The sequence below is a fragment of the Rouxiella sp. T17 genome (assembly GCF_036663475.1).
Taxonomy (GTDB): Bacteria; Pseudomonadota; Gammaproteobacteria; order Enterobacterales; family Enterobacteriaceae; genus Rouxiella.
In genome coordinates, this window is the sequence record NZ_JAWUEA010000025.1 from 1 (window position 1) to 56,931 (window position 56,931).

At 54.2% G+C, this 56,931-nt stretch carries 56 protein-coding genes (1 of these 56 only partly in view); 16 read left to right on the forward strand and 40 right to left on the reverse strand.

What is annotated here, in order from left to right:
- Positions 1-136 precede the first annotated feature (136 nt).
- Genes hemG through pepQ form a run of 4 tightly spaced genes read right to left on the reverse strand, consistent with a single transcriptional unit; the run spans position 137 to position 4,133 of the window.
- On the reverse strand, positions 137-670 hold the full coding sequence (gene hemG, locus SC206_RS06080) for a menaquinone-dependent protoporphyrinogen IX dehydrogenase (RefSeq protein WP_332735186.1): 534 nt from the start codon (positions 668-670) through the stop codon (positions 137-139).
- Positions 671-706: 36 nt separating this feature from the next.
- Positions 707-2,158: a Trk system potassium transporter TrkH gene (gene trkH / locus SC206_RS06085; RefSeq protein ID WP_332735188.1), complete on the reverse strand. Its 1,452-nt coding sequence runs from the start codon at positions 2,156-2,158 to the stop codon at positions 707-709.
- A gap of 35 nt (positions 2,159-2,193) precedes the next feature.
- Positions 2,194-2,802: an IMPACT family protein gene (locus SC206_RS06090; RefSeq protein ID WP_332735190.1), complete on the reverse strand. Its 609-nt coding sequence runs from the start codon at positions 2,800-2,802 to the stop codon at positions 2,194-2,196.
- On the reverse strand, positions 2,802-4,133 hold the full coding sequence (gene pepQ / locus SC206_RS06095; protein ID WP_332735192.1) for a Xaa-Pro dipeptidase: 1,332 nt from the start codon (positions 4,131-4,133) through the stop codon (positions 2,802-2,804). The genes SC206_RS06090 and pepQ overlap by 1 nt, the downstream gene beginning before the upstream one ends.
- 200 nt (positions 4,134-4,333) lie before the next feature.
- Here pepQ and fadB point away from each other — a divergent pair, with 200 nt between their 5' ends.
- On the forward strand, positions 4,334-6,520 hold the full coding sequence (gene fadB, locus SC206_RS06100) for a fatty acid oxidation complex subunit alpha FadB (RefSeq protein ID WP_332735193.1): 2,187 nt from the start codon (positions 4,334-4,336) through the stop codon (positions 6,518-6,520).
- A gap of 11 nt (positions 6,521-6,531) precedes the next feature.
- Positions 6,532-7,695, forward strand: coding sequence for an acetyl-CoA C-acyltransferase FadA (fadA, locus tag SC206_RS06105; protein ID WP_332735196.1), 1,164 nt, complete (start codon positions 6,532-6,534; stop codon positions 7,693-7,695).
- A gap of 132 nt (positions 7,696-7,827) precedes the next feature.
- Here the strand turns inward: fadA and fre are convergent, their stop codons facing one another.
- From fre to pepE, 3 genes are all read right to left on the reverse strand, one after another.
- Positions 7,828-8,529 carry an NAD(P)H-flavin reductase gene (fre, locus tag SC206_RS06110; protein ID WP_332735198.1) on the reverse strand — a complete coding sequence of 234 codons (702 nt, stop codon included), beginning with the start codon at positions 8,527-8,529 and terminating at the stop codon, positions 7,828-7,830.
- A 19-nt stretch (positions 8,530-8,548) separates the two neighbouring features.
- Positions 8,549-10,027, reverse strand: a complete 1,479-nt coding sequence (gene ubiD, locus SC206_RS06115; protein WP_332735200.1) for a 4-hydroxy-3-polyprenylbenzoate decarboxylase — start codon at positions 10,025-10,027, stop codon at positions 8,549-8,551.
- Between the two features lie 144 nt (positions 10,028-10,171).
- Positions 10,172-10,897, reverse strand: coding sequence for a dipeptidase PepE (pepE, locus tag SC206_RS06120; protein WP_332735202.1), 726 nt, complete (start codon positions 10,895-10,897; stop codon positions 10,172-10,174).
- 146 nt (positions 10,898-11,043) lie between these two features.
- On the opposite strand from pepE, the gene rfaH reads away from it, so the two are divergent.
- Positions 11,044-11,532 (forward strand): transcription/translation regulatory transformer protein RfaH, encoded by a 489-nt coding sequence (gene rfaH, locus SC206_RS06125; protein ID WP_332735204.1) that lies wholly within the window; start codon positions 11,044-11,046, stop codon positions 11,530-11,532.
- Positions 11,533-11,563: 31 nt separating this feature from the next.
- Here rfaH and tatD read toward each other — a convergent pair whose 3' ends face one another.
- The 11 genes from tatD to udp form a co-directional block, all read right to left on the reverse strand.
- Positions 11,564-12,349: a 3'-5' ssDNA/RNA exonuclease TatD gene (gene tatD / locus SC206_RS06130; protein ID WP_332735206.1), complete on the reverse strand. Its 786-nt coding sequence runs from the start codon at positions 12,347-12,349 to the stop codon at positions 11,564-11,566.
- Positions 12,350-12,411: 62 nt separating this feature from the next.
- The gene (gene tatC, locus SC206_RS06135; RefSeq protein WP_332735208.1) at positions 12,412-13,179 is read right to left on the reverse strand and encodes a Sec-independent protein translocase subunit TatC; all 768 of its coding nucleotides are present in this window, start codon (positions 13,177-13,179) and stop codon (positions 12,412-12,414) included.
- A gap of 2 nt (positions 13,180-13,181) precedes the next feature.
- Complete coding sequence (gene tatB / locus SC206_RS06140; RefSeq protein WP_332735210.1) at positions 13,182-13,889, reverse strand: Sec-independent protein translocase protein TatB; 708 nt, start codon at positions 13,887-13,889, stop codon at positions 13,182-13,184.
- 3 nt (positions 13,890-13,892) lie between these two features.
- Positions 13,893-14,162 (reverse strand): Sec-independent protein translocase subunit TatA, encoded by a 270-nt coding sequence (gene tatA, locus SC206_RS06145; protein ID WP_332735212.1) that lies wholly within the window; start codon positions 14,160-14,162, stop codon positions 13,893-13,895.
- A 94-nt stretch (positions 14,163-14,256) separates the two neighbouring features.
- Complete coding sequence (ubiB, locus tag SC206_RS06150; protein WP_332735214.1) at positions 14,257-15,897, reverse strand: ubiquinone biosynthesis regulatory protein kinase UbiB; 1,641 nt, start codon at positions 15,895-15,897, stop codon at positions 14,257-14,259.
- Positions 15,894-16,505 (reverse strand): ubiquinone biosynthesis protein UbiJ, encoded by a 612-nt coding sequence (gene ubiJ, locus SC206_RS06155; protein ID WP_332735216.1) that lies wholly within the window; start codon positions 16,503-16,505, stop codon positions 15,894-15,896. Before ubiJ ends, ubiB begins: the two co-directional genes overlap by 4 nt.
- A 13-nt stretch (positions 16,506-16,518) precedes the next feature.
- A complete protein-coding gene (gene ubiE / locus SC206_RS06160) occupies positions 16,519-17,292 on the reverse strand; it encodes a bifunctional demethylmenaquinone methyltransferase/2-methoxy-6-polyprenyl-1,4-benzoquinol methylase UbiE (RefSeq protein WP_045049731.1) in 774 nt (257 codons plus the stop codon).
- 123 nt (positions 17,293-17,415) lie between these two features.
- Positions 17,416-18,900 carry a DNA recombination protein RmuC gene (rmuC, locus tag SC206_RS06165; RefSeq protein ID WP_332735219.1) on the reverse strand — a complete coding sequence of 495 codons (1,485 nt, stop codon included), beginning with the start codon at positions 18,898-18,900 and terminating at the stop codon, positions 17,416-17,418.
- Positions 18,901-19,044: 144 nt separating this feature from the next.
- Positions 19,045-19,572, reverse strand: coding sequence for a DedA family protein (locus SC206_RS06170; protein WP_332735221.1), 528 nt, complete (start codon positions 19,570-19,572; stop codon positions 19,045-19,047).
- Positions 19,573-19,665: 93 nt separating this feature from the next.
- Positions 19,666-20,448 carry a tyrosine-protein phosphatase gene (locus SC206_RS06175; RefSeq protein ID WP_332735223.1) on the reverse strand — a complete coding sequence of 261 codons (783 nt, stop codon included), beginning with the start codon at positions 20,446-20,448 and terminating at the stop codon, positions 19,666-19,668.
- 228 nt (positions 20,449-20,676) lie between these two features.
- Positions 20,677-21,438, reverse strand: a complete 762-nt coding sequence (gene udp, locus SC206_RS06180) for a uridine phosphorylase (RefSeq protein ID WP_332735225.1) — start codon at positions 21,436-21,438, stop codon at positions 20,677-20,679.
- A 523-nt stretch (positions 21,439-21,961) separates the two neighbouring features.
- Between udp and SC206_RS06185 the strand changes: the two genes are divergently transcribed.
- Positions 21,962-22,789: a dienelactone hydrolase family protein gene (locus SC206_RS06185; protein WP_332735227.1), complete on the forward strand. Its 828-nt coding sequence runs from the start codon at positions 21,962-21,964 to the stop codon at positions 22,787-22,789.
- Positions 22,790-22,912: 123 nt separating this feature from the next.
- Here SC206_RS06185 and SC206_RS06190 read toward each other — a convergent pair whose 3' ends face one another.
- On the reverse strand, positions 22,913-23,677 hold the full coding sequence (locus SC206_RS06190) for an SDR family NAD(P)-dependent oxidoreductase (RefSeq protein ID WP_332735229.1): 765 nt from the start codon (positions 23,675-23,677) through the stop codon (positions 22,913-22,915).
- A gap of 334 nt (positions 23,678-24,011) precedes the next feature.
- Here SC206_RS06190 and metR point away from each other — a divergent pair, with 334 nt between their 5' ends.
- Entirely contained in the window at positions 24,012-24,950 is a 939-nt protein-coding gene (metR, locus tag SC206_RS06195; protein ID WP_332735231.1) for an HTH-type transcriptional regulator MetR, read from the forward strand.
- An 83-nt stretch (positions 24,951-25,033) separates the two neighbouring features.
- Here metR and SC206_RS06200 read toward each other — a convergent pair whose 3' ends face one another.
- Complete coding sequence (locus SC206_RS06200) at positions 25,034-26,260, reverse strand: MFS transporter (protein WP_332735233.1); 1,227 nt, start codon at positions 26,258-26,260, stop codon at positions 25,034-25,036.
- Between the two features lie 194 nt (positions 26,261-26,454).
- On the opposite strand from SC206_RS06200, the gene SC206_RS06205 reads away from it, so the two are divergent.
- The gene (locus SC206_RS06205) at positions 26,455-26,772 is read left to right on the forward strand and encodes a hypothetical protein (RefSeq protein ID WP_332735235.1); all 318 of its coding nucleotides are present in this window, start codon (positions 26,455-26,457) and stop codon (positions 26,770-26,772) included.
- A 43-nt stretch (positions 26,773-26,815) separates the two neighbouring features.
- Here the strand turns inward: SC206_RS06205 and ugpQ are convergent, their stop codons facing one another.
- From ugpQ to SC206_RS06260, 11 genes are all read right to left on the reverse strand, one after another.
- Positions 26,816-27,559: a glycerophosphodiester phosphodiesterase gene (gene ugpQ, locus SC206_RS06210; RefSeq protein ID WP_332735237.1), complete on the reverse strand. Its 744-nt coding sequence runs from the start codon at positions 27,557-27,559 to the stop codon at positions 26,816-26,818.
- 2 nt (positions 27,560-27,561) lie between these two features.
- Complete coding sequence (locus SC206_RS06215; RefSeq protein WP_332735239.1) at positions 27,562-28,635, reverse strand: sn-glycerol-3-phosphate import ATP-binding protein UgpC; 1,074 nt, start codon at positions 28,633-28,635, stop codon at positions 27,562-27,564.
- A 21-nt stretch (positions 28,636-28,656) separates the two neighbouring features.
- Positions 28,657-29,502, reverse strand: coding sequence for a sn-glycerol-3-phosphate ABC transporter permease UgpE (gene ugpE / locus SC206_RS06220; RefSeq protein ID WP_332735241.1), 846 nt, complete (start codon positions 29,500-29,502; stop codon positions 28,657-28,659).
- On the reverse strand, positions 29,499-30,386 hold the full coding sequence (gene ugpA / locus SC206_RS06225; RefSeq protein ID WP_332735243.1) for a sn-glycerol-3-phosphate ABC transporter permease UgpA: 888 nt from the start codon (positions 30,384-30,386) through the stop codon (positions 29,499-29,501). Before ugpA ends, ugpE begins: the two co-directional genes overlap by 4 nt.
- Positions 30,387-30,457: 71 nt before the next feature.
- Positions 30,458-31,771 (reverse strand): sn-glycerol-3-phosphate ABC transporter substrate-binding protein UgpB, encoded by a 1,314-nt coding sequence (ugpB, locus tag SC206_RS06230; protein ID WP_332735245.1) that lies wholly within the window; start codon positions 31,769-31,771, stop codon positions 30,458-30,460.
- A 227-nt stretch (positions 31,772-31,998) separates the two neighbouring features.
- Positions 31,999-33,186: an aminotransferase-like domain-containing protein gene (locus tag SC206_RS06235; protein ID WP_332735247.1), complete on the reverse strand. Its 1,188-nt coding sequence runs from the start codon at positions 33,184-33,186 to the stop codon at positions 31,999-32,001.
- 222 nt (positions 33,187-33,408) lie between these two features.
- Complete coding sequence (gene livF, locus SC206_RS06240) at positions 33,409-34,110, reverse strand: high-affinity branched-chain amino acid ABC transporter ATP-binding protein LivF (RefSeq protein ID WP_332735249.1); 702 nt, start codon at positions 34,108-34,110, stop codon at positions 33,409-33,411.
- A gap of 3 nt (positions 34,111-34,113) precedes the next feature.
- Positions 34,114-34,884 (reverse strand): high-affinity branched-chain amino acid ABC transporter ATP-binding protein LivG, encoded by a 771-nt coding sequence (livG, locus tag SC206_RS06245; RefSeq protein WP_332735251.1) that lies wholly within the window; start codon positions 34,882-34,884, stop codon positions 34,114-34,116.
- Entirely contained in the window at positions 34,881-36,170 is a 1,290-nt protein-coding gene (locus SC206_RS06250; RefSeq protein WP_332735252.1) for a high-affinity branched-chain amino acid ABC transporter permease LivM, read from the reverse strand. The genes livG and SC206_RS06250 overlap by 4 nt, the downstream gene beginning before the upstream one ends.
- On the reverse strand, positions 36,167-37,093 hold the full coding sequence (gene livH, locus SC206_RS06255; RefSeq protein ID WP_332735254.1) for a high-affinity branched-chain amino acid ABC transporter permease LivH: 927 nt from the start codon (positions 37,091-37,093) through the stop codon (positions 36,167-36,169). The genes SC206_RS06250 and livH overlap by 4 nt, the downstream gene beginning before the upstream one ends.
- Before the next feature lie 130 nt (positions 37,094-37,223).
- Positions 37,224-38,336 (reverse strand): branched-chain amino acid ABC transporter substrate-binding protein, encoded by a 1,113-nt coding sequence (locus tag SC206_RS06260; protein WP_332735256.1) that lies wholly within the window; start codon positions 38,334-38,336, stop codon positions 37,224-37,226.
- Between the two features lie 411 nt (positions 38,337-38,747).
- On the opposite strand from SC206_RS06260, the gene panM reads away from it, so the two are divergent.
- Positions 38,748-39,134, forward strand: coding sequence for an aspartate 1-decarboxylase autocleavage activator PanM (gene panM / locus SC206_RS06265; protein WP_332735259.1), 387 nt, complete (start codon positions 38,748-38,750; stop codon positions 39,132-39,134).
- A 101-nt stretch (positions 39,135-39,235) separates the two neighbouring features.
- On the opposite strand, the gene rpoH is transcribed toward panM, so the two are convergent.
- The 4 genes from rpoH to ftsY all read right to left on the reverse strand — a co-directional run bounded on the left by rpoH (position 39,236) and on the right by ftsY (position 43,600).
- Entirely contained in the window at positions 39,236-40,093 is an 858-nt protein-coding gene (rpoH, locus tag SC206_RS06270) for an RNA polymerase sigma factor RpoH (protein WP_332735261.1), read from the reverse strand.
- 354 nt (positions 40,094-40,447) lie between these two features.
- A complete protein-coding gene (gene ftsX / locus SC206_RS06275) occupies positions 40,448-41,446 on the reverse strand; it encodes a permease-like cell division protein FtsX (protein ID WP_332735263.1) in 999 nt (332 codons plus the stop codon).
- Positions 41,436-42,107, reverse strand: coding sequence for a cell division ATP-binding protein FtsE (gene ftsE / locus SC206_RS06280; RefSeq protein WP_332735265.1), 672 nt, complete (start codon positions 42,105-42,107; stop codon positions 41,436-41,438). The genes ftsX and ftsE overlap by 11 nt, the downstream gene beginning before the upstream one ends.
- 5 nt (positions 42,108-42,112) lie before the next feature.
- On the reverse strand, positions 42,113-43,600 hold the full coding sequence (gene ftsY, locus SC206_RS06285; RefSeq protein ID WP_332735267.1) for a signal recognition particle-docking protein FtsY: 1,488 nt from the start codon (positions 43,598-43,600) through the stop codon (positions 42,113-42,115).
- Positions 43,601-43,861: 261 nt separating this feature from the next.
- On the opposite strand from ftsY, the gene rsmD reads away from it, so the two are divergent.
- The 4 genes from rsmD (at position 43,862) to SC206_RS06305 (ending at position 47,977) form a co-directional block, all read left to right on the forward strand.
- Positions 43,862-44,485, forward strand: a complete 624-nt coding sequence (gene rsmD, locus SC206_RS06290; protein ID WP_332735269.1) for a 16S rRNA (guanine(966)-N(2))-methyltransferase — start codon at positions 43,862-43,864, stop codon at positions 44,483-44,485.
- Positions 44,475-44,750: a DUF1145 family protein gene (locus SC206_RS06295; protein WP_332735271.1), complete on the forward strand. Its 276-nt coding sequence runs from the start codon at positions 44,475-44,477 to the stop codon at positions 44,748-44,750. Before rsmD ends, SC206_RS06295 begins: the two co-directional genes overlap by 11 nt.
- Before the next feature lie 238 nt (positions 44,751-44,988).
- Positions 44,989-45,615 carry a lysoplasmalogenase gene (locus SC206_RS06300; RefSeq protein ID WP_332735273.1) on the forward strand — a complete coding sequence of 209 codons (627 nt, stop codon included), beginning with the start codon at positions 44,989-44,991 and terminating at the stop codon, positions 45,613-45,615.
- A 97-nt stretch (positions 45,616-45,712) separates the two neighbouring features.
- The gene (locus SC206_RS06305) at positions 45,713-47,977 is read left to right on the forward strand and encodes a zinc/cadmium/mercury/lead-transporting ATPase (protein ID WP_332735275.1); all 2,265 of its coding nucleotides are present in this window, start codon (positions 45,713-45,715) and stop codon (positions 47,975-47,977) included.
- A gap of 80 nt (positions 47,978-48,057) precedes the next feature.
- Here SC206_RS06305 and tusA read toward each other — a convergent pair whose 3' ends face one another.
- Positions 48,058-48,303, reverse strand: coding sequence for a sulfurtransferase TusA (tusA, locus tag SC206_RS06310; protein ID WP_332735277.1), 246 nt, complete (start codon positions 48,301-48,303; stop codon positions 48,058-48,060).
- A gap of 297 nt (positions 48,304-48,600) precedes the next feature.
- Here tusA and SC206_RS06315 point away from each other — a divergent pair, with 297 nt between their 5' ends.
- From SC206_RS06315 to glpT, 3 genes are all read left to right on the forward strand, one after another.
- Positions 48,601-49,308, forward strand: a complete 708-nt coding sequence (locus SC206_RS06315) for a 7-cyano-7-deazaguanine/7-aminomethyl-7-deazaguanine transporter (RefSeq protein ID WP_332735279.1) — start codon at positions 48,601-48,603, stop codon at positions 49,306-49,308.
- Between the two features lie 106 nt (positions 49,309-49,414).
- On the forward strand, positions 49,415-49,981 hold the full coding sequence (locus SC206_RS06320; protein ID WP_332735281.1) for a DcrB family lipoprotein: 567 nt from the start codon (positions 49,415-49,417) through the stop codon (positions 49,979-49,981).
- A gap of 316 nt (positions 49,982-50,297) precedes the next feature.
- Entirely contained in the window at positions 50,298-51,650 is a 1,353-nt protein-coding gene (gene glpT, locus SC206_RS06325) for a glycerol-3-phosphate transporter (protein ID WP_332735283.1), read from the forward strand.
- Positions 51,651-51,779: 129 nt separating this feature from the next.
- Here the strand turns inward: glpT and yigL are convergent, their stop codons facing one another.
- Both yigL and pldB read right to left on the reverse strand, forming a co-directional pair.
- A complete protein-coding gene (gene yigL, locus SC206_RS06330; protein ID WP_332735285.1) occupies positions 51,780-52,589 on the reverse strand; it encodes a sugar/pyridoxal phosphate phosphatase YigL in 810 nt (269 codons plus the stop codon).
- Positions 52,590-52,637: 48 nt separating this feature from the next.
- Positions 52,638-53,630 (reverse strand): lysophospholipase L2, encoded by a 993-nt coding sequence (gene pldB / locus SC206_RS06335; RefSeq protein WP_332735287.1) that lies wholly within the window; start codon positions 53,628-53,630, stop codon positions 52,638-52,640.
- Positions 53,631-53,775: 145 nt separating this feature from the next.
- On the opposite strand from pldB, the gene rhtB reads away from it, so the two are divergent.
- Positions 53,776-54,396: a homoserine/homoserine lactone efflux protein gene (gene rhtB, locus SC206_RS06340; RefSeq protein ID WP_332735289.1), complete on the forward strand. Its 621-nt coding sequence runs from the start codon at positions 53,776-53,778 to the stop codon at positions 54,394-54,396.
- Between the two features lie 141 nt (positions 54,397-54,537).
- The gene (locus tag SC206_RS06345; protein ID WP_332735291.1) at positions 54,538-55,149 is read left to right on the forward strand and encodes a hypothetical protein; all 612 of its coding nucleotides are present in this window, start codon (positions 54,538-54,540) and stop codon (positions 55,147-55,149) included.
- Positions 55,150-55,215: 66 nt separating this feature from the next.
- Here SC206_RS06345 and rhtC read toward each other — a convergent pair whose 3' ends face one another.
- Entirely contained in the window at positions 55,216-55,845 is a 630-nt protein-coding gene (gene rhtC, locus SC206_RS06350) for a threonine export protein RhtC (RefSeq protein ID WP_332735293.1), read from the reverse strand.
- Positions 55,846-55,889: 44 nt separating this feature from the next.
- On the reverse strand, positions 55,890-56,931 hold the 3' portion of the coding sequence (gene recQ / locus SC206_RS06355; protein ID WP_332735295.1) for an ATP-dependent DNA helicase RecQ. Its footprint extends 791 nt past the window's final position; the window shows 1,042 of its 1,833 coding nt (coding positions 792-1,833); its start codon lies beyond the right edge, outside the window; the stop codon is at positions 55,890-55,892.

Sequence of the window (56,931 nt, forward strand, 5' to 3'; positions counted from 1 at the left end):
CTCGTTAGAGGAGTCGTTGTTCCCGGTCAGTGGAGGCGCATTATAGGGAGTTCTCGGAAGGCCGCAACCCCTTTTTTAAAATACTTTTCTGACCGCTTCTTTTTTCGCCAAAAAGACCAATTAACCCACTTAATTGCTACTTTTTGACCGCTATTTTGTCAAAATCGAGAGCAAACTGCTTTACCTGTTCCCAATCCGTGTACTCAACTTCTTTACTGGTATCCGTTTCGCCGCCCGTCATTCGCATAATTAATTGAATCATGACTCTATCTAACCAGCCGTAACGCGGATATCGCAGCGCTCCCGCGAACACATTGCATAAAGCGGGCTGCCACGGAGAGGTTAAAAGGAACTTACGCGTATAGGCATTCGTCTGTGGCGTACGCTTTTCAGCTTTACGCGCCGTCAGGTTTACCGAAAAGAAGGCTGAAGGCATCGCATTCAATAAACCCGCGTGACGTTTAACGAACTTGTCGAGCAAAGGGGAGAAATGACCATAGCGAATTGACGCGCCAATCATGACTTTGCCATAGCGCGCCAAATCAAGCTGGTCTGCATCCTGCAAATCAATCACGTCGCACTCCCCTTCTTCTTTCAAAACGTTTGCTATATAAGAAGCAATTGCGTGAGTCTGTCCATCACGGCTGGAATAAAGCACCAGAGCTTTCATCTCGTTCTCCTTTCTATATATGAATCCATCATCTGCCTACTCTTTCCAGAAGGTTGGCGTAAACAGGACTAAAAGCGTAAATACTTCAAGACGGCCAAACAGCATGGTCATGATAAGGATCCATTTGGCTATGTGATTCATTGACTGGAAGTTATCCGCCACCACGCCAAGCCCCGGACCCAGGTTGTTAAGCGTGGCCGTGACCGCCGCAAACGCCGAGAAGTTATCAACCCCTGTCGCCACGATTGCGAGCATGCTGACAATAAACACCAGCGCGTAGGCCGAGAAGAATCCCCACACCGCCTCAAGGATACGTTCCGGCAGCGCGCGATTGCCCAGCTTGATGGTATAAACCGCATTGGGATGGACCAGGCGTTTCAGCTCACGCGACCCTTGCAGATATAAAAGAAGGATGCGGATAACTTTCAGGCCACCGCCCGTTGAACCGGCACAGCCACCGATAAACGCCGAACAGAGTAATAGAAGAGGAAGAAACAGCGGCCAGCGCGAAATGCTGTCGGTGGTGTAACCCGCCGTCGTCGCCATCGACACCACCTGAAAGAAGGCCTGATTCAGCGTTTCGAGGCCGGAACTGTAGGTGTCATGCATCCACAATACGGAAGTACACACCAGCACCAGCGTAAACTGAACGCCGATATACATGCGGAATTCAGGATCACGCCAGTAAACCTTAATGTTGCGACCACTCAGCAGCGCAAAGTGCAGGCCATAATTACAGCCTGAAATCAGCAGGAAAATAGCGATGATAGTGTTAATCGTCGAGCTGTGGAAAAAGCCGATACTCGCGTCATGGGTCGAGAAGCCGCCGATCGCGATAGTTGAAAAGCTGTGGCCGATAGCATCGAAAGCCGACATCCCCGCGCTCCACAAAGCCAGCGCGCAGGCTACGGTAAGCAGAACATAGATGATCCACAAAGTTTTGGCCGTCTCGGCAATTCGCGGACGCATCTTGTTATCTTTCAGCGGCCCCGGCATTTCGGCGCGATAAAGCTGCATTCCCCCGACGCCTAAAATCGGCAGTATGGCTACCGCCAGCACAATGATCCCCATGCCGCCAAACCATTGCAGCATCTGTCGGTAGAACAAAATCGCGTGCGGCAGACTGTCGAGCCCCACCAGCGTAGTCGCGCCAGTGGTCGTTAATCCGGAAAACGATTCAAAAAACGCGTCGGTCAATCCGAGATGCGGGTGCTCGGCGAACAGGAAAGGTAAAGCCCCCACGCTGCCCAGCACGGTCCAGAACAGCACGACAATAAGGAAACCTTCTCGCGGTTTTAGCTCACTGCGCTGTTTTCGATTGGGCACCCAAAGCAGCAGGCCGATAGCCAGCGCAACGAAAAACGTCTCACTGAACGCGCGCCCCGCCCCGTCTCTGTAAATTAAAGCCACTATTCCTGGAATAAACATCGTTCCGGAGAATAGGATAACGAGTACCCCGACAATGCGGGTGATGGCACGGAAATGCATGCTGGCGCGTTCCTCAGCGGATAAATAAAAGAAAGTTAAACGGGTTGCAGGGTAAGCGAACCGCGACTGAGATTAAACAGCCGATCCGCAATCTCTGTCGCCGCCAATGCCGGCAGCGCCAGACGAAGGTCCACCGCTGCGCCGTAATCACTCTGTAGAATGCTGCCGCCGACCTGCTGCAATAAAGATTCAACCATCGATATTTGCGCGTAGTCGCAGCGCAATAAAAATTCGCTTTGCGGCACCTTTTCAATGACCGACAGCTGAGCCAACGCCAGTCGAACGCCGTTACCGTAAGCGCTCACCAACCCGCCGGTGCCCAGCTTTATACCGCCATAATAGCGAACGACCACGGCGGTAATCTCGCCCACGCCGCTGCCCATTAGCTGTCCGAGAATCGGCTTGCCCGCCGTGCCCGCAGGCTCGCCGTCGTCGGAAAAACCCAGCTGCTGCGAATCATTCGGCGGACCCGCAACAAAGGCCCAACAGTGATGACGCGCCGCCGGATGCTGGCTTTTCACCTGCTGGACAAACGCCTTCGCCGCCTCGACGCCCACCGTCGGCTCGAGATAAGTAATGAAACGGCTCTTCTTTATCTCTTCGCTAACCTCGACGGGCGCAGCGGGAACGGAGTAAGGCTGCATCAGGCCAGCTTCAGGTCGCGGGTCATGTTTTCGACGCGATTATCGTGGATAACAATGTTGTCCTCGATACGAATGCCGCCAAACGGTTTCATCGCCTCGATTTTATCCCAGTCGAAATGCTGGCTAAACTTGCCTTCACGCCACGGCGCGAGCAGCGATTCGATGAAATAAAGACCCGGTTCGATAGTCAGCACCATGCCCGGCTGAATCACGCGAGTACAACGCAGATAAGGATATTTCGACGGCGCGGCCAGATGCGTGCCGTGTTCGTCCTGCATGAATCCGCCCACGTCGTGAACCTGCAAACCCAGCGGATGCCCCAGCCCGTGCGGCAGGAAAGGTCCGGTGAGATCGTTCTCCACCATCGCCTCTTCGCTCATATCCACCACCAGCCTGTGCGTTTTAAGCAGACGCGCAATACGCTGATGCATTTGCACATGATAGTCGGTGTAACGCGCGCCCGGTTTAATGGTATCAATCAACGCAAGCTGCTCGTTATTGAGATCGCTAACCAGCGCGGCAAAATCGCTGTCGGCATTGGCGGCATAAGTTCGCGTTAAATCAGCGGCATAGCCGTTGTATTCTGCACCCGCGTCAATCAGGAAGCTGCGCATTTCGGCAGGCGGCTGATGCTGCAAGGTGGTGTAATGCAGCACGGCGGCGTGTTCGTTAAGCGCAATAATATTGCCGTACGGCACCTCGGTTTCGCGATGACCCGTGGCCGTTAAATACGCCATGCTGATGTCGAACTCGCTCATTCCCGACAAAAATGCCTCGTGCGCCGCGCGGTGGCCGCTGACGGCAAACTTCTGTGCTTCGCGCATGCATGCAATTTCATAACCCGTTTTATAGGCGCGATGATAATGCAAATAGTCGAGCACGGCCTTCGGATTCAGATGGTCAGCGGTGATTCCTAGACCCAACGCGCGATCTTTGCTGTAACCGATGTAAGCCACACGCGAAAGGTCGGCAGGAAGCTGGCTTTTAATGTCATCCGGTTTGGCGAGCGGCAAGACGTTCACATCCTGAGTCCAGAAAGAGTCAGGCAGCGGCTCGACGGTATGCCAATAATCCACCGGCGAATAGAACCACAGCTTCGGCGTGTTCACGCCATCGATCCACAGCCAGCAGTTAGGCACCTGCGTCACCGGCACCCAGGCTTTAAACTGCGGATTGACCTTAAACGGATAGCTGTAGTCATCCAGAAAGGAAATTTGCAGCTCACCGGAATGAATCAGCAAGGCATCCAGCTGATTACGTTGCAGTATTTCTTGCGCGCGCGCCTGTAAAACGGCGATATGTTCTTTGTAGAGAGAAGCGAGAGATTCCATCGACCTGTCCTTTAGCGGATTCATACGATTTGTGTCAAACGATGCCGCATCTTATCACAGCACAACAGGTGCCGTAGCCCCGCCTACTTTGTGATCTTGTCAGCAAATATCGCGCGGTCCGTTTGCATTTCATTAACATAAAAACCACACTCCAATCATCTGGTCATACCAGATCATCATCGATGATTCAGGAGACGCACATGCTCTACCAAGGCGAAACACTACAGCTGCACTGGCTCGACGACGGGATTGCCGAGCTGGTGTTCGACGCTCCAGGCTCCGTTAATAAACTCGATACTCAGACCGTTGCCAGTCTGGGCGAGGCGCTCAGCATTCTCGAACAACAAACCGAACTTAAAGGGCTGCTGCTGAGCTCCTCAAAAGCCGCCTTTATTGTCGGCGCAGATATTACCGAATTTTTATCGCTGTTTACCGCGCCCGCCGAGAAGTTGCATCAATGGCTGGGCTTTGCCAACGGGATTTTCAATCGGCTGGAAGACCTGCCCGTCCCTACCGTGTCAGCGATCAGCGGCTATGCGCTGGGCGGCGGCTGTGAATTAGTGCTGGCGACCGATTTCCGTATTGCCACGGCAGATACGCGCATCGGCCTGCCCGAAACACGTCTTGGGATCATGCCCGGTTTCGGCGGTTCGGTGCGTTTGCCGCGCCTACTTGGTGCCGACAGCGCGCTGGAAATTATCGCCGCAGGTAAAGATCTCGGCGGCGTCGATGCCATGAAAGTTGGCCTGGTCGATGCCGTGGTCAAGAACGAAAAGCTGCATGACGCGGCGCTCGGCACGCTGCGTGATGCGATTGACGGCAAGCTCGATTGGCGCGCCGCACGTCAACCTAAACTGCTGCCGCTCAAACTCAGCCGCATTGAGGCGACGATGAGTTTCAGTGTAGCAAAGAGCATGGTGCTGCAAACGGCGGGCAAACATTATCCCGCGCCAATGACGGCGGTAAAAACCATCGAAGCGGCGGCCGGTTTGGGACGCGACGAGGCGCTGGCGCTGGAAACCGGTAGCTTTGTGCCGTTGGCACAGTCGGCGGAGGCGCGCGCGCTGGTCGGGATTTTCCTTAACGATCAGTTCGTCAAAAGCAAAGCCAAAAAGCTGGCGGGCAGCCACGGCAAGCCTGAACAGGCGGCGGTATTGGGCGCGGGAATTATGGGCGGCGGCATCGCCTATCAATCCGCGCTGAAAGGCGTGCCGGTCATCATGAAAGATATTAATGATAAATCGTTGCAGCTCGGCATTAACGAAGCCGGAAAACTGCTTAACAAACAGCTGGAGCGCGGCAAGATTGACGGCCTGAAAATGGCCAAAATTCTGGCGACCATTCAACCCACGCTCAATTACGCTGGACTTGAGCGCGCGCAAATCGTCGTCGAGGCCGTGGTTGAGAATCCAAAAGTGAAGGCCGCCGTGCTGGCCGAAGCCGAAGCGCTGCTTAACGATGACGCGATTTTGGCTTCCAACACCTCGACAATTCCTATCGACACGCTGGCCGCCGCGCTCAAACGGCCAGAAAATTTCTGCGGCATGCATTTCTTCAATCCGGTTCATCGCATGCCGCTGGTCGAAATTATTCGCGGCCGTCACACCTCGGATCAGACGCTGTCACGCGTCGTTGCCTACGCCTCTGCGATGGGAAAAACGCCGATCGTGGTCAACGACTGCCCCGGATTTTTCGTCAATCGCGTGCTGTTCCCGTATTTTGCCGGCTTTAGCCTGCTGATGCGCGACGGCGCCGATTTCACGCAAATCGACAAAGTGATGGAGAAACAGTTTGGCTGGCCGATGGGTCCGGCCTATCTGCTGGACGTGGTCGGCATCGATACCGCGCACCACGCGCAGGCCGTGATGGCGAAAGGTTTTCCCGATCGCATGGCGAAAGACTATCGCGACGCCGTTGACGTGATGTTTGAAGCCGAGCGTTTTGGTCAGAAAAATCAGCGCGGTTTTTATCGTTACAGTGAAGACAACAAAGGCAAACCGCGTAAAGAGCAGGATCCCGAGGTGGCGAGCCTGCTGGAAAATTCCAGCTCGCAAAGTGATTTCAGCGCCGAAGATATTATTGCGCGGATGATGATCCCGATGATTAACGAAGTCGTGCGCTGCCTCGAAGAGAAAATCGTGGCGAGCCCGGCAGAAGCTGACATGGCGCTGGTTTACGGCATCGGTTTCCCGCCATTCCACGGCGGCGCGTTCCGTTATCTCGACACCCTCGGCAGCGCGAAATATCTGGCGCTCACTGAAAAATACGCCCATCTCGGTCCGCTTTATCACGCGCCCGAAGGCCTGCGTCGCAAGGCTGAGAGCAACGAAAGCTATTATCCGAAGGCTGAACCGCTGGCCGACATCAACACCGGCCATCAGGCATAAGGACTGAAATCATGGAAAATGTAGTCATTATCGATGCCGTCCGCACGCCGATGGGCCGCTCCAAAGGCGGCGCGTTTCGCAACGTGCGTGCCGAAGATCTGTCGGCGCACCTGATGCGCGCGGTGCTCGCCCGTAATCCGGCGCTCGACGCCAAGGAAATCGACGATATTTATTGGGGCTGTGTGCAGCAAACGCTGGAGCAGGGCTTTAACGTCGCCCGCAACGCCGCGCTGCTGGCCGAAATTCCGCACTCCGTTCCGGCGGTGACCGTCAATCGGCTGTGCGGATCTTCAATGCAGGCCTTACACGACGCGGCGCGCACGATTATGGTCGGCGATGCGGCTGTCAGTTTGATTGGCGGCGTAGAACATATGGGTCACGTGCCGATGAGTCACGGCGTCGATTTTCATCCGGGCCTGAGCCGTACCGTTGCCAAAGCGGCGGGCATGATGGGGCTGACCGCCGAAATGCTGGCAAAAATGCACCATATCAGCCGTGAGATGCAGGATGAATTCGCCGCCCGTTCGCACCAGCGCGCGCACGCGGCCACCGTTTCCGGTGCGTTCAACAATGAAATTATTCCCACTTACGGCCACAATGCCGACGGCGCGCTGTTTAGCCTGAATTACGACGAGGTAATTAGACCGGAAACTACCGCCGCTTCTCTCGCGGCGCTGCGACCGGCGTTTGATCCGGTCAACGGCACGGTAACGGCGGGCAGCGCGTCGGCGCTATCGGACGGTGCGTCAGCGATGCTGATTATGAGCGAATCGCGCGCCGCGTCGCTGGGTCTTAAGCCACGGGCAAAAATCCGCGCGATGGCGGTGGTCGGCTGTGACCCGTCGATCATGGGTTACGGGCCGGTTCCGGCGACTCGGTTGGCACTCAAGCGCGCCGGTCTTTCCGTTGAAGATATCGGCCTGTTCGAGTTAAACGAAGCTTTCGCCGCCCAGTCGCTGCCGTGCATCAAAGATCTCGGCCTCCTGGACAGCATGGAAGATAAGGTAAACCTCAACGGCGGCGCTATCGCGCTAGGTCATCCGCTCGGCTGTTCGGGCGCGCGAATTTCTACCACGCTGTTGAATTTGATGGAACGCAAAGACGTGCAGTTTGGCGTCGCGACCATGTGTATCGGCCTCGGGCAAGGGATAGCCACCGTTTTCGAACGTATCTAACGAACACAATGGCGAAAATCAGGCATAAAAAAAGCGGGCTAAAAACCCGCTTTGTTTTTTGATGCGATTAACGTGATTACGCTAGTAAAGTCATTACGCTAATAAAATCTCTACGCTGTAACGTAAAGCGGATTAGATAAAGGCAAACGCGTCGCCAAACATCCGATCTTCCAGCGCGCCGCGCTCGGCACAGAAACGTTCACGCGCCACTTTCGCCATTTCAAAACGACCGGCGATATAAATGTCATGCTCGCTCAGTGAATCAAAATCCTGCATGACAGCGCTCAGCACGTTACCGGTTCTCCCCTGCCAGTCATCTTCAACCTGCTCGACCACCGGGATCACTTTCAGGTTCGGATGCACCACGCTCAGCGCTTCAAGCTCGCCGAGATCGTACAGGTGTTTCAACTCGCGGCCGCCCCAGTAAATGGAGATATCGCGCTCTGGATTGTTCGCCAGTTCCGTCACCAGAATCGAGCGCACGTAAGAGAAGCCAGTACCGCCCGCAATTAATACCAGCGGACGTTCGCCCTCTTCGCGCAGCCACGCGTCGCCGTGCGGCAGGTCGACATCGATGGTTTGCTCTTTCAGGATGCGATCCATCACGGCCATCGCGTAAAGGTTCATCTCGGAGGCACCGATGTGCAGCTCCAGATAATTTTTTTCCGAAGGTACTGAAGCGATGGAGAACGGACGCTTGTCGCGCTCATCCATCACGACCATCAGATATTGACCGGCACGAAATGAAAAAGGTGATTCAGGTTGCAGGCGAACCCGATATACGGTGTCGGTTATGGCCTCAACTGAGGACACTTTACAGCTCATTATAGTCATGCGTTCCCTCTGAGGGTCATCAATTTTTAGTGCTAAAAATAGCCAACTCGTCCCAAATGCTGTCGATTCGCTCGGTCACTTTCGGGTCCATTACAATCGGACGTCCCCATTCGCGCTGCGTTTCGCCTGGCCACTTGTTGGTTGCATCCATCCCCATCTTGGAGCCCAGCCCTGAAACCGGCGAGGCAAAATCAAGATAGTCTATCGGCGTGTTTTCAACCAGGACGGTATCGCGCGCCGGATCCATGCGCGTGGTAATCGCCCAGATCACGTCTTTCCAGTCACGCGCGTTAATGTCGTCGTCACACACAATAACAAATTTAGTGTACATAAACTGCCGCAGGAATGACCAGACACCCATCATTACGCGCTTGGCGTGACCTGCATACTGCTTCTTCATGGTAACGACAGCCAGACGATAAGAACACCCTTCCGGCGGCAGATAGAAGTCGACTATCTCTGGAAACTGCTTTTTCAGGATAGGCACGAAGACTTCATTCAGCGCCAGACCCAGCACCGCCGGTTCATCAGGCGGACGACCGGTAAAGGTCGAATGATAAATCGCATCTTTACGCTGGGTGATGTGCGTCACGGTAAATACCGGGAAGCTGTCTATTTCATTATAGTAGCCAGTGTGGTCGCCGTAAGGCCCTTCTGGCGCCATTTCGCCCGGCTCGATATAACCTTCGAGCACGATTTCGGCGCTGGCAGGCACTTCGAGGTCGTTGGAAATACATTTCACGACTTCGGTTTTATTGCCGCGCAGCAGGCCGGCGAAGGCGTATTCCGACAGCGTATCCGGCACCGGCGTCACTGCGCCGAGGATAGTGGCGGGATCGGCACCGAGCGCCACGGAAACCGGAAAACGCTGGCCCGGATTCTTCTCGCACCACTCCTGATAATCGAGCGCGCCGCCGCGATGCGACAGCCAGCGCATGATCAGCTTATTTTTACCCAGCACTTGCTGGCGATAAATACCCAGATTCTGACGCGGCTTGTGTGGCCCGCGCGTAACCGTCAGGCCCCACGTGATCAGCGGCGCGGCATCTTCCGGCCAGCAGTGCATCACCGGAATACGGCCCAAATCGACGTCATCGCCCTGCCAGATTTGCTCCTGACACGGCGCGGAGTTCAGCAATTTGGTCGGCATATTCAGGACCTGCTTGAACTTCGGCATCTTGTCGTAGAAATCGCGGAACCCGCGCGGCGGCTCTGGCTCTTTCAGAAACGCCAGCAGCTCGCCCACGTCGCGCAGCGCGCTGACATCGTCCTGTCCCATGCCTTTCGCCACACGCTCTGGCGTGCCGAAAAGATTGCACAGCACCGGCATCGAATAGCCTTTTGGATTTTCAAACAGCAGCGCCGGACCACCCGCACGCAGCGTGCGATCGGCGATTTCGGTCATTTCAAGATAAGGATCAACGGGCTGGCTGATACGCTTGAGGTCGCCCTGCTTTTCGAGCAAAGCCAGGAAGTCACGCAGGTCACGATATTTCATACGAGGCACGTCATTATAAGTTTTATCACCAAATTTAAAGGGCAGTATAAAGCCTGTTACGCGTCGTGGCTGCTTTTTTCAAGTCTATAAAACTAAAAGCAGCAGGCAACAGCGTGCCCATTACGGAAGATTTAATAAAGAGTATTAAAGGCAGTTAAAAGGAACAAGGCTAGAAAGTGCTTGAGTATCATAGTATTCCTGCGTTTCGTGCGCGTGGCGGAAGACTTTAAACCCTTCGTTTTTAGCACTGAAATAGCGCAGATCGTTGCCGGAAATATGCAGCAGGCTGCCTTCACGCAGCGCTACAACCGACTCACTCGGATTCACCGCGCAGAATTCGGCAATACGCTCGTCGCGCGTTTCGCCCATATGGCCGCTGATGTGCGCATCAATGTAATGCGGATTAATTTGCACGGGGAACAGGCCAAGCGCCGGTAACACCACGGAATTACGCACCGGCATATCATTGGTGGTGCGAATACTTGGTGTCGCTACGTTGCAGCCCGCGCTCCAGCCGATATACGGGATCTCGCGCTCACGTACCGCGCGTTGAATCGGCACGATTAGACCTTTTTCATGCAGCATCTGATTCAGCATCCAGGTGTTGCCGCCGCTCACCAAAATACACTGCGCCTGTGCGATGGCGTCTGCGGGATCGCCCGCGTGATGAATACTGCCAACTTTAATGCCAAGCGCGTGTGCCAGCTCGCCCGCTCTTTCGTCATAATCGCTGCGCACCAAGGCATAAGGGATAAGCACGGCCGAGTCGATATTTCGCGCCTTGAACATCGCTTTTATCTGTTCGTGGGCGTAACCCAAAGGTTGGCTGTCGTTTGAAAGCTTGCCATTACTCAGTAAGAACAATTCCATGACTTTTCTCCATCAATGTTTAGCAGATTTCAAAATAGCGGATAATCTACCCGAGACCCTGCTGCGAAAGCCGAGCCGCACGCACGGCTATTTATCCCTTAAAGCTTTTGTTATTCTCATCGTGTTAGACACGAGGAAAACGATATATGGAAAGCTGGTATTTACTCTATTGCAAACGAGGTCAACATCTTCGTGCCCAGGAACACCTTGAGCGTCAGCACGTTCAGTGTTTAGTTCCGACCATCAAGTTGGAGAAAGTGGTGCGCGGTCGCCGAACGATGGCGGATGAACCTCTGTTTCCAAATTATATGTTTATTGCATTCGATCCTGAAAAAATTCATACCACCACGATTAGCGCGACGCGCGGTGTGAGTCATTTTGTTCGCTTCGGGAACCTGCTCGCGACGGTGAACGCCAGCGTTATCGAACAGCTGATTCACCAGCCGCCGACCGATGTTCGCGACCCTGAAACGCCGCACGAAGGCGATCGGGTGCTGATCACCGAAGGCGTTTTCGAGGGATTGCAGGCTATCTATACCGAGCCGGACGGCGAGCGGCGTTCACACCTGCTGCTAAACCTGCTCAACAAACAGGTAAGACAAAGCCTCTGCAACACCGAATTCCAGAAAATTTAACCGTTTTTGCGGCAACTTTTCTGCCCGCCTTTTAAATCTTAAACAGCCGACGCGCATTGTCGTCGGTTACTTTTGCCAGCCACTCGGCCTCTTCTTCTTTGCCACGCCACAGCGCCACCTGTTTGACAATATGCGGCAAGAAGCTTGGCTCGTTACGGCGATTCTTCGGCTTGTTCAGCATGTCTCTCGGCAACAAATACGGCGCGTCGGTTTCCAGCAGCAGCTTTTCAACCGGAATCAACGGTAGCATCTCGCGCAGTTCCAGCCCGCGACGTTCGTCGCATACCCAGCCCGTAATGCCAATCGATAAACCCAGCGTCAAATAGTGTTCCAGCTCTTCGCGACTGCCGGTAAAACAGTGAACGACCGCGCCCGCGAGACGAGGCAACCAAGGTTCAAGCAGCTGAACAAAACGCGAATGTGCGTCGCGACAGTGTAGAAAAACCGGTAATCCGAGCTCGGCAGCCAGCGCCAGCTGCGCTTCGAAAGCCACTTCCTGCTCGGCGGGCGTTGAAAAATTACGATTGAAATCCAGCCCACATTCGCCAATCGCTACCACTTTTGGCTCGGCGGCCAGCGCGCGTAAGGCATGTTCAACCTCGCGATTCCAGCTGCTTGCCTGATGAGGATGCACTCCGGCGGTTGACCAGCAAAAATCGGCATACTGCGCGGCAAGCTGCTGCGCCTCACGGCTCTCTTCCAGAGAGGTGCCGGTGATTAGCATGCCGCTTAATCCGGCTTCTCTTGCACGTTCGACAACCTCGGCGCGATCTTTGTCAAACTGGTTGCTGGTTAAATTAATGCCAATCTCAAACATAGCTATCTCTCAAAAAGAAACCGCCTCTGAGAGGCGGTTTAATTAATCTTATTTCTTGCGGCTCAGGACGCCTCGGACTCGTCGTCCGCTTCGTCTTCACCATCACGACGTCCTTTACCCACGTAATAACGGGCGAAGAACATGCCGATTTCAAACAGGCAGTACATCGGGATAGCCAGCAACGTTTGCGAAAATACGTCGGGAGGAGTCAGCAGCATCGCGACCACAAAAGCACCCACCAGCACGTAAGGACGCTTTTTGCGCAGGTCATCAGGCGTAGTCACGCCGGTCCAGCACAGCAGAATTATCGCGATAGGCACTTCGAACGACACCCCGAAAGCCATGAAAATAGCCATGACAAAGTCGAGATAGTTGTTGATGTCGGTCGCAATCTGCACGCCAGCCGGCGCGGTTTTCGCAAAGAAGGCAAACGCCAGCGGGAACACGATGAAGTACGCAAACGCCATGCCGAGATAGAACAGCGCGGAGCTTGAGAACAGCAGCGGCATCATCAGGCGACGTTCATGCTTGTACAGAGCAGGCGCAATAAAGCCCCAGATTTGATACAGAATAAACGGCGCCGAGACAAACACCGACACGATCATTGTCAGCTTGATAGGCGTAAAGAAAGGCGAGGCAACGTCTGTCGCAATCATACTCGCGCCCAAAGGCATGACTCTGATAAGCGGCGCAGAGACCAGGTAGTAAATATCATTGGCAAAATAGACCAGTGCCAAAAACACTACAATCACGCAAATAATAGAGTTCAGCAGGCGCTTACGCAGTTCAATCAGATGACTGATAAGCGGCTGTGTATCTTCAACTGCCATGTTTAGCGTTCACCCGTGGTTTGTGAAGAAGCAGGCTGCTCCGCAGGTCGACTTGCGGCGGCGGCATGTTCTACCGGTTTAGTCGCTGGCGCTGAGGCCACATTCTGTGGTTTTGCAAGGTCGACAGCGAGAGACTCTGCATGTGGTTCTACATGAGAGGCGGCGGCGCGTTTCTCGAAATCGACAGCCTGAGGCTTGGCAAGATCGACAGTCGGTTCACTGGCGGACGTCACGGCAGCAGATGTCTCGGAAGCCACGGCCGCCGAAGGTGTCATTGCGGGTGAACCGGCCTGATGATCGGCAGTTGCCGGAGAAATCCCTTCATCATAGTGTGCTTCAGGATCGCGAAGCACAGGGTTATGAATGGTGTTTCCGTCGTGCGCGTCGGCAATTGCCTGATCGGCTGGGCTCAGATTCTCGTGAATTGAGCGTTTCATTGAAGACGCCGCCTCTTTCAAATCATCGATAGACGATTTGATCTCTGGCGACAAATTCTTCAAGCCGGCCTCTTCTGCTTTTTTCAGGCTGTCCTGCAACTCTTGCAGTTTCAGCTCTTGATTAAGCTCGTTTTGTACCGATGCTGCCATCGCACGTAGAGTACGGATCCAGCCCGCTACACTTCTTACCGCCACGGGCAGACGTTCGGGTCCGAGCACAACCAGACCAATAACGAATACCAGCAGCAGTTCACTAAACCCAATGTCGAACACGGCTTATACCTGCTCTTTGTTTTGACTCTTAGTTTCTTCTGCTTTCACTTCCGGCTTGGTGCTTTCTAAAGACTTGGCCGAAAATTCTGCATCAGACCCGGTTGTATCAGTTGGTGTGTGCGTCTTGGTTTTATCATCGTCATTCATGGCTTTTTTAAAGCCTTTGATTGAAGCGCCAAGATCGCTGCCCAGACCACGCAGTTTTTTGGTACCGAACAGCAGCACCACGATTACCGCAATGACTAGCCAGTGCGTAAGACTAAATGCACCCATGGTATTTACCTCAATAAACAAGAATTAATCGTTGCCGTTACACGACCTACGCCGCTAGACGACACATAATGTCAGTTATAAGATTTTTAAACCGTTACTCGGTCTTGCTGGTTCGTTTCCATCCGAAAATCCAGGCGACCACACCCGCAGCCATAAGCCAAGCGGGGTAAACCTCGACCTTACCCAGCATCAGTACCGTGCCGCCAACCAGTAATGCCGCGCCCACACCTAGCAGGTATTGGGATTGACCTTCGCGGGTAGACTGTTTCTCTAACTGCTGGGTCAGCTTTTCAAGATTGTACGACATCAACTGCTGCTGTTTAAGACTGTCATAAACCAGTTCAGGGAGCTCGGGCAGTTTTTCAATCCAGAACGGTGCGCGGTCTTTAAAGGCGCGAACCATGGCCGGTAATCCAATCTGATCTTTAATCCAGCTTTCGAGGAAGGGTTTCGCCGTTGTCCAGAGATCAAGCTGCGGATAGAGCTGCCTGCCAAGGCCTTCAACATACAGCAGGGTTTTCTGTAACAGCACTAACTGAGGCTGTACCTGCATGTTAAAACGTCGGGCCGTGTTAAACAGGTTTAACAATACGTTACCGAAGGAAATTTCTGCCAGCGGCTTTTCGAAAATGGGTTCACAAACGGTACGAATGGCGAACTCGAACTCTTCGACGTTGGTATCGCGCGGAACCCAGCCAGAGTCGACATGCAGCTCGGCAACCTTGCGATAATCGCGGTTAAAGAAGGCGATAAAATTCTCGGCCAGATAACGTTTGTCTTCTTTGTTAAGCGATCCAACTATGCCGCAATCGATAGCGATGTAGCAAGGATCTTCCGGCGTTTCATAACTAACAAAAATGTTGCCCGGATGCATATCCGCATGGAAAAAGCTGTCACGGAAGACCTGAGTAAAGAATACCTGCACGCCACGTTCGGCCAGCACCTTCATGTTGGTGCCCTGCTTCTCGAGTGCGGCGACGTCGGAAATTGGAATGCCGTAAATGCGCTCCATGACCAGCAAACGCTCGCGGCAGTAGTCTGGATAAACTTCAGGCACGTATAGCACCGGGCTATTTTCGAAGTTTCTGCGCAGCTGAATAGAGTTCGCCGCCTCGCGCAGCAGGTTCAGCTCGTCGAGCAGCGTTTTCTCATATTCTCTAACCACTTCACGCGGACGCAGACGACGACCGTCCGGCAGCCATTTCGAGACCCAACCGGCCAGACGCGCCATCAGACGGGTGTCCGCCTTGATGATCGGCATGATGTCAGGGCGAATAACCTTGAGCACTACTTTCTTGCCGTTTTCTTTGAGTACTGCCGTATGAACCTGTGCGATAGAGGCCGACGCCAAGGCGTTTTGGTCAAAATCATCAAACCAGGTTTCTATCGGACCGCCCAATGCCAGCTCGATATGTTTGCGGGCCAGCGCGCCGTCAAACGGAGCAACGTGGTCCTGCAACAGGGCCAGCTGGTCGGCGACAACGGGCGGGAACAGGTCGCGACGCGTAGAAAGCATCTGACCAAACTTGATCCATACCGGACCCAGCTCTTCGAGCGCGAGGCGCAGGCGCGTGCCGAGCAGTTTGTCTTGATGACGGAAAGGCACCCAGAAAAAGAGATGACGACCTAATCGCAGCGGCAGAGTCAGCTTAATTTTAGGGATGAGTTCATCAAGGCCGTAAGTGAGAAATACCCGAATAATCAGATACAGGCGACGCATTTCACCTGGAGTCATCGATTCCCTCCCAGTAGTTTGTTAAGGCGCGCTTCCAGCGCATGGGCTTGACGCTCAAGAGCAGAAACTTCATCGGTAAACCAGGCGGCTTCGAGCGCGCCGGGAGCCAGTTTCCACTCTTCGGTAAGCACTTGAGCAACTTGGCCCTGATGTTTTTTGACACCCGCGGTCAGGAAGCGAAAACCGCCGGTAACGGCCTGGCTAATACCCTGCGCGGCGATATCGCCGATGTAAGGCGCCAGCAGCTCGGCGGGTTCCCATTCGGACATGTCCATCAGAGCAGAAAACTGCTGCACGACCTGAATATCACCTTCAACGTTGAGGTCGCCGCTGCGAATAAGCGGAGCCAACTGTTGGCGGTCGCGCAGTTTGCGCAAGGTTGAAAGGCGAGAAATCACGGTGCAATCTGCCGCGCCGTCCCACTGCCCCAGGACATCGACCTTTTGCTCACTAAAGATTAGCGTCAGCGGTGAACTCAGCTCCTGCAGCTCAATACGTAAAACTTTGCCCGCCAGTCGAAGCCTTGCGGCCTTCATACTGCGATCCTTAAACAACAGATGATTAAGGGCGGTTTCGATAGCGGCAGTCAATAACGGAGTTAACAACATCGGCATTTCCATATCAGAACTTGAAACCTCGGTGCAGCGCAACGATACCGCCAGTCAGGTTGCTGTAAGTCACGTTCTCGAAACCGGCATCGCCCATCATGCCCTTCAGCGTTTCCTGATCCGGGTGCATACGGATGGATTCGGCCAGATAACGATAGCTCTCGGCATCTTGCGCCACCAGCTCGCCAATTCTTGGCAAGATGTGGAAAGAGTAGGTGTCGTAGGCTTTGCTCAATGGCGCGATCAGGGGTTTGGAGAATTCCAGCACCAGCAAACGGCCGCCCGGCTTCAACACGCGGAACATGGAACGCAGCGCTTTCTCTTTTTCAGTTACGTTACGCAGACCAAAAGAGATAGTGATGCAGTCAAAATAGTTATCAGGGAATGGCAGAGCTTCGGCGTTGGCCTGTACGTAGCTCACATTGCCCACAATCCCGTTGTTACGCAGCTTTTCACGACCCATTTTCAGCATGGAATCGTTGATGTCTGCCAGCACAACTTCGCCCTGCTCTCCTACCAAACGGGAAAACTTGGCGGTCAGATCGCCCGTGCCGCCGGCCAAATCTAGAACGCGCTGCCCACGGCGCACGCCGCTACAGTCGATAGCATAACGCTTCCAGATACGATGAATACCGAATGACATCAGGTCATTCATCAGGTCATATTTCGCGGCCACAGAGTGAAAGACTTCAGCTACCATCTCTGCTTTGTTGTTTTTGGCTACGGTACGAAATCCAAAGTGTGTAGTTTCTTGAGAATCTACATTTTCCTGCGTCTGCTTTTCCATATTTCTGCCTGCTTATTCAGTATATCGCCTGGGGAAAGTGTATCAGAACCCCGAGGAAAGCCCCATCTCCGATGCGATTTGCGCCGCACGCGGTGATCAAGCCGTGAAATTATTGTTTACGCATTAACCAAGGTCGTCGAGAGAAGCCTGAAATTCGGGGTCATCTTCAGCGACGGCCTGCTCGGCGAGGGTTGGACTAATAGGCCGTTTGATTTCAACGCCCATCGCCCTAAAGCTCTCAACCTGGCCGACCAGATTACCACGGCCCTGAGAAAGTTTGTTCATTGCAAGACGATAACTTGTCTGCGCTTTATCGAGACTTTGTCCCATCGATTGCATGTCGTCGACGAACAGTCTGAGTTTGTCATACAGCCGCGCGGCGCGGTCGGCAATCTGCTTGGCATTTTGGCTCTGATGCTCGTAGCGCCAAAGATTACTGATAGTGCGTAACGCCACCAGCAGAGTCGTCGGGCTGACCAGCATGATGTTGTGATTCAACGCCTCGCTGATCAGTTCAGGTTCGCGGTCGATTGCCACCATAAAGGCCGGCTCCACCGGAATAAACATCAGCACGTAATCAAGGCTGCGCAACCCCGGCAGCTGTTGATAATCTTTGCGGCCCAGCAAACGAATGTGTCCGCGAATAGAAGTGATGTGCTCACTCAGCGCCGCCTCGCGCACCAGCTCATCTTCGCCGTTGAAGTAACGTTCATAGGCCACCAGCGACATCTTGGCGTCGATAACCACGTCTTTGCTTTGCGGTAATCGCACCACCACGTCGGGCTGCATGCGACTGTTATTTTCCGTTTGCACGCTGACCTGGGTCTGGTATTCGTAGCCCTCACGCAGGCCGGACGCTTCAAGCACGCGGCTCAGCACCACCTCGCCCCAGTTACCCTGCGTTTTGTTATCGCCTTTTAACGCTTTGGTCAGATTCAGCGCTTCGCGCGCCATCTGCGCATTCAACTGCTGCAGGCTGCGAATTTCGTGGGTTAGCGTGTGGCGCTCACGGGCTTCCTGACCAAAACTGTCTTGCACCTGACGACGAAAGCCGTCGAGCTGTTCACGCAGCGGCAGCAGCAGTTTGTCGAGACTTTGCTTGTTCTGCTCATCTGCGCGGCGGCCACTTTGCTCGAAAATTCGATTGGCAAGGTTCTCGAACTGGCTGTTTAGCCTTTGTTCACTGTTGATTAACAGCCGCTGTTTTTCTTCCGCCGCCATACGCGTTTCATCAAGACGGGTCGACACTTCACGCAGCTCGGCTTCTTGCGCACTATTTATTTCACGCTGCGCCCGCAGCTCTTGATTAAGCTGGTCACACTCGTTTTGCCAGTGCGCCAACAGTTGCAGCTTTTCACTGCTTGCCGCCTGCGCGCTATGCAGTTTTCTCAGTTCGATTTCGCTGTCACGCTGCTGCTGTCGCGCCTGTAAAATTTCGCGGTGCAGCGTCTCTTTTTCAGCCATGAGCTGAGTTTGCGCCTGCTCCAGCAGTTTATAGCGGGTTTCGCTCTCCGCCTGAATTTGATTTTGGCGCAGGCTGACGATTAACCAGCCGATGAGCAGGCCCGTCAGTCCAGCGCCTAGCGCGTAAAGCATGCTGAAATCCACCGTAAATTCCTCTGTTTACATCTCTGTGAGTCAAGGTAAAGGCATGCTGTATGGATGTCCAGATGCTTTTGAATGACGCCCGCGCTTTGCGAGACGTCTTCCAGAATCCTTGTAATACGGTCGTTGAGTTTTCAATTAAAACGCTTAGAAAAACTGGCTTAACCATTTGATACCAAAGGCACCAGGCGCAAGAATGCCAAAGGCCCAAATTATCGCCGAGCTGAAATTCGCCAGCTGGAAATAACGCTGTGGCATGCCGCAAATTCCGGCCACCAGTGGAACCACCGCGCGAAGCGGGCCAAAGAAACGGCCGATAAATGCGCCCGCCATGCCCCAACGGTCGAAGAAAGCATGCCCGCGCTCAAGCATTTGCGGATGCTTTTTGAAAGGCCAGATATGCGGCACGCGATCGCTATAATGCGAGCCGATCCAGTAAGATAGCCAGTCACCGAAGAATCCTCCGGCCGCCGCACCGGCGAAAATCGGCCAGAAGGGAATGCCCGCCTCGCCAATCAGCGCGCCCAACCCCAGCAAAATAACCGTGGCGGGTAACAGCAAAGAAAGGAAGGCCAGCGACTCGCCAAAGGCCAGGAAAAACACGATTGGCGCTGCCCAAGCCTGATGCTGGCGCACGAATTCGGTGACGTAATGAATAACTTCGTTAATGCTCAATGAATATTGCCCCTGTAAAAGTCTAAAACTACCTGCTCTGTCTGTAGCAGACATTAAAAATCAAATCAGGACAACATTAGCTTAACGAAGCGATTATTCCAGATAACGGTCGCGCAGCGTTTCCCGCACTTCTTCTGTCATGCCGTACTCTTTTTCCAGCCAGCTGTCCGTCGTGCCGTAAGCCTCGAGGATGGCCTGCAGCGCGGTATCAATAAACAGCTCCTGCACGGAAAGCACGTAGGCAAACTTCTCCAGCGCCTCGGGTGGCAGGGTGATCGACAGCTTATCGAGCATGTTTTCACGGAAGTTTGCCAGCGTCGTTTCAGTCAGCAGGTAGTCTTCTTTGATGGTGCTCCACTCCGCGCCCAGCGCCAGCAGTACAATAACGGCACCCATACCCGTGCGGTCCTTGCCCACGGCGCAGTGCTGCACCAGCGCGCCCTCTTGTGTCTCGCAAAGCAGGCTAACCAGCTTTTTATAGGCCGCATTGTTAAACGGCAGGCGGCGGTAAAGCTCGAGCATAAAGGCCTGCGGGTCAAAGGCGGCGATAGTTTCTGCGGTCAGCCTTTCAAGATTGGCATTGACCTCGTGACTCATCGGATTGGCCGCCACCTGATGATATTCGCAGCCGGACCACAGAATATCGGGCTTGGCCGCCACTTCATCTGCGTCGCGGTAATCAAGAATAACGTTAAGCGGAAGATTGCTCAGAAACTGCTGATCCTGTTCTGTCAGCGTATCCAGCGCGCCAGAACGAAACAGCAGGCCGCGCTTGATGCGACGGCCATCAGCGACCGTATTGCCGCCAAGATCGCGGAAATTCACACCGCCTTCGAGAGGCATCAGAGAGGGATGAAGTAAAATTTGTGCCGTCATAGTGCCTCGTTGCAATTTGATGATGAACAAGTCAGTGATGAAAATGTCGGTGATGGACAAGCCAGTAAGTAGAAAAGATTGCCCAAAGTTCGTTCCACGACCATAACAGATAGCTTCGCGAAGATAAAAAAACGGGCCGCCCATTGGCGACCCTTATTATGTTCATCTTCAGGTTACATCCGATCTTTATCAGATATTTATCCGATCTTTCTCAGATATCACTCAGGTTTAGATCAGACGACGCGCCGCCTCGACCACGATTTTTACCGCATGGCTTTCCGTCTGTTTCATCGTCTCGGCATTCGGGATCTCTTGTTGAGTACGATTGACGATAACTCCTGCCACCATGCCGGCGCGCAGGCCTTGGCTGGCACACATGGTCAGCAGCGTGGCGGACTCCATTTCGTAGTTCATCACGCCCATCTCCTGCCACTCTTGCATCGATTCTTTAAAACGACGCACCACGCGGCCTGAATAGGTGTCGTAACGTTCCTGACCCGGATAGAAGGTGTCGGAAGAGGCAGTCACGCCGATGTGAATAGTGGCGCCCACGGCTTTTGAAGCCTCCACCAGCGCCGTAGTACAGGCGAAATCGGCCACGGCCGGAAACTCCATCGGCGCAAAATGCAAGCTCGCGCCGTCTAGACGCACGGCTGCCGTGGTGACCAGCACATCGCCGACGTTAATATGCGGCTGAATCGCGCCGGTGGTGCCAATGCGCAGGAAGGTGCGGATGCCGAGCTGCGCCAGCTCTTCGACGGCGATAGAAGTAGAAGGGCCGCCGATGCCGGTTGAACAGACAATAACGGGCTTGCCGTCCAGCTCTGCGCGCCAGGAGGTGAATTCACGATGAGAAGCCAGACGCACCGGGTTTTCCATCAGTCTTGCAATTTTTTCAACGCGCTCAGGATCACCCGGCACAATGGCTAAGGTTGCGCCCTGAAGATCGCTTTTTGTCAGGCCAAGGTGGAAAACGTCAGATTGAGACATAATTTAACTCCATTTTAATTCGGTCATTGTCTTTGATTCGATCAATGTGTTTGGTTCGATCAAGGTCTTTGATTCGGTCAAGGTCTTTGATCCGGTCAATGTCAGTTTGGCCGGATGTGAATCGGCAAAACGTTACAGGCTGTTTATTCCACTACTCTATCGTTCATTGTGAGTTAATTTTGTGAAGGCAATCGCTAAGCAACACTGTGATTATCATCGTTTTCATAAATTATGTGACGCAACTCACAATAAACTGGCACGTTCGTCACTTCCAGACAAAATATTTGCGTTATCAGTCTATCAAAACGGTCAAAATTTCCGCGTGTCAGCATTTTTTACATAAGTCCTGACAGAGTGACAGGCTATGGTGGTTGATGTGGTGACCATTTGGCTTATAGTTTTAAAACCTGAAAGCGTTTTACGCTTTTGAGCAGTTCCAACGTTTTAAAAAATACATTTATGGCTTAAAGAACCTCATCTTTCTTACTGATAAGAAAAGCACTTACCCTGTATGGAGACTGTAATGAAGAAAGATACTTTACTCGAATTAAAACAAGCGCCTGACAGTTTCTCGCCTGCCGTTACGCCTGTCTCTGCCTCCACAATTCATACCGACGCTGAAGGTTTGTATGCGGGCGAGACAACAATTCCGTCGCAGGGTGAACATCTCCCCGCTTATCTGGCTCGCCCTGCCGAATACACGGGCAAGCTGCCTATCGTTTTAGTGGTGCAGGAGATTTTCGGCGTGCATGAGCACATCCGTGACCTGTGCCGTCGTTTGGCGAAAGAGGGTTATCTGGCCATTGCGCCGGAGCTTTATTTCCGTCAGGGCGATCCTTCTGACTACAACGATATCAACGAGTTGTTCGAAAAACTGGTCAGCAAAGTGCCCGACCAACAGGTGCTGGCCGACCTCGACCACACCGCGCATTGGGCCGCGCAGCACGGTGGCGACGCGACCAAATTGGCGATTACCGGTTTCTGCTGGGGCGGCCGTATTACCTGGCTCTACGCGGCGCACAGTCCACAGTTGAAAGCGGGCGCGGCATGGTATGGCAAGCTGGTGGGCAACAAAACGCTGACAACGCCAACTCATCCGGTAGACGAAGCCGTTGATTTAACTGCGCCGGTGTTGGGCCTTTACGGCGGTCAGGACACGAGCATTCCACAGGATTCAATTGAAAGCATGCGTCAGGCGATTCGTGCCGCCAATGCTACCGCCGAAATCGTGGTGTATCCGGAAGCAGGCCACGCCTTTAACGCCGATTATCGCCCAAGTTACAACGCCGAGGCGGCTACCGACGGCTGGCAGCGCATGCTGGCATGGTTTGCCAAATACGGCGTTAAATAAGATTCAGGCTGGCTGATTGATAAACCGCTAAGAATAATAGAAAAAGCCCCGCAGGCTAACCTGACGGGGCTTTTCGTTATTACTATTTATAACCTAATAACCTAATGAGGTCTGATAACTGAATCAGGCCTGACGCGGCTGTCCGTTTGAGGCGCTGAGTCCGCCATCAACAGGCAGGTTTACGCCCGTAACAAAGCGCGCATCGTCGCTTGCCAGGAAGGCAATGACCGAGGCAATTTCTTCTGGCTGCGCCGCACGACCCAGCGGAATACGCTCGGCAAATTTCGCCAGCAGCTCTTTGTTATCCTTGATATCTTCGGCCATGTCGGTGATGGTCAAGCTTGGGCAAACGGCATTCACACGCACGCCGTCCGCGCCGTGATCCATCGCCAGTGAACGAGTAAAGTTGCTCACCGCGCCCTTCGCCGCGTTGTAGAAGCTCATGCCCCAGTCGCCGCCCAAACCCGAAACGGAGGAGACGTTGACGATGTTACCTTTGCTTTTCTTCAAGGCTTCGATGAAGAAACGGGTGGTGTAAAACACGCCGCTGACATCGATATCAAAGACTTTTTTCCAGTCTTCGATACTCGCTTCATTAACCTGGCCCTGAACGGCCACGCCCGCGTTATTGACCAGCACGTCAACGCGACCAAACTTGTCGAGCACCACTTCTGCTAAACGTTCGACGTCCTGCGGGTTGGAGATATCGGCCACGTGAACATAATAGTTAGTAGATTCAAGCGTATTGGCGACCTTGGCCAACTTGATTTCGGTACGCCCAACCAGCACCACGATCGCCCCTTCTTTAGAGAAGCGTTGCGCCGTCGCTGCGCCCATACCGGAACCTGCACCTGTTACTACCACCACTTTATCTTTAAATCGGCTCATCTTTGTCTCCTTACGTTGCTTAATGTCGTCAGTCGCCTGTGATTTTTAAGTCAGAAGCGTTTTCACTTCATTAAGCCTAGTCAAGATGCAAAAAGCCGGGCCGATTTACTGAACTTCTGCGCCGAGAAACGCGTTCAGCCAAGGCGTGTCGCGAGCCACAGAGGCGCGAGAAAGAGGTTACAAAATACGAATGACCCAGCAAAAAGGGCTAATTAGGTGAGGATTATCGTCATTAAACTTTCATTTAGACGTCCAGATGTTTACACATCTATAATCCGCAGGTAGTGTATAATCTACAGGCGCAAATTATTCACAGTGACAGTGAAGGACTCTCATGATTGAACTCAAACACCTGCGGACGCTGCAAGCGTTGCATAATACTGGCTCGCTCGCGGCCGCCGCGGCCCAGCTTCACCAGACCCAATCTGCTCTGTCGCATCAGTTCAGCGACCTCGAGCAGCGTCTCGGTTTCAAGCTGTTTGTGCGTAAAAGCCAGCCGCTGCGCTTTACGCCGCAGGGTGAGATCATGTTGCAGCTCGCTGAACAGGTTTTGCCACAGATTCAACAGGCGTTGCAGGCGTGCCATGAGCCGCATCAAACTTCGCTGCGCATTGCGATTGAATGTCACAGCTGTATTCAGTGGCTGACGCCCGCGCTGAATGCCTTCCACCAAACCTGGCCGCAGGTGCTGATGGACTTTAAATCCGGCGTGACTTTTGACCCGCAGCCCGCGCTGCAACAGGGCGAGCTGGATATCGTGCTGACCTCCGACATCCTGCCGCGCAGTGGTTTGCACTATTCGCCGATGTTTGATTTCGAGGTGCGTCTGGTGCTGGCGCCGGATCATCCGCTGGCCAATAAAGAGCTGATCACTCCCGAAGATTTGAGCAGCGAAATTCTGATGATTTATCCGGTGCAGCGCCAGCGGCTGGATATTTGGCGTCACTTCCTGCAACCGGCGGGCGTGAGTCCGGCGCTGAAAAGTGTGGATAATACGCTGCTGCTGATTCAAATGGTGTCGGCGCGCATGGGCATTGCCGCGCTGCCGCATTGGGTCGTAGAGAGTTTTGAAAAACAGGGATTAGTGGTCACGAAGACGCTGGGCGAGGGTCTGTGGAGTCGACTTTACGCCGCCGTGCGCGACGGCGAGCAGCGTCAGGCCGTGACCGAAGCCTTTATCCGTTCGGCAAGACAACACGCCTGCAACCATCTGCCGTTTGTGCGAGATGCCTCGAGACCTGGAATTTCTTCTGCCGCAAAGTCGCTCTCTTAAGCGATCCTTTTTGACTAAAGCCTTTCAAACCATGAAACGACGGGGAAACGTAAGCGCGCTTCCCCGCCTATTTATAGGCCTGTTTATAGAGTTACGGACCTTTGCTTAATCAATAATCCCAAAGCGAAAACGGCTACCGCGACCAACGTGGCGGCGAGCAGGGTAAAGCTGAACGTCATGCCTGTAAAATCAATTAAATAACCCGTAGCGACGGGCAGCAATCCGGCTGGAATGTAGGCGCCGATATTTAATAACGCGTTGGCTTCTGCACGACGATCGGCGGCGATGTTCATCGACAACAGCGTTAATCCGCCGAGTTGACCCAAACCCTGCGCCGCGCCGGCAGCCAGTGCGGCGAGAAAAAGGCTCTTCACGTCGCCACCGTGCAGCGTCATGACAACACTTAACATAGTGACGAGCAGCGCCGCGCCGCTCACATAAAATATCCGCGCGATCGGCAGCTGACGGCACAAAATCTGCGTGCCGACGGCGACGGCAAACATCACGCAGGCCATTACACCCGCGATAACCGGACTGCCGACGGCGGTGAAGTTATTCAACAGTACGGGTCCGAGCGACAGCATCAGCGAGGTCGAGGTCAGGCCCGGCGCAAAAAACAGGATCCCCAGCAGCAGGTGAAACATGTTGGCTTTCGGGATAGTCGGCAGTCGCAGCGGGCGCGGCGCAGCAACCTTTTTCGCCGCCGACGGTAGCCGCAGCGCAATCACTAACGCACTCAACTGCACCAGCAATTCGACGGCAAAAACGGTATAAACCGGATGCGGCACGAAACGCACGATCACCCCGCTCATCACCGGCCCAAGCCCCGCGCCCGTCACCATCGCGATAGACGCCACCAGCGCCGCCTGCCGTTTACGGCTTTCTCCGCCCGCATCGACGACCGCCGCCATGCTGGCCGTTACCGTCACCCCAACCGCAATCCCTGTTAAAAACCGTGCAACCAACAGCGTATAAACCGAATCGGCCGTGATGAAACAGAGGCAAGCTAACAGCGAGGCGATCAGTCCAGGAATGATGACGGTTTTTCTGCCGAGCCGATCGGCAAGCTGTCCGGCGACCAGTAGAGTCAGCACCAGCGCTAGAATGTAACAGGCAAAAATCAGGGTCATGGTGCCTGAAGTAAAGCCAAGCTGCTGTTTCCAATGAATATACAAAGGCGTAGGCGCATTAGAGAGCATAAAGACGGCAACGACGAGCCACGCCGTTTGTAAAAGACGCCGCGGAGAGAAGCCGGATGTCGGCTCTTTAGCCGTGTTTAAACGGCTTTCTGCGGATGAAAACTGCGACATGATTTATTCCTGTGGTGATAAAAAGACAAAGCGTGAAAAGAGGCTTTTGCAGCAAGGTGGGAAGTATAAATTTTAATGGGATCGCTGGCTCATCGCGATGTGCTGTAAAGTTTTGTTAATCAGGCCGATAAAAACCCCATTTTGCCCTGATGAAGTAAACTTAAAACAGGAAATTTTTGTCAGGAGAGCGAATCATGAAAGTTTTTCAGCAGATTATTGCAGGCGTTGGACTGGTCATGCTCGGCGCTTCCGCGCTGGCGGCAACGACGCAAACACCTATCGAAAGGCAGCAACAGCTGCTCAACAACCCTTCTCAGGAACGTATGCAGCAGCGAATGTTAAGCGGCCAGCAGCTGCATCAGCGCCAGTTGGAGCAGGATCAAAATTTTAGCCAGCAACAGCAGCAGCAACGCCTCCGCGCGCAGTCGCTCAACGATCAGCAGCGTTTGCAGCAGAGCCAGCTCAACAATAACAATCAGCAAACCCAGCAAAAATTGCGACAGATGCCGTGATAATCGACCCCGCGTAAGTCGGCGGGGCTAAAAGATCAAACCGTTAACTCGCAAAATCCGGGCCGATCAGGTCGATGCGGTCGGTGCAGATGCAGTCTACGCCCCAATCCAGCAGCAAACGCGCGCGCTCCGGGCTGTTCACGGTATAGACCAGAATATGCAGGCTGGCCTGCTTGAGGGTTTGCACCCGTTCTTCGGTTAATTCCCGATGATTGATATGCAGCGAAACACAGCCCAGCCGCGTGGTAAGCGCGTGCCAGTTTTCGTCCCATTTATCGAGCAGAATACCGCGTGGAATTTCGGGGGCGGCGGCCTGCGCGGCTTCGAGTGAGGCGACATCGAAGGAAGAAAGCAAAGGCGGGACGGCCTGATCGCGCCACAATTCTTGCGCCGCGCGCGCCACCTGTTCGCCGGTTTCATACGCCAAACCGGGGGTGCCTTTTATTTCGATATTCGCCATCATGCCGTGTTGCGCACAGCGCGCCGCGACCTCGGAGAGCAGCGGCAGCTTTTCGCCGTTAAAGCTTTTGCTGAACCAGCTGCCCGCGTCGAGCTGCACCAGTTTGTCCCAGCTTAATTCTCCCGCCACGCCCCAGCCGTTGCTGGTGCGATTTAAGGTGTCGTCGTGCAGCAGGAAAATCTCGCCGCCCTGCGCCAGTTTGACGTCAAATTCAATCATGCTGTGACCTAAACGCGCGCCGGTATCGATCGCCGCCAAGGTGTTTTCGGGCGCCAGCGAACCGCCGCCGCGATGCGCCACAATGCGTGGATAAGGCCAGGCTGTCATGTTCATTCCATCCGTAATCCGCTTTTTGAATCAAAAAAGTGTAGCGCGTGCGCGGGCAAAACCAAACGTAAATAGCTGCCGACCGCCGGACAATTTTCATGAGAGAGTCGAACCACCACGCCATTTCCAGCCCACGCGCCGTGAGCCAGATTGTCTGCGCCGAGCAGCTCGAGGGTTTTCAGCTCCAGCGCGATACCACGCGATGAATCATCCGTTAGCTGAATATGTTCGGGACGAATCCCCAACGTCAGCTCGCGCCCGCCCCATTCAGGTCTGGCGACAGGCAACGGCAGCTCGTAGCCGCCCTCCATAACCAGTGAGGTGCCGTCGGTGGAAAGCTGGCCCGGCAGCAGATTCATCGCGGGTGAGCCGATAAAGCTGGCGACAAACAGGCTGGCCGGGCGCTGATAGACTTCGGACGGTGTGCCGATCTGCTCGGCAATCCCTTTATTCATCACGATAACGCGCTCTGCCAGCGTCATCGCTTCGACCTGATCGTGCGTCACATAAAGGCTGGTGGTGCGCAAACGGCGATGCAATTGCTGCAACTCGAGGCGCATCTGCACGCGCAGCTTGGCGTCGAGGTTGGAAAGCGGCTCGTCAAACAGGAACACGGCGGGCTCGCGCACGATTGCCCTTCCCATCGCCACGCGCTGACGCTGGCCGCCGGAAAGCTCGCGCGGTTTGCGCTTCAACAGCGGGCCAAGCTCGAGAATACGCGCGGCTTCTTCCACTCTTGCCTGAATCTGCGCCTTGCCAAAACCGCGAATTTTCAGGCCGTACGCCATGTTGTCATACACGCTCATGTGCGGATAAAGCGCGTAGTTTTGAAATACCATGGCGATGCCGCGATCTTTGGGTTCAAGCTCGGTAACGCGCACGTCATCAATGTAAATATCGCCGCTGGTGGTGCGTTCAAGTCCCGCCACCATGCGTAACAAAGTCGATTTTCCGCAGCCGGAAGGCCCGACCATCACGATAAACTCGCCGTCGTTCACGTCCAAATCGATGCTTTTAATAATCTGATTTTGTCCGTCGTAAGACTTGGTCACTGCCTGAAGTTTTAAATTAGCCATGCTGATTGTGTACCTTTTTAATCATTTTTCACTGTCGACCAAACCGCGCACAAACCAGCGCTGCATCAAAAGCACCACCGCGAGAGGAGGCAATAACGTCAGGAGCATCGCGGCCATTACCTGATTCCACTGGGTCGAGCCGTCGCCTGACGAAATCATGCTTTTAATTCCCGCTACCGCCGTGCCCATCGAGGCATCGCTGGTGATCAGCAGCGGCCACAAATACTGGTTCCAGCCGTAAATAAAAGTGATGACAAACAGCGCCGCCAGATTGGTTTTCGACAGCGGCAGCACGATGTCCCAGAAGAAGCGCATCGCGCCCGCGCCATCAATACGCGCGGCTTCGAGCAGCTCATCGGGCAGCGTCATAAAGAACTGGCGGAACAGAAAGGTCGCGGTCGCCGAGGCCATTAACGGCAGCGTGAGGCCGGTGTAACTGTCGAGCAGGTGCAGATTGGCAATCACCTGAACGGTCGGGAAAATACGCACTTCCACCGGCAGCATCAGCGTCATAAAAATCAGCCAGAAGAACAGGTTACGCAGCGGGAAACGGAAATAGACAATGGCGTAAGCCGACAGCATCGAGATGGAAATCTTGCCGACGGTAATCGCCAGCGCCATGATAAAGCTGTTCAGCAGCAAGGGACCAAACGCCGGGCTGTTGGCGCCTGCGCCTTGGGTCCAAATCGCGCGAATATTCTCGAAAAGATGGCCGCCGGGCACCAGCGTCATCGGCACGTCAAAAATTTGTTTGTTATCCAGCGTCGCGGCGACAAAGGCCACGTAGAGCGGGAACAGCACCATCAGCACGCCAAGAATCAGCACCGCGTGACAGAAAATATCGAGCCCTCTTCGGTTCTCAATCATTGGTAACGCACCTTACGCTCGATAAAGCGGAATTGAATAAAGGTCAGCGCGATGACCATCACCATCAGTACGACGGACTGCGCGGCCGAGCTGGAGAGGTCGAGGCCGGTGAAACCTTCACGATAAACCTTGTAAATCAGCGTGGTGGTTGCCTGCACGGGTCCGCCCTGCGTTGCGGCGTCAATGACGGGAAAGGTATCGAAAAAGGCGTAGACCAGATTCACCACCAGCAGGAAGAAGCTGACCGGCGAAATCAGCGGCAGCACCAGATTGAAGAAGCGGCGAATCGGCCCTGCGCCGTCAATGGCGGCGGCTTCAACCAGCGATTTTGGAATCGACTGCAACGCGGCCAGAAAGAACAGAAAGTTGTAGCTGACCTGCTGCCAAATCGAGGCCAGCACCACCAGAAACATCGCCTGTCCGCTGTTCTGCGCGTGGTTCCAGTTATAGCCGAGCGTGGCAAGAAAATGGGTGATCAGGCCAAGTCCGGGGCTGAACAGAAACATCCACAACACGGCGGCCACGGCAGGCGCGACGGCGTAAGGCAGAATCAGCAGGGTCTGATACAGTCGGCTGGCGCGAATAACGTGATCCACCATCGCCGCGAGCAGCAGCGAAATCGCCAGACCAAAAAAGGCCACCATAAAGCTGAATTTCAGCGTGGTGTAAAACGACGCGAGATAGTAAGGATCCTCGAACAGCTGCTGAAAATTGCTTAGGCCAGCAAAGGTGCTGGAGATGCCGAAAGGGTCCAGCGTCTGAACCGAATACCATAGGGCCTGACCGGCGGGCCAGAGGAAAAAGATGGCGGTAATCAGCAGTTGTGGCAGAACCAGCGCGTAAGGCAGCCAGCTACAGCCGAATCCGGGACGGTGTGAACTCATAGACAAGACTCGTCAGAACGGGAAAACAGAGGCCGGAACAGAGCGCGATGCCCTCTCCGGCCTCAGGGCGATTACTTCACGGAAGCTTCAAAACGACGCAACAACAGGTTGCCGCGCTGCACGGACTCATCCAGCGCCTGCTTGGCGGTTTTCTGGCCGCTCCACACGCCTTCCAGCTCTTCATCGATAATGGTACGAATCTGCGGCATATTGCCCAGACGCATGCCTTTGGTGAACGGTAACGGCGGTTTGTTCATCATCTGGCGGGTGGCGACGTCGGAACCCGGATTCTTGTCATAGAAGCCTTGCTGCTTGGTTAAGTCGTAAGCCGCAGAAGTCACGGGGAGATAGCCGGTTTTCTGGTGCCATTCGGCGGCAATCTCCGGCGTTGTCAGGAATTGCAGGAATTCGGCCACGCCTTTGTAGGTTGCCTCATCCTTGCCTTTCATCACCCACAGGCTCGCGCCGCCGATGATGGCATTTTGCGGCGCGCCTTTAATGTCGGCGTCGTAAGGCATCATTCCAACGCCGTAGTTAAATTTGGCGTGCTGGCGGATATCGGCCAGAGAACCGGAAGAGGCGGTGGTCATCGCGCAATCGCCGTTATAAAACTTGGCAGTTGACTCATCCTGACGCCCGAAATAGGTAAATTCACCCTTCTTGTTCATGTCCTGAAGGAACTGAATGTGTTTGATCTGTTCCGGTTTGTTGAACTCCAACACCGCGTCGGTGCCGTCGAAGCCGTTATTTTTGGTGGCGACAGGCAAACCGTGCCATGCGGAGAAGTTTTCAATTTGGATCCAGCCCTGCCAGCCGCTGGCGTAACCACATTTCATGCCCGCGTCTTTCAATTTGGCGGTGTCCTGCTCCAACTCCTGCCATGTTTTTGGCGGCTGGTCCGGATTCAGCCCGGCTTTCTTGAACGCATCTTTGTTGTAATAAAGCACCGGCGTCGAGCTGTTAAACGGCTGTGACAGCAGGCGACCCTGTGAATCGGAGTAATAACCCGCGACCGTCGGCACAAACTGCGAAACGTCTTCTTTTAATCCTGCGTCGGCAAATACCTGATAAACCGGCTTAATTGCCTTGCTCGCCATCATGGTGGCGGTGCCAACCTCATAAACTTGCAGGATTGCGGGCGCGTTGCCGGTGCGATACGCCGCGATGCCCGCCGCCAGATTCTGGTCATATTTACCTTTATAAACCGGCACGATTTTAACGTCGGGATGCGTTTGGTTAAAACGATCGGCCAGCGAGTTGACCTCTTTACCCAATTCGCCGTCCATCGAATGCCAGAAAGGAATTTCCGTTACGGCCAGCGCGTTGGCGCTGAAAGCCAGCATAAGCGCGGCACCGAGGACCGATTTTTTTAAAGTAATAAACATGCCTGTCTCCTGAAGTCTGCGGGGTTGGCGGCGCAGAGAAAGTTTGGAAGTTAAATAACTTTTTATTCGGGAGGTAAAATGACACGGCTAAATGACAGAAAAATAACCGTTAAGTGACGTTAGTGTGACAGCAGCATGAAACGCGGATGACGAAATGATGGCAAAACAAAGGCGCACGGCTTTCGCGGTGCGCCTTTTCAGGATTTGAATTTAGACGAGCTAAAAAATTACAGCGCGCGTTTCAGGCGTGCGACGGCCTCGTGCAGCTGCTCTTCTGTTGCGGTAGCGAACGAGATGCGGAAGGTCGAGTGATCCGGGTTATCGGAATAGAAGAATTCGCCCGGCACAAACACCACGCCCTCTTTGATGGTCTCTTTCATCCATTCGGTGCAGTTACGCGGCTCGCGGAAACGCGCCCACAGGAACATGCCGCCTTTCGGATATTCGAAGGTCAGCACGTGACCCAGCTCGCGTTCCAGCAGCTCGGCCAGCACGGCGCATTTTTTCTTGTAGGCCGCGCGAATGGTTTCGATCTGCTGCTCAAGACGGCCCAATCCTAAATAGTATTCGGCGACGGTTTGTGACAGCGAGCTAGCGTGCAGGTCGGCAGCCTGTTTGATGATGGCAACTTTATTCAGCAGCCAATCCGGCATGATAACCCAGCCCAAACGCAGGCCCGGGGCCAGAATTTTGGAGAAGGTCGAGGTGTAGATGATGTTGTCGGCGTGACCGTAAAGCTGCTGGGAAATTGAGAACAGCGTTGGCAGGCGCTCGTCGGTGAAACGAATTTCGCCGTACGGGTCATCTTCGATGATCAGGAACTGATGCTCGGCGGCCAGTTTTACCAGCTGCTCGCGACGAGATTGGCTCAGCGTGACGCCGCTCGGATTGCCGAACGTTGGCACCACGTACACGCCTTTAATCTTGCGCGTTTTGAGGATCTCGGCCAGCTCGTCGACCTTCATGCCGTCGCCGTCGGAGCCGACAGAAAGCAGGTGCGCTTCGGCCAGTTCCAGCGTTTGCAGCGCGGCCAGATAGGTTGGGCGCTCAACGACGACCACGTCGTCAGGGTTAACCACGGCGCGCATCACCAGATCCAGCGCCTGCTGGGAACCGGCGGTAACCACGACGTCTTCCGGCGTGGCGTTAATGCCGCGCGTTTTGCAGAGGTCGATAATGCGCGAACGCAGGCCGTAGCTGCCTTCGGTCAAACCGTATTGGAACGCGAGCTCCGGCTTTTCGGTAATCGCCATCTGCGTCGCCTGCGCCAGCCCTTCAAAGTCGAATAGCGCGGAGGAAGGAATGCCTCCCGCGAGCGAAATCACACCCTCCATCTGACTTTGTTTGAGCAATTCTCTGATAGCCGAGCTTTTCAGCCTGGCCATGCGCGTGGCGAGCAAACCTTCAGTGTTCATTTCATCTTCCCGGTAGTGTGCGAAATTTTATTAGAATGTCAGAAAAGTTTTTTCTACATAAAAACTATCTATAGATAAAAGATAATTTATAGATAAAAGTTAATTTATCGAAAAAAGAAAAACCGCCAAGCGCTTGCCGTGCGGTTTTATTAGATTTAACACAGTTTGTGGTGGAATTAACGTATTTTATGCATCGCGCTTTTAACATCCCCCCGAAAACGATTACGCGCCGAGATAGGCGGCCCGCACGGCTTCGTTAGCCAACAGCGCCGCGCCCGTGTCTTCGAGCACTACGTGACCGTTTTCCAGCACGTAACCACGGTCTGCCAGCTTGAGCGCCTGATTGGCGTTTTGCTCAACCAGGAAGATGGTCATGCCCTCTTCACGCAGCAGCTGAATAGTGTCGAAAATCTGCTGAATGATGATAGGCGCAAGGCCGAGCGACGGTTCGTCGAGCAGCAGCAGTCGCGGCTGGCTCATCAGCGCGCGGCCAATCGCCAGCATCTGCTGCTCGCCGCCGGACATGGTGCCCGAACGCTGCGCCCGTCGCTCTTTCAAGCGCGGAAACAGCGTAAAGACTCGCTCGAGGCGCTGCTGATACTGATCACGCGCGGCGAAAAATCCGCCCATCGCCAGATTTTCTTCCACCGTCATGCGTGAAAATACCCGACGACCTTCAGGCACGATCGCAATATCGCCGCGCATGATTTTAGCCGTCGGCCATTGCGTAATGTCCTGACCTTCAAAGACAATCGAGCCTTGCGAGGCACGCGGTTCGCCACACAGCGAGCCGAGCAGCGTCGTTTTACCGGCCCCGTTCGCGCCAATCAGCGTGACGATTTCGCCCTTGTTAATGTGCAGGCTGACCTGATGCAGCGCCTGAATTTTGCCGTACTGGGCCGAAACTTGATTAAATGACAACATCGCTTATCCCTCGCCCAAATACGCACGAATGACGTCTGGATTATTACGGATCTCGTGCGGCGTACCCTGCGCCAGCGGCGTGCCCTGATTGACGACATAAATACGGTCGGAAATGCCCATCACCAGCTTCATGTCGTGTTCAATCAGCAGAACGGACACCTGATGCTGGTTGCGCAATTCGGCGATCAGCTGGTTTAGCTCTTCCGTTTCACGCGGATTCAGCCCGGCGGCGGGTTCGTCGAGCATCAGGATTTCGGGTTGCGTCACCATGCAGCGCACGATTTCCAGACGGCGTTGCTGGCCGTAAGCCAGATTACCAGCCTGACGGTTTGCCAGCTCGAGCAGTCCGACTCTGTCGAGCCACTGCGCGGCGCGGTCCAACGCCTCGGCTTCGGCACGGCGAAAACTCGGCGTTTTGAGCAAACCGGCCAGCACGCCGCTTTTCAGATGCTGATGCTGCGCCACCAGCAGGTTTTCTATCACCGTCATTTCACGGAATAGCCGCACGTGCTGGAAGGTGCGCACCACGCCCATGCGAGCAATTTTCTGGCCGGGCAGGCCTTCAAGATGCTGGTCGCGCAGTTTAATGGTGCCGCCACTCGGACGATAAAAACCGGTCAGGCAGTTAAACACGGTGGTTTTGCCTGCGCCGTTCGGGCCGATCAGCGAGACGATTTCGCCCTGATTCAACTGTAGCGCAACGTTATTAACCGCCAGCAGGCCGCCAAAGCGCATGGTCAGCCCTTCAACGTTTAACAAAGCTTGAGTACTCATGCCTGCTCTCCCTTGCCTGCCGCGATTTTATCCGCCACCTTTAATTTCAGGTGCGGGCGTTTCATCGGCAGTAAGCCCTGCGGACGCCAGATCATCATCAACACCATCAGTGCGCCGAGCAATAACATGCTGTATTCATTGAGGTCACGCATTAATTCACGCGACACTACCAGCAAGATTGCCGCCAGGATCACGGCGAACTGCGAACCCATGCCGCCCAATACCACGATGGCGAGCACGAATGCCGACTCAACGAAGGTAAAGGATTCGGGACTGACGAAGCCCTGACGCGCGGCAAACAGCGTGCCAGCAAAACCGGCAAACGCGGCGCTGATGGTGAAGGCGGTCAGCTTGATGCGCGTCGGGTTGAGGCCCAGCGAGCGGCAGGCGATTTCATCTTCACGCAACGCTTCCCACGCGCGGCCCAGCGGCATGCGCAGCAGGCGATTGATCACGAACAGCGTCAAAATCACCAGCAGCAGCGCGACCATATAAAGGAAGATAATGCGATCGCCGGGGTCATAACTTATCCCGAAGAAATGGCTGAAGGTGTCCCATCCGCCTTCGCGCGCCGTACGGCTGAATTCGAGACCAAACAGCGTAGGTTTCGGGATCTGGCTGATGCCGTTCGGACCGCCGGTAATTTCAGTGTTGTTAAGCAGCAGAATACGCACGATTTCGCCGAAGCCGAGCGTCACGATGGCGAGATAATCGCCCCGCAGTCGCAGCACCGGAAAGCCGAGCAGGAAGCCAAAGGCCGCCGAAACCAGTCCTGCCAGCGGCAGCGCTTCCCAGAAACCCAGGCCGTAATAGTGGTTAAGCAGCGCGTAAGTGTAGGCGCCGATGGCATAAAAACCGCCGTAACCCAGCACCAGCAGGCCAGAAAGGCCCACCACCACGTTCAGGCCGAGGCCCAGCATGATATAAATCAGCGTGAGGGTTGCGATGTCCACCGTGCCGCGCGAAACAATAAACGGCCAGGCGATCGCGGCGATAATCATCACCAGCGCCAGCCATTTCTGTTTAGGCGTCGAGCCGTCGAAGCTTGGCAATACAAAGCTCGGTCCCGAGACTTTTCGCAGCCCTTTTTGCAGCAGCGGCCGGAAAAGCTGGAAGACAAAAACCACCGCGCAGCCTGCGGCAATCCAGTACCAGCGCACGGTATCCGCGCCGTGAACCACCAAACGCGTGCCATCAAGACTGAGCTGCATGCCCATGATAAATGAAGCTAAAACGAGCAGGACCAGCGCTGAAATCAGCGCGTTGAGCAGGTTAAGATGTTTCATACTTTCTCAACCTCCGGACGGCCCAGAATGCCGGTCGGCAGCACCAGCAATACGACTATCAGCAGCGCGAATGAAACCACGTCTTTGTATTCGGTAGAAAGATAGGCCGAGGTCAGCGCCTCTGCCACGCCGAGAATCAGGCCGCCGATCATGGCACCCGGAATGCTGCCGATGCCGCCCAATACCGCGGCGGTGAAGGCTTTCATGCCGGCCATAAAGCCGATGTACGGGTTAATCACGCCGTAAAATTGGCCTAATAATACGCCCGCGACGGCGGCCATTAACGCGCCAATCACGAAAGTCAGCGAGATCACGCGATCGGTGCTGATGCCCAGCAGGCTGGCCATTTTTAAATCTTCGGCGCAGGCGCGACAGGCGCGGCCCATGCGGGAGTAGCGAATAAACAGCGTGAGCGAGAGCATCGCGATAAAGGTCACGACCCAGATAATCAGCTGCATAGTGCTGATGGTGGCGGCAAAGCCGTTAGTTTCGCCAAGCGTCCACTGGCCGGTCACCAGGCTTGGCAAGGCCACGTCGCGCGAACCTTGGGTCAGGCTGACGTAGTTTTGCAGGAAGATCGACATTCCGATGGCGGAGATCAGCGCGATCAGGCGTTTGGAATTGCGCACCGGCCTGTAGGCGACGCGTTCGATGCTCCAGCCGTAGGCGCTTGAAATCACCAGCGCGGCAATAAAACCGGCGCCGATCAGCAGCCAGCTGGCGTCGATGCCCATCATCATCAGCGCGGCAATCACGATAAACGAAACGTAGCTGCCAATCATGTACACCTCGCCGTGGGCGAAGTTGATCATGCCGATAATGCCGTAAACCATGGTGTAACCGATGGCGATCAGCGCGTAGGTGCTGCCCAGGGTGACACCGTTGAACATCTGCTGGATAAAATAGAGAAACTGCTCGGACATACTACACACCTTAAATGAATCCCGAGACGACAGCGCTGCGGCAAATATTCTGCCGCAGCGCGTGATGTCGGGTAAAACAGCTGCACATGATTCAACGCTTGCCAGTGTTCTTGATGGTACTAAAGAAGGATCACTTGATTGGCGTTGAGGTGCCGTCGGCGTGCCACTGGAAGACGCCAAATTCAAAGCCTTTCAGGTCACCTTTTTGGTCCCAGCTTAGCGGCCCCATGACTGTGTCGACGGGCGCAGATTTGAGGTTTTTAACAATTTCTTCTGGCTCCATGCTGCCGCTGCGGGTCATGCCGGTGGTCAGCGATTGCAGCGCGGCGTAGGTGGTCCAGACGAACGGGCCGGTTGGATCGAGCTTTTTGGCTTTCAGCGCGTCAACGATAGGTTTGTTGGCTGGCACCTGATCGTAACGTTTTGGCAAGGTCACCAGCATGCCTTCAGAGGCAGCACCGGCGATGTTCGACAGTGAGGAGTTGCCTACGCCTTCAGGACCCATAAATTTGGTGGTCAAACCGGCCTGTTTGGCCTGACGCAGAATCTGTCCCATTTCCGGGTAATAACCGCCGAAATAGACGAAATCGACGTTCTCTTTTTTCAGACGTGCCACCAGCGTTGAGAAGTCTTTGTCGCCCGCCGTGATGCCTTCAAACATCACCACGTTGCCGCCCGATTTCTTAAGGCTGTCTTGAACGGAGCGCGCAAGGCCTTCACCGTACTGCTGCTTGTCGTGGATTACAGCGATGCGCTGAGGTTTCACCACGTCGAGGATATATTTCGCGGCGGTTGGACCCTGATCGGAATCAAGACCGGTGGTGCGCATAATCATCTTGTAGCCGCGCGTGGTCAGGTCGGCGTTGGTGGCCGCAGGGGTAATCATGATCACGCCTTCGTCTTCGTAAATATCGGACGCAGGCTGGGTCGAGGATGAGCACAGGTGACCAATCACGTAGCGAATACCGTCATTAATCACTTTGTTGGCGACCGCCACGGCCTGTTTTGGGTCACACGCGTCGTCGTATTCCACGCCGACCAGCTTGTCGCCCTTGATGCCGCCCTTGGCATTGATATCTGCGATAGCCTGTTTAGCGCCGGTAAATTCCATATCGCCGTACTGGGCGACCGGCCCGGACATAGCACCCACGATGGCGATTTTAATATCTTTTGCCATTGCAGAATGGCCCATTGCCAACGCCACGCAGCCCGCTAACCACAGCTTACCCTTTGATAATTTCATCCTGACTTCCCCATTCGATTATGTTGTGATGTTGTATTTCCACCTGCTTAAAACGTGCTCACTTGGCGCTTTCGCCAATAGTAATAATGAGTTAGCAGGTTTTTTTGGTCTTATTCTCTAATAAAACGCTTATTTATCACGTTATTAAACAGGTTTTTTCTTCTGTAAATCAAATCACACATCCAGAAACAAGAGGTGTAAACAGAATTTTATTTGGGTAAAAAGGCGACAAAAACGCAAAATGTCAGCGGTTAACACTGCCGGTTGAAAATTAAGCCGCCGTTTATATTTTATACGACGATCCAAAAAATATTTTCGACCTGTTACTGTACAAAAAAAGTTACGCAACAAACGGGGCGGGATCCCGTAAACTGTTTCAGTCCTTTTTCCTTTGTAATCCGTGACTCACTCATGAAATTAACCATCGTAAAACTTGAAACGCTAACCGCTCAGGATCTGCTCGATTTAGCCAAAATCTGGCCGCAGCAGTCTGTAAATAGTTGGCAAAACTGGCTTTCAGAAACGCAGATGATTTTTGCTGCACGATTCAACGATCGGCTGCTGGCGGCGGTAAAAGTTTCAGTCGTGGATGCGCAGGCGACGCTGACGGATTTGTGCGTGCGTGAAGTGACGCGTCGGCGTGGCGTTGGCTTGTATCTGGTGCAGGATTTGCAGCGGCTTTTGCCCGAAGTGACGGGATTTTCAATGCATAGGAACGATGAAGATGCCGTACTCGACGCCTTTATGTCTGCCTGTGGATTCACCCTTGAAGGCAATGATTGGTGCAAAGAGGCTTGAAAATCAGGCATAAAAAAAGCGACCCCGAAGGTCGCTTTTCATTTTTAACGCTAATCCGCTAACACGAGAAGATTAACGCTAAGCGTTAACACTGTCGGCAATTAGGCTTCGATCGCCATGCGCAGTTTTTTCATCGCGTTCTTTTCAAGCTGACGGACACGTTCGGCAGAAACGCCGTATTTGTCGGCCAGCTCTTGCAGCGTCGACTTGTTGTCATCGTCGAGCCAGCGAGCACGGATGATGTCCTGGCTACGCTCGTCAAGGCCTTCCATCGCGAAGGTTAACTTGTCGGCCGCGCTGGATTCCCAGTTATCTTCTTCGATGCTTTCGGCGAAGTCTGAGCTTTTATCCTGCAAATAGAGCATTGGAGCCATGGCCTGACCATCGCGCGGCTCTTCATCCGGCGTTGGGTCGAAGGTCATGTCTTGCGCCGCCATGCGGGATTCCATTTCCAGCACGTCTTTGCTCGTTACGCCGAGTTCACGCGCCACGTGTTCAACTTCTTCGTGACTGAACCAGCCTAAACGCTGCTTGTTTTTACGCAGGTTAAAGAACAGCTTACGCTGCGCTTTGGTGGTCGCTACCTTCACGATACGCCAGTTACGCAGCACGTATTCGTGAATTTCGGCCTTGATCCAGTGGACGGCGAATGAAACCAGACGCACGCCAACTTCCGGATTAAAACGGCGAACCGCTTTCATCAGGCCGATATTCCCTTCCTGGATAAGGTCAGCCTGCGGCAGACCATAGCCTGAATAGTTACGGGCGATATGAGCGACAAAGCGCAGGTGTGACAGGATGAGGTGTTTAGCCGCTTCCAGATCACCCTCGTAATGCAGCCGTTCAGCCAGCGCCCGTTCTTCCTCTGCGGTAAGCATCGGATAGGCATTGGCGGCCCGAACATAGGCTTCCAGGCTACCTTGGGGGACTAATGCTAAAGTTTGCATTTCTTTGGTCATTAAAGCCTCTCTAATGTGAAGTAAGAAGGTTTTACTCATCGTTGCCGCGGAATAATTACCGACGGCGTGAGCCCGATATCGACAACGAAGAACCGCTCACATTTGCTGCAAATTTGACCCTGGCTTTCGCGCAAAGTTCACTCTTTCTGACCTTGATAAGCGCTGAAAACGCTTTCGGGGCCGAAAGACTGTATGCGAGGTTACAGGGAAATGATTGGGAAATTGTGCGCAAGAGGGAAGAAGAGTTAAAGATCCAGATTAATCGGATCCTTTAAAGCAGCGTATCTATTGATATGGGGATCTTCCCTTGCAGCACAACCCGCAGCTACAAGGGAAGAGTATAACAAAAAAATCTTATTGTGGTGTAAATCGTCGTAAATGTTGCACCGTAGCCAGATAGGCCGCGATCCAGCCGATCATCGCCGCAACAATTAACAGCAGCAAACTTTCGTCCCAGCCGAGGCCGTGCAGGTCGAAAGTGGTGCCAAATACAGACGCCACCTGAGTGACCACGGCTTCCAGTCGCAGCACCAGCGCTTCGGAGAGCAGCAGCGACAGCGCCGCGCCGCAAAAGCCGAGCAGCGCCCCGCCATTCAGGAATGGCCGCAGGATAAAGCCGTCTGTTGCACCAATCAGTTTCATTACGTTAATCGTATCGCGGCGGCTGAAAATGCTCAGACGCACGCTGTTACCGATCACGAGGAACACCGCCACAATCATCAGAATGCCGATCATCGCCGCAATTTGCCCCACCAGCCCCGTCAGCGCGGCCAGTCTGGCGAACCAGCTGTCATCCATGCGAACCTCGTCAACGCCCTGAACGGCCGCCACGCGATCGCGCAAGGTATTTAAGGTATCGGAACCCTGGAAGTTCATTTTCGGCGTCACGATAGCGACCGCAGGCAGCGGATTTTGCTCGAGCATGTCCATTGCCCCGCCAAATCCGGACCAGTTACGGAACTCGCCCATCGCTTCCTGACGTGACAAATAGTTAACCTTGTCGACGCCCGCCTCGGCTTTCAACGCTTTCACCACGTTAAGCGCGGCGTCATCGTCGAGAGATTTGTCGATATAAACGGTCAGCTGCGGCGTTGGATACCACTGTTCCGCCGCCTGACTAACGTTTTTCCACACCAGATAACAGACGCTCGGCAGAGTCAGTGAAATCGCGATAACCATAATCGTCAGCAGCGTGGCCAGCGGCTGGCGCAGCATATCGCGAACCGTATTGCTCCACGCGTAACGCATCCGCTCGCGGAATCCGCCCTGTAGCGCCTTGCTTTTCGTTTCGCGCGCGTTTTTCGCCGTCTGGGCAGGTTTCGCTGCTTTTACAGGTCTTGGGCTATTGGCCATGGTACGCGCCTCCTGCCATTCTGCCCTGACTTAGCGTCAGCGTGCGATAACGACGGCTGGCAATCAGCCCCATGTCGTGCGTTGCCATCAACACGGTTACGCCAACGCGGTTAAACTCTTCAAACAGCCGCAAAATCCCCTCCGACAGCACTTCATCCAGGTTACCCGTTGGCTCATCGGCCAACAGAACGGCTGGCTTGTTAACCACGGCGCGCGCAATGCCTACGCGCTGCTGTTCACCGCCGGAAAGCTGGATAGGGAAGTTTTTCGCCTTGTCCAGCAGGCCGACTTTGTCTAGCGCGGCCGACACGCGACGACGGATATCTTCGCCGCTCGCGCCGGAAATGATCAGCGGCATGGCGACGTTGTCATACACCGTTCTGTCGAGCAGCAGATGGTGATCTTGAAAGATCATGCCGATCTGACGACGCAGAAACGGCACTTCGCGGCTTTTCAAACGGCTAATATCATGGCCGCCAAATAAAATATGACCTGCACTCGGGCGCTCAATTCCGCAAATCAGCTTCAGCAAGGTACTTTTACCGGCGCCGGAGTGACCCGTCAAAAACGCCATTTCGCCCTGCTGAATATGAAAATCAACGCCTTGCAGCGCCTGTCGCCCGCCTAGATAAGCTTTACTGACCTGTTCAAAGCGAATCATCCGTATTAATCCTCTCGGGCAAAAAGTGCCTCAATAAAATCGTCTGCCTTAAACGGCCTTAAATCTTCGATGCCTTCACCCACGCCGATGTAACGGATTGGGATCTCGAACTGGTCGGCGATGGCAAAGATAACGCCGCCTTTGGCCGTTCCGTCGAGCTTGGTCAAGGCAATGCCGGTCAAACCGACCGCTTCGTTAAACAATTTTGCCTGACTGATGGCGTTCTGGCCGGTGCTGGCATCCAGCGTCAGCATAACCTCATGAGGGGCGTCGACGTCCAGCTTTTTCATTACGCGGACAATCTTCTTAAGCTCTTCCATCAGATGAGATTTATTCTGCAAACGGCCCGCAGTATCGGCAATCAGCACGTCAACTTTGCGCGACTTCGCGGCCTGAATGGCGTCGAAAATCACCGATGCAGAATCGGCACCGGTATGCTGGGCAATCACCGGAATATTGTTGCGCTGACCCCAAACCTGAAGCTGTTCAACCGCCGCCGCACGGAACGTATCGCCCGCCGCCAGCATCACCGATTTACCTTCGGCCTCAAACTGACGTGCCAGCTTGCCGATGGTCGTGGTTTTACCGACGCCGTTAACACCTACCATTAGAATGACATACGGGGTTTTCCCGCTGACATCCAGCGGCTTGTCAACTTTAGCCAATATTTCGGACATTTCTTCCTTCAGCTTGCCGTACAGCGCTTCCGCATCTTTAAGCTGCTTGCGGCTGGCGTGTTCGGTCAGTGAAGCGATGATTTTCCGCGTAGTTTCAACACCCACGTCGGCGATCAGTAGCTGCTCTTCCAGCTCTTCAAACAGGTCGTCATCGATTTTCTTGCCGCGGAACAGGCCGACAAAACCGGAGCCGAGATTCTGTTTGGTTTTAATCAGGCTGCGTTTGAGACGCGCAAAGAAGCCCTCTTTCGTTGGGCGCTCCTGCTCGACCTGCTGCTGCTCAAGCGCGGACAGACTCACGACCGGCTCAAGTGCCACCGGCAGCGGCTCATCTTTCAGCGCTTCTTTAACCTCTTCTTCAGCTTCTTCTTCCGGCTCAGGTTCCGGCTCGATAATCGGCTCAATAACAGGCTCAGGTTCGATAACCGGCTCTGGCTCAATGATTGGCTCTGGCTCAATGATTGGCTCAGGTTCGACGACCGGTTCAGGTTCAGCGATCGGTTCAGGTTCAGCGATCGGTTCTGGTTCAACGACCGGTTCTGGTTCTACAATCGTTTCTGGTTCGACGACCGGTTCTGGCGCGTGCACAGGTTCTGGTTCAACCGGATGCTGTCTTGCGACCACTTCTTCGGTAACGTCGACGATTTCCTGCGCCAGCGCTTCGGCGTGGGTTTCGGAATGGGCGGGAGTAATAACCTCGGCCTGTTCTACCGGCTCGACGGATTGCTCAACCTTTTCTGCTTCTTGCGGCTGTTCTTCTTCCTTGCGACCACGACTAAACCAGGATAGAAAACCGCGTTTTTTCTCTTTTGCCATTTTACAACTTCACTCCACGCCGTTAATTCTCGACGAACGGATTATTAATAGGGTAATAACTTAGCAGTCTATCACTTTCCCTTAAACGCAACACGTCTGAGTGACGATTTCCACTGCTCATACAATCGACTACGGCCCGCTAATGCACTTGGGCAGTCATGTCGCGGTAGCCTACAAGACGCCACACCGGTAGAATAGCCTTCCAAACCGTGTCGATACAGTCACGAAGACATTTTATAATCAAAAGCTGCAAGCAAAACTATGGCAAAAAAACCGCAAACCCAGCCTGCTGGCCAAATTCGCCTGATTGGCGGGCAATGGCGTGGACGCAAGCTGCCGGTCCCGCACAGTCCGGGCCTGCGCCCGACGACCGACAGGGTCAGAGAAACGCTTTTCAACTGGCTCGCGCCGGTGATTCAGGGCGCGCGCTGCCTCGACTGCTTTGCCGGCAGCGGCGCGCTGGGCATTGAGGCGCTGTCTCGCTATGCCGGTAGCGCCACGCTGCTGGAGTTCGAGAAGCCGGTCGCGCAGCAGCTGGAACGCAATCTGGCGCTGTTAAACGCGCAGAACGGTCAGGTGGTTAACGTTAACTCCCTGAATTGGCTTGCGAAAGGCGGCACGCCGCACGAGGTTATTTTCCTCGATCCGCCGTTCCGCAAAGGCATTTTACAGGACACCATTACCCTGCTTGATACGCAAGGCTGGCTGGCGGATGAAGCCTGGATCTACATTGAATCAGAAGTTGAACACGGCGCGATCCCCGTGCCTGCCAGCTGGCGTTTGTACCGCGAGAAAATCGCCGGACAGGTTGCCTATCGTTTATATCACCGCGACGTCACGCCTGCCGATGACGCCTCGCAACAGGAGCAGTCAGATGTTGATTAATTTTGGTCGTTTGTTGATGCTGTGCATCTGGGCTTTCTTGCTGTCGAACATTATCCATCCGTTTCCAAAGCCGATGCGTTACTTCCTCGACGTGGCGATGGTGTTTATGTTTTTCATGCACGGCGTGCAGGTCATGCTGTTGAAAGCGACGCAAGCCAAGGATCAGCCTGCGATTGGCGCCTGGTTGCAGCTGCGCATCTTCCTGTTTGGCGTATTTGAACTGCTGGCCTGGCAGAAAAAGCAGCCTCCTCTGCCGAAACGATAAGTTCATTCGAACAAGAAGTTGCCGTTTGAACAGTTTGTCTTTTTGAACATTGCGCCATTTAAAAACACCGCTCTCAGAGGCGGTGTTTTTGTTTTCTTTTTATTACGGGTCGCATTCAGAACAATTTTAAGCCTGTTTTAGGATTGTCGGCTTGCTTTTGCCTTCCTACACTTAACGAAAGAGGGATTTCTGCCCTGTTGGCAGAATGTTGATTACTTTTATTAGGGAAGGACAAACAATGAGTTGGCCGTTTATTGCTGTATTTCTATCGGGTTGGCTGTACGTCGATGCGCGCTATCGCGGCCCACGCTGGCAGGGCTGGCTGTTTAAGCCGGTCACCTTGCTGCTGTTGATGCTGCTTGCCTGGCAAGCGCCGGTGATTGGCACCAATGGCTATCTGATTGTGCTGGGCCTGCTGGCAACGCTGGTGGCCGACGCGCTGCTGCTGATGCCGAGGGAGCGACATCTGTACGCCATCGGGGCATTTTTCTTGTCCCATCTGCTTTATACGCTGAGTTTCGCCAGTCAAATTACGTTCACGTTCTTCTGGCCGCTGCCCGTGGCGCTGCTGGTGATAGGCGTGGTGTTACTGGCGGTTATCTGGACTCGACTCGAAGAGCTGCGCTGGGCGGTAAGCACCTTTATCCTCATGACTTTATTAATGGTTTGGGTAGCAGGCGAGCAATATTTCTTCCGCAGCTCCGATTTGGCGTTTTCAATTCTCTGTGGCGCGGTGTTGCTGCTGGTGGCGAATATTATCTGGCTGGTCAGCCATTATCGCTTCAAGTTTCGCGCCGCCGATGCGATTGTCGCGGCCTGCTATTTCGGTGGCCATTTCATGATAGTTCGTTCGCTTTACGTCTAATCAGCCGTTTTAGTTCTCAACTTTGCCTTGACCCTGGAGTTAACTCCAGGGTGTACACTCCTGAAATCAGCGGCAGTGACGCTTTTCAGGAGGATTCATGTCAACCCAGCAACACCAGCATTCTAAAAGTTGTGGCACAAGCTGCCACACCTCCGTGTCACGCGCGCCAACCTTCAATAAAATCAGCCGCATACAGCTAACCGACGCACCTGCGCCCGACTCATCATTGATAGAATCTGCATCCGTGGAGCCTGCTGCGCTCAATAGTCAACGTTTGAGCTGGAAAGTGGCGGGCATGGACTGCCCAAGCTGCGCGCGAAAGGTCGAAAAAGCGGTCAGCGGGCTAGCCGATGTGCATCACGTTAAGGTTTTATTCGCCACGGAAAAGCTGGTGGTAGATGCCGCGCTTACTCAGACCGCACTCAGGATTTCCTCACAAGTCACTCAGGCCGTCGAGGCGGCGGGCTTTACTCTCACGCCATCTGTCAGCTCTTCCTCAGATGTTCCTCAGGTTGCGTCCTCAGGTCTGAAAACGCATTTTCCGCTGCTGTTACTGGCCTTTTTGATGCTGCTGAGCGCCGGACTGGCACAGGTTAATCCACCTTGGGGTAACCTCGCCTTTATCGTAACCACGCTGGTTGGACTTTGGCCGGTGCTGAGGCAGGCGATTCGCCTGACGCGCAGCGGTTCGCCTTTTGCCATCGAAACTTTGATGAGTATTGCTGCGATTGGCGCGCTGTTTATTGGCGCGACCGCCGAAGCTGCGATGGTGTTGCTGCTGTTTGCCGTCGGAGAAAAGCTCGAAGCCTTCGCCGCCAGCCGCGCGCGTAGCGGCATAAAAGCCTTGATGGCGCTGGTTCCGGAAAACGCGCAGCGGCGAATCGATGGCAAACTTCATACTGTCTCCGTCGCCGACCTGCGTCTTGATGATGTGATTGAAGTCGCCGCGGGCGCGCGTTTGCCGGTCGATGCCGTGCTGCTCAACACCGCCGCCAGCTTCGATGAAAGCGCGCTGACGGGCGAATCCGTGCCGGTAGAACGCCAGCCGGGTGAAAAAATTCCGGCGGGCAGTCTGTGCGTTGATCGCGTTGCGCAACTCGGCGTCGCCTCTGTGCCGGGTCAAAGTGCCATTGATCGCGTGCTGCAACTGATTGAAGAAGCCGAAGAGCGCCGTGCGCCGATAGAGCGTTTTCTCGATACTTTTAGCCGCTATTACACGCCAGCGATCATGCTGCTTGCCCTGCTGGTTATCGTGGTGCCGCCGCTGGCGATGGGGCTGGCGTGGGAAACGTGGATTTATCGCGGATTAACCCTGCTGCTGATTGGCTGCCCGTGCGCGCTGGTTATCTCGACGCCTGCCGCGATCACCTCCGCGCTGGCCGCCGCGACGCGTCAGGGCGCGCTGATAAAAGGCGGTGCGGCGTTGGAACAGCTGGCGCTGGTCGAGACTATTGCGCTGGATAAAACCGGCACGCTGACCGAAGGCAAGCCAGAAGTCACAGACTGCGTGACGCTGGCCGACATTTCCGCCGATAAGCTGCTGGCGCTGGCCGCCGCGGTTGAGGCCGGTTCTCATCATCCTTTAGCCAAAGCGATTATTGCCGCCGCGCCGCAAGACAATGTGTTATCTGCCGAACGCCGCCGCGCGCTGGCTGGTATCGGCGTGGAAGGCTGGGTTGAGGCACAGCATATTCAGGTCGTGGCGCCTAAATATATTGCAGTAGAAACAATGACATCTGCCGTAGTTGCGCAAATCGCAGCGCTAGAAAGTGCGGGCAAAACCGTGGTGGTGATTTTGCTCGAGCAGCGCGTGGTTGGCCTGTTGGCGATGCAGGACAAACTGCGCGATGACGCCGTTCAGGCACTGGCCGATTTAAAAAGTTTAGGAATTAATACGGTGATGCTGACGGGCGATAACCTGCTGGCGGCGCAGAGTATTGCGGCAAAGCTGGGCATCGAATTCAAGGCGGGTTTGCTGCCAGAAGATAAAGTTCAGGCTGTCACCGCGTTGGCGCAGCATCGCGTTACGGCCATGGTCGGCGACGGCATCAACGACGCACCGGCCATGAAAGCCGCGCGTATTGGCATCGCGATGGGCAGCGGCACCGACGTTGCGCTCGAAACCGCCGACGCCGCCCTGACCCACAATCGGCTCACTGGCTTGTCCGACATGATCCGCCTTGCGCGCGCCACGCGGGCCACTATTCGGCAAAACATCACTATCGCGCTGGGGCTGAAAGGCATCTTTCTGATCACCACGCTGCTCGGCCTGACCGGCCTGTGGCTGGCGGTGCTGGCAGATTCGGGCGCGACAGCGCTGGTTACCGCCAATGCGCTGCGGCTGCTCAGGAAAAAACTCTGAGTTTCAGCATGACTTCAGGAAAAAAATCAGGAAAAAATCAGAGAAAAATCAGGTTTTCTTCAGAAAATCCTCAGGTCTGATTAGCTGCCTTTTTTGAGTAAAAATCGATACGGCAGCTGCTCTGTATCGGCGGCCAGCAGCTGATGCTCCATAAAACGGCAAAAACCCGGGATATCGCGGGTGGTGGCAGGGTCATCGGCCACAATCAGCAGCGTTTCGCCCTCTTGCATATTGCGCACGGTTTTACGCACCATCATTACTGGCTCGGGGCAACGCAGGCCGAGCGCGTCTAACTGGTGGTCGGCACCTTCAAATTGATCGGTCATGTCGAATCTCTACCTTTTGGGCTATGCCCTGATTTTAAGCCGCGACAGTTTACCCCGCCACATTTTCCACGCAAGACGATTTTCCGCGCAACGCGCAGTTATCTCTTAAGTCAGGAGGATTTTGTTGCGCAAACGGGATGGGAAAGGATAGTATGCGCGCCGCAGTAGAAAAACTGCCGTTTTTAGCTCAACATTTAGCTTAAGATATACTCTAACCGTTTCGGTGCCTCCAAGGCCCGGCGGGTTTATACAAAGTATTGGGTTCCCTCACCCCAACCACTAAAAAGGTCACAATTTATGTACTCGTTTACAGCTCAACAGCGGTTTACCGCGTTGGTATGGCTTGCGCTTTTCCATATCGCCATCATTACCTCCAGTAATTATCTGGTGCAGCTCCCGGTGTCCGTTTTTGGCTTCACCACCACTTGGGGCGCGTTTACCTTTCCGTTTATCTTTCTGGCAACCGACCTGACGGTACGGATTTTTGGCGCGCCTCTGGCTCGTCGCATTATCCTGTCGGTTATGCTGCCCGCCCTCATCATCTCCTACTTTATCTCTGCGCTATTTTATCAGGGAAGCTGGCAGGGTTTTGGCGCGCTAAGCAGCCTTAACGTGATGGTCGCGCGTATCGCCACGGCGAGCTTTATGGCGTACGTTCTCGGTCAAATCCTTGATGTGCAAGTGTTTAACCGTCTTCGTCAGCGTAATAGCTGGTGGGTTGCGCCTACCGCAGCGATGTTCCTGGGAAATATCAGCGACACGCTGGCGTTCTTCTTTATTGCTTTCTATAAAAGCAGTGACCCGTTTATGGCGCAGCACTGGGTCGAGATCGCGCTGGTGGATTACAGCTTCAAATTGCTCATTTGTCTGATTTTCTTCCTGCCGATGTACGGTATGCTGCTGAATGTCCTGCTTAAGCGCCTTGCTCAACCCGATGCCCTTGCTCAATCAGATAAAAGCGATGCCGTGACGTTTCACGACGACACAAAAGCCGCCAATATCTGACTTGCTTTTCGGCCTTGAATAGGTTGCCATAAAGGTCGTGAAGTCAATAAGCTACCTTTGTCTCGCCGAGGCGAAGGTGGCGCGCGTGAACATAAAAGGAAGCCTTATGCACAAATTAGCCAAGTTTATGGGAATAACGCTGCTGGTTGCCGGTTTGGCTGCCTGCGATGGCAAAACGGATGACAAGACCGCGTCAGCGGACAAGGGTGCAACGCCAGCGGCCGCGACGTCTGCTCAGCAGATTAGCCTGCTCGACGGCAAATTGGCTTTCGCGCTGCCGCAGGGCATGAGCGACCAGAGCGGTAAACTGGGCACGCAGGCCAATAACATGCACGTTTACGCCGATAAATCTGGTCAGAAAGCCGTAATCGTGATTTTGGGCGATTCTACCGCCGACACGCTGGAAACCATTGCCAACCGTCTCGAGCAGCAGCAGCACGAGCGCGATACCAACCTGCAGGTTGTGACCAACAAGTCGATTCAGGTAAACGGTCAAACGCTGCAACAGTTTGATAGCGTGATCAATTCTGCCGGTCAGAAAGCGTATTCTTCTATCGTGCTGGCTAAAATCGATAACCAGCTGATGACGATGCAAATCACCATGCCCGCTGACAACCAGCAGCAGGCGCAGTCTGACGCCGAAGCGATTATCGCCACGCTGAAAGTGCAGTAATCCTTGCCAACGCGGAGAGCCCTTCTCCGCGTTATCTCTCAAATTTCGCTCATTAAGTTCTTTCAACTTTCATTAATTGTTCACAAACGAGCAAAATAGCGCGTATTCGCGCACTAAAGATCTAAAACGTGATCTCCCTCCGCCCTTTGTCCTTAATGAATATTTCAAATTGTTAATAATTCCGGCAGAATCCGCCTGAGTTTAATAATTCTGTAACATTAATGTCATAAACCCCCTTTCCATCTTAGCCTTTCAGATCCCAAAGATGTGCGTTATGGAACATTTAATACCCAAGGGAACGGCCTCGGAGGCATCCATGCTAAGTATCTTCAAACCTGCCGCGCATATCGCGCCGGTGGACAAAAATCATATCGACCCAACCTACCGCCGTCTGCGCTGGCAGATTTTCTTCGGCATCTTCTTTGGTTACGCGGCCTATTATCTGGTGCGCAAAAACTTCACGCTGGCGATGCCTTATCTGGTTGAGCAAGGCTTCTCGCGCGGCGATCTCGGACTGGCGCTGTCAGGAATTTCCATCGCCTACGGCTTCTCGAAATTTATCATGGGCGCGGTTTCCGACCGGTCCAACCCGCGCGTTTTTCTGCCTGCCGGGCTGATCCTTTCTGCCGCCGTGATGCTGTTCATGGGCTTCGTGCCGTGGGCAACGTCAAGCATTGCCATCATGTTTGTGCTGCTGTTTATCTGCGGCTGGTTCCAGGGCATGGGCTGGCCGCCGTGCGGCAGAACGATGGTCCACTGGTGGTCGCATAAAGAGCGCGGCGGCGTGGTGTCGGTGTGGAACTGTGCGCACAACGTCGGCGGCGGTTTGCCTCCTTTACTGTTCCTGCTCGGCATGGCGTGGTTTAACGACTGGCACGCGGCACTTTACATGCCGGCTTTCGCAGCCATCGCCGTCGCGGTATTTGCTTTTATCATGATGCGCGACACGCCGCAGTCCTGTGGTTTGCCGCCAATCGAAGAGTACAAAAATGACTATCCGCCGGATTACGACAAGGAATCGGCAGAGAAAGAGCTGACGGCGAAGCAGATTTTCATGCAGTACGTGCTGCCCAACAAGCTGCTGTGGTACATCGCGCTGGCCAACGTGTTTGTTTACCTGCTGCGTTACGGCATTCTCGACTGGTCGCCGACTTACCTGAAAGAGGTCAAACACTTCGCGCTGGATAAGTCTTCGTGGACCTATTTCCTGTATGAATATGCCGGAATTCCCGGCACGCTGCTGTGCGGCTGGATGTCGGACAAAGTCTTCAAAGGTAATCGCGGCGCGACCGGCGTGTTCTTTATGATTCTGGTGACTATCGCAACCATCGTTTACTGGCTCAATCCGGTCGGCAATCCGGGCATCGACATGACCTGCATGATAGTCATCGGCTTTCTGATTTACGGGCCGGTAATGCTGATCGGCCTGCACGCGCTGGAATTAGCGCCGAAAAAAGCAGCAGGAACGGCGGCCGGATTCACCGGGCTGTTTGGCTATCTCGGCGGATCGGTCGCGGCGAGCGCGATTGTTGGCTATACCGTCGACGCCTTTGGCTGGAACGGCGGCTTTTTGGTGATGATTGGCGGCTGCGTGGCGGCGGTTCTGCTGTTGCTGCTGACGATGTTTAGTGAAAACAAACATAAGGCGCAGCTGGCTAATCGCGGCTAACTGATTGATAAAAAATAGATAATAAGTATAAAGAAAAAGCCCGCAGGTTCTGCTGAACGTGCGGGCTTTTTTGCTATTCACTAATGTGCGGGCAATCGACGCTCGATTAATAAATCAACGCGCGACCAGTTAGAGATTGTTGGTCAGATACATCCTGCGCAGATAGTGCGGCACGGCGTCATCGGCGTTGGAACCAATGATTTCAGCGTCCGGCATTGCGGCTTTCAGGCGCGGCAGCGAGCCGCTCATCAGGCAACCTTTGCCCGACATGTTCAGCATCTCGAGGTCGTTCATGCCGTCGCCAAAGGCGATACAGTCTTTCAACGTATGCCCCATCAGCGCGGAAACCTGCTCCAGCGCGTGACCTTTCGACACGCCGCCCGCCATCACTTCCAGACACACCGGCAGCGAGAAGCTGACATTAACGCGATCGCCCCAGCGCGCAATAATGGCCTGCTCCAGCGGGATCAGTTTTTCGTGGTCATCGCAGGTGAAATAGACTTTGGCGATGCCGTCGGTTTCCAGCAGGCCCGGCTCATACACCTTATATTTGAAAATCGACTCTTTGAAGAAATCCTCTTGATCGCGGCGATCGCGGTTCATGTACCAGTCGTCGTTGCGGTAGACGTTGGTCAGAATATCCGGATTGTGATGCGCAATCGCAAACATATCGGCGGCAATATCTTCATCAAGATTGTGACTGAAAATCAGTTCGCCGTCGGTGTTATGCACGCGCGCGCCGTTGGAGGTGATCATGTAGGCGCTGATACCCAGGCTGTCGCGCATCTGGGAGACGTCGATGTGGTGGCGTCCGGTGGCAAATACAAAGTGAATGTCGCGCTGAGTCAGCAGCTGCAACGTCTCTTTGGCGAAAGGGCTCAGGGAGTGATCGGGTGACAGCAGCGTGCCGTCTAAATCGGATGCAACAACATGATACATAACGTTAGGTTCTAACCTCTGATGGAGTTGTGCGCGGAAAACCGCGGGTTAAGTTTGTCGCGCAAAGAAGCGCATGATGGCGTCGAGCGCCTGTGCCCGCATATCGTCCCGCTCGAACAGGATCTCGTGGCGTGCGCCTTCGATGACCAGCGGCGCATCTCCTTCGCAGGGATGTCCGGCAATGGCCATGGCCTGACAAAAGGCAGTGTGCGACCGATTATCGACAACGTGGTCTTCACCTGCCTGCAAGAGCAGCATGGGCGTAGTGATATTTTTCGCTTCCTGCAAAATCTGCATGCCCGCCTGAATGCTTTCGCGCACCCAATGGTAGGTCGGGCCGCCCACGCGCAGCTCGGGATAATCGGCATAAAAACGCTGATTGCGGCGATAGCGTTCGCGGCTGTGGGTCAGTCGATTGACCACAAAAGGCAGCGGCCGCCAGCTGCCCGTGCCGAGCGCGTAGCCGTCGCGGTAAAGCGGACGACGCTCGGTCCAGTTCAGAATGTTGCGCGTCAGCCAGCCCGGCATGCGCAGATAAATGCCGGTCATCGGCGCACAAAGCGCGGCGCCGTCGAAATTATCAGGCTCGCGTGCCAGAAACAGCGCCAGAATCGCCCCGCCCATCGAATGGGCCAGCGCGAACTTTTTTGCATAATTTCTCGGGGCGATTTCGAGCTGGTAAAAGGTCGAGAGATCGGTGACATAATCGTCAAAATTCTGCACGTGACCCAAGTGCGGATCGTCGAGCAATCGGCCGGAACGCCCCTGCCCACGGTGGTCAACAATCATCACGTCGTAGCCGCAGTGGAACAGGTCATAGGCCAGCTCGGGATATTTTACGAAGCTTTCGATACGGCCGGTTGACACAAAAATGACTTTATCATGACGAGGAGAGCAGAAACGGACATAGCGAATAGTCACGTTGTCGACGCCCGTAAACTCGCTCTCTTCCCGAGTGCGCCAAAAGTCCAGCAGCGGCCCGTTTGCGAAGGCTGAAAAGCCGTATTCTCGCGTTAACCACCGATCGTAGTGTGATGACATCGACTGTTCCAGGACAAAATACCGCGTGGAGAAATAAGTTATTTTGGGGTCATAGCGCAATCAATAACAATAGCGTATTGTGCCACAAAAAGACGCATCGCCCTAGATTTCAAGATGCACGGCACGCAATTATGGAGCAGTAAAAATGACTTTGGACTGGTGGCTGACCTACCTGCTGACAACCTCGATTTTAAGCCTTTCGCCGGGTTCCGGCGCGATTAATACCATGAGTACCGGCATCAGCCACGGCTATCGCGGGGCGGTGGCTTCTATTGCGGGGCTGCAACTTGGCCTGTCGATTCACATCGTGCTGGTCGGGATTGGCCTTGGCGCGCTGGTTTCGCAGTCGCTGCTGGCGTTTGAAGTATTGAAATGGTGCGGCGCGGCTTATCTGATTTGGCTCGGCATTTGCCAGTGGCGTTCGGCGGGTGCGATTGATATGAATGCGGTAACTAAAGCGATGCCGCGTCGTAAATTATTCAAACGCGCGGTGCTGGTTAACCTGACCAATCCGAAAAGCATCGTCTTTCTGGCGGCGCTGTTCCCGCAGTTTATCATTCCACACGAGCCGCAGGTCGCGCAGTATCTGGTGCTCGGCGTGACCACCGTGGTAGTTGATATCATCGTGATGATTGGTTACGCGACGCTGGCAAAACGTATTTCGAGCTGGATAAAAGCGCCTAAACAGATGACCCTGCTCAACCGTATTTTCGGCTCGCTGTTCATGATGGTCGGCCTGCTGCTAGCGACGGCACGGAAAATCTAACGGCTGCAAACTGTCTGAAAATTAGTCAAAGGCCCGAGGGTAAAATCTATCCTGTGATAGTCTCTTCACAAAGGATTTTACCCAAATTTTGATTATAATTTCAGGACTCGCATGCCAGTGCTCTTAAAGGGTGATTCAACCATGATCATTATGCCAACGACCTACAGCCCCTCTGCTGTTAAGCGGGCATTTTCGGTCATTCACGAATTCGAGATGTCGGGCATTGCTATGGCAGCAATTTATAATCCATCAGCGCCGGTAGCTGCCATTATTCGTGTTGATCTCGAAGAGTTTAATGGCACGCCACGCCACCGTGTGATTGCCAAACTTGACCTGAACCGCAAACTTGCCGTGGGCGATAACGTTCTCGCCGTTGAACGATTTTGGCAGGATTCCGAAGCGCTACAGGTGGAAGGTATCATTGTCGATCCGCGCCAACAGTTTTCAGGATTAGCCACCATGCTCTACGAGCTGCTCGTCACGGAATGCGGTATTACGCTGGCAAGCGACAATGAACATTACGAAGGCGGCAAGGCGCTGTGGCAACACATTGCCAAACAATCTGAAAAGCTTGCCGTGTTTGTCTTAGATGCTGAAGCTGGTCTCTTTTATCCTTATAACGGGCAGAAGCTTGCTTATGACGGCAAAGGTATTCCTGAAAGCGCTATTTGGAGTGAACATCCCGATAAAACCAATTGGGGGGTCATTTTAATTGCCGAAGATAAACGAAAAATCGCAGCGCTTGCTGCTTAAGTTTTTCAGATTTTAATAGCAAAAAAGCCGCCCTCGAGGCGGCTTTTTAATAGCTATAACAGCGGGTTAGCGAGATATGATCAGGTGGATACCGATACCGGCGAATAGCACGCCGGCTACGCCGTCAATCCATTTGGCTAAACGCTGGTAGCCGCGACGCATCACCGGCAGGGCGAAAACCATCGTGACGACGGTGAACCAGGCCAGCGTTTCCAGCGTGATCAACGCGAAAATGCCCCAACGCTCGCCGTTGCCGACGCTGTCGCCCACAAACAGTGAAAAGATACTGCCGAAATAAATCACCGCTTTCGGATTGGAAAGGTTAGTCAGCAGGCCGCGCATAAAGGTTTTACCGCGCGCGGGCAAGACCACTGGCTGGCTTTCCGCCGCCGTATCACCGGCCGCCTTTTTCGCTCGTGCCGATTTCAGCAGCTGCCAACCCATCCACAGCAGATACAAGCCGCCACCGACGGTGATAACTTGCTGTAACCACGCCATTTTTTGCAGCAGAAGATGCAGACCCATTAATGCCACCGCCGCCCAAACCAGCACGCCCAGCGTAATGCCAAACACGCCCATCATCGCCTCTTTGCGCGAGCGGCTCATTGCCGTCTGCGAAACGAAGAAAAAGTCGGGGCCGGGTGACATCAACGCCACCAGATGCACGGCGGCAACGGTTAAAAACAGAATCAACATTTTCTACTACTCCCTGTGATTATCTTGAATGAGTCCGATTCTACCTATTCATCGTCGTTATCAATGTGATCACGGATCAAAGCCATGAACGGACGACCAAATTTTTCGAGTTTGCGCTGCCCAACGCCGGTGATATTCAGCATTTCGCCCGCGCTAACAGGCAGCTGCTCCGCCATTTCCAGCAGCGACGTATCGTTGAACACCACGTACGGTGGCACATTGCCCTCATCGGCCAGCGTTTTACGCAGCTTGCGCAGTTTGGCAAACAGTTTGCGATCGTAATTGCCGCCGTAGGTTTTCTGCGTATTGCTGCCACGAATCTTGAGCGTTTGCAGACGCGGCACCGCCAGCTGTAGCGGAACTTCGCCGCGCAGCACCGGCCTTGCGGCTTCGGTAAGCTGTAGCGCCGAGTGCATGGCAATATTCTGGGTAATCAGTCCGAGGTGAATCAGCTGGCGCACCACGCTAATCCAGTGTTCGTTGCTCTGCTCACGGCCCATGCCGTAAATAGGCAGCTTGTCGTGGCCATATTCGCGAATTCGCTGATTGTTGGCCCCGCGCAGCACTTCCACCACGTAGCCCAGACCAAAACGCTGGCCGACGCGATAAACGCAGGACAACGCTTTTTGCGCGTCGACTAAACCGTCGTAGCGTTTTGGTGGATCGAGACAGATATCGCAGTTGCCGCAGGCTTCCTGCTTGCCTTCGCCAAAGTAGTTGAGCAGCACCAGACGACGGCAGGTTTGCGCTTCGGCAAATGCGCCCATCGCGTTGAGCTTATGGCGTTCGACATCCTGCTGCGCGCCCGGCGGTTTTTCATCCAGACAGCGGCGCAGCCAGGTCATATCGGCCGGATCGTAGAGCAGCAGCGCTTCGGCGGGCAGGCCATCACGTCCGGCGCGCCCCGTTTCCTGATAGTAAGATTCGATGTTGCGCGGGATATCAAAATGCACCACAAAACGCACGTTGGGCTTGTTGATCCCCATGCCAAAGGCGACGGTCGCGACCACGATTTGCACGTCATCACGCTGGAAAGCATCTTGCACCCGCGAGCGCGTCTCGTTGTCCAGCCCGGCGTGATAGGCG

Bases quoted from the DNA above. Each gene is read 5' to 3' on its own strand.
- SC206_RS06175 (WP_332735223.1), bottom strand. From the start codon at position 20,448: ATGACGGCACAAATTTTACTTCATCCCTCTCTGATGCCTCTCGAAGGC.
- SC206_RS06345 (WP_332735291.1), top strand. From the start codon at position 54,538: ATGATCATTATGCCAACGACCTACAGCCCCTCTGCTGTTAAGCGGGCA.
- rhtB (WP_332735289.1), top strand. From the start codon at position 53,776: ATGACTTTGGACTGGTGGCTGACCTACCTGCTGACAACCTCGATTTTA.
- ubiD (WP_332735200.1), bottom strand. From the start codon at position 10,027: ATGAAATATCGTGACCTGCGTGACTTCCTGGCTTTGCTCGAAAAGCAG.
- ubiE (WP_045049731.1), bottom strand. From the start codon at position 17,292: ATGGAAAAGCAGACGCAGGAAAATGTAGATTCTCAAGAAACTACACAC.
- SC206_RS06185 (WP_332735227.1), top strand. From the start codon at position 21,962: ATGAAGAAAGATACTTTACTCGAATTAAAACAAGCGCCTGACAGTTTC.
- SC206_RS06305 (WP_332735275.1), top strand. From the start codon at position 45,713: ATGTCAACCCAGCAACACCAGCATTCTAAAAGTTGTGGCACAAGCTGC.
- tatD (WP_332735206.1), bottom strand. From the start codon at position 12,349: ATGTTTGAGATTGGCATTAATTTAACCAGCAACCAGTTTGACAAAGAT.
- SC206_RS06295 (WP_332735271.1), top strand. From the start codon at position 44,475: ATGTTGATTAATTTTGGTCGTTTGTTGATGCTGTGCATCTGGGCTTTC.
- udp (WP_332735225.1), bottom strand. From the start codon at position 21,438: ATGTCTCAATCTGACGTTTTCCACCTTGGCCTGACAAAAAGCGATCTT.
- rhtC (WP_332735293.1), bottom strand. From the start codon at position 55,845: ATGTTGATTCTGTTTTTAACCGTTGCCGCCGTGCATCTGGTGGCGTTG.
- ugpE (WP_332735241.1), bottom strand. From the start codon at position 29,502: ATGATTGAGAACCGAAGAGGGCTCGATATTTTCTGTCACGCGGTGCTG.
- SC206_RS06320 (WP_332735281.1), top strand. From the start codon at position 49,415: ATGCACAAATTAGCCAAGTTTATGGGAATAACGCTGCTGGTTGCCGGT.
- ftsE (WP_332735265.1), bottom strand. From the start codon at position 42,107: ATGATTCGCTTTGAACAGGTCAGTAAAGCTTATCTAGGCGGGCGACAG.
- yigL (WP_332735285.1), bottom strand. From the start codon at position 52,589: ATGTATCATGTTGTTGCATCCGATTTAGACGGCACGCTGCTGTCACCC.
- livH (WP_332735254.1), bottom strand. From the start codon at position 37,093: ATGTCCGAGCAGTTTCTCTATTTTATCCAGCAGATGTTCAACGGTGTC.
- fadA (WP_332735196.1), top strand. From the start codon at position 6,532: ATGGAAAATGTAGTCATTATCGATGCCGTCCGCACGCCGATGGGCCGC.
- SC206_RS06235 (WP_332735247.1), bottom strand. From the start codon at position 33,186: ATGAACACTGAAGGTTTGCTCGCCACGCGCATGGCCAGGCTGAAAAGC.
- SC206_RS06250 (WP_332735252.1), bottom strand. From the start codon at position 36,170: ATGAAACATCTTAACCTGCTCAACGCGCTGATTTCAGCGCTGGTCCTG.
- SC206_RS06090 (WP_332735190.1), bottom strand. From the start codon at position 2,802: ATGCAGCCTTACTCCGTTCCCGCTGCGCCCGTCGAGGTTAGCGAAGAG.
- SC206_RS06260 (WP_332735256.1), bottom strand. From the start codon at position 38,336: ATGAAATTATCAAAGGGTAAGCTGTGGTTAGCGGGCTGCGTGGCGTTG.
- fre (WP_332735198.1), bottom strand. From the start codon at position 8,529: ATGACTATAATGAGCTGTAAAGTGTCCTCAGTTGAGGCCATAACCGAC.
- panM (WP_332735259.1), top strand. From the start codon at position 38,748: ATGAAATTAACCATCGTAAAACTTGAAACGCTAACCGCTCAGGATCTG.
- SC206_RS06300 (WP_332735273.1), top strand. From the start codon at position 44,989: ATGAGTTGGCCGTTTATTGCTGTATTTCTATCGGGTTGGCTGTACGTC.
- SC206_RS06315 (WP_332735279.1), top strand. From the start codon at position 48,601: ATGTACTCGTTTACAGCTCAACAGCGGTTTACCGCGTTGGTATGGCTT.
- metR (WP_332735231.1), top strand. From the start codon at position 24,012: ATGATTGAACTCAAACACCTGCGGACGCTGCAAGCGTTGCATAATACT.
- fadB (WP_332735193.1), top strand. From the start codon at position 4,334: ATGCTCTACCAAGGCGAAACACTACAGCTGCACTGGCTCGACGACGGG.
- pepQ (WP_332735192.1), bottom strand. From the start codon at position 4,133: ATGGAATCTCTCGCTTCTCTCTACAAAGAACATATCGCCGTTTTACAG.
- SC206_RS06215 (WP_332735239.1), bottom strand. From the start codon at position 28,635: ATGGCTAATTTAAAACTTCAGGCAGTGACCAAGTCTTACGACGGACAA.
- rfaH (WP_332735204.1), top strand. From the start codon at position 11,044: ATGGAAAGCTGGTATTTACTCTATTGCAAACGAGGTCAACATCTTCGT.
- glpT (WP_332735283.1), top strand. From the start codon at position 50,298: ATGCTAAGTATCTTCAAACCTGCCGCGCATATCGCGCCGGTGGACAAA.
- rsmD (WP_332735269.1), top strand. From the start codon at position 43,862: ATGGCAAAAAAACCGCAAACCCAGCCTGCTGGCCAAATTCGCCTGATT.
- SC206_RS06190 (WP_332735229.1), bottom strand. From the start codon at position 23,677: ATGAGCCGATTTAAAGATAAAGTGGTGGTAGTAACAGGTGCAGGTTCC.
- ubiJ (WP_332735216.1), bottom strand. From the start codon at position 16,505: ATGTTGTTAACTCCGTTATTGACTGCCGCTATCGAAACCGCCCTTAAT.
- ugpQ (WP_332735237.1), bottom strand. From the start codon at position 27,559: ATGACAGCCTGGCCTTATCCACGCATTGTGGCGCATCGCGGCGGCGGT.
- SC206_RS06205 (WP_332735235.1), top strand. From the start codon at position 26,455: ATGAAAGTTTTTCAGCAGATTATTGCAGGCGTTGGACTGGTCATGCTC.
- pepE (WP_332735202.1), bottom strand. From the start codon at position 10,897: ATGGAATTGTTCTTACTGAGTAATGGCAAGCTTTCAAACGACAGCCAA.
- hemG (WP_332735186.1), bottom strand. From the start codon at position 670: ATGAAAGCTCTGGTGCTTTATTCCAGCCGTGATGGACAGACTCACGCA.
- trkH (WP_332735188.1), bottom strand. From the start codon at position 2,158: ATGCATTTCCGTGCCATCACCCGCATTGTCGGGGTACTCGTTATCCTA.
- livF (WP_332735249.1), bottom strand. From the start codon at position 34,110: ATGTTGTCATTTAATCAAGTTTCGGCCCAGTACGGCAAAATTCAGGCG.
- ftsY (WP_332735267.1), bottom strand. From the start codon at position 43,600: ATGGCAAAAGAGAAAAAACGCGGTTTTCTATCCTGGTTTAGTCGTGGT.
- tatA (WP_332735212.1), bottom strand. From the start codon at position 14,162: ATGGGTGCATTTAGTCTTACGCACTGGCTAGTCATTGCGGTAATCGTG.
- rpoH (WP_332735261.1), bottom strand. From the start codon at position 40,093: ATGACCAAAGAAATGCAAACTTTAGCATTAGTCCCCCAAGGTAGCCTG.
- SC206_RS06200 (WP_332735233.1), bottom strand. From the start codon at position 26,260: ATGTCGCAGTTTTCATCCGCAGAAAGCCGTTTAAACACGGCTAAAGAG.
- pldB (WP_332735287.1), bottom strand. From the start codon at position 53,630: ATGTCATCACACTACGATCGGTGGTTAACGCGAGAATACGGCTTTTCA.
- ugpA (WP_332735243.1), bottom strand. From the start codon at position 30,386: ATGAGTTCACACCGTCCCGGATTCGGCTGTAGCTGGCTGCCTTACGCG.
- tusA (WP_332735277.1), bottom strand. From the start codon at position 48,303: ATGACCGATCAATTTGAAGGTGCCGACCACCAGTTAGACGCGCTCGGC.
- livG (WP_332735251.1), bottom strand. From the start codon at position 34,884: ATGAGTACTCAAGCTTTGTTAAACGTTGAAGGGCTGACCATGCGCTTT.
- ugpB (WP_332735245.1), bottom strand. From the start codon at position 31,771: ATGTTTATTACTTTAAAAAAATCGGTCCTCGGTGCCGCGCTTATGCTG.
- ftsX (WP_332735263.1), bottom strand. From the start codon at position 41,446: ATGGCCAATAGCCCAAGACCTGTAAAAGCAGCGAAACCTGCCCAGACG.
- tatC (WP_332735208.1), bottom strand. From the start codon at position 13,179: ATGGCAGTTGAAGATACACAGCCGCTTATCAGTCATCTGATTGAACTG.
- ubiB (WP_332735214.1), bottom strand. From the start codon at position 15,897: ATGACTCCAGGTGAAATGCGTCGCCTGTATCTGATTATTCGGGTATTT.